This window comes from Persicirhabdus sediminis (assembly GCF_016595495.1).
Lineage (GTDB): Bacteria > Verrucomicrobiota > Verrucomicrobiia > Verrucomicrobiales > Akkermansiaceae > Persicirhabdus > Persicirhabdus sediminis.
On sequence record NZ_JAENIM010000009.1, the window covers coordinates 1 to 57,671 of the forward strand.

Genomic DNA, 57,671 nt, shown 5'->3' on the forward strand with positions numbered 1-57,671 from the left:
GATAGAGCGAGTAAAAAGTGGACCATGCCAATCCAAAACTGGGGACCAGTACTGGCTCACTTTTCCATTGAGTTAGGTAAGAGAATGCCAGACTTAAGCCGCATCAACTTCTGATGCCTCATCACATCGAATGGTGAACGCAGCTCCAGAGAAAATCAGCATAACTCCGCATTGGGCAAGCCAATGCTGCGGCCTGCGGCACTTATATGATTTTGCTCTGGAACTCCGTCCTCCATCGAGTAAGAATTTTTTATCACTGATTCAAAGAATCAATGATTAGAGTTAGACCAAAAACACAAAGTTTCAGTCAGTCCCGAGGCGAAACTCCTATTTCCCGGACGACGGATGCGATTATGACCGCATCGTTCGGGTTGGTTCTTGTCACACTGATTCTGGTGTTTCAAGTCTTCCACAATCCTCCCTTAACTGCGGGATTAATGGCTGGATTCTTTTCCGCCACAATTGCGGTTCGATGGTTTTTTGGCAATTACGCTTCGGGCCCAAAAACAATTGCCGAACAAGGCGAGGATACCAAGCCTGATAACGTTCCGCGTTGATGCCCTCTCGTAACTTCGATATACTTTAAGCAAGAGACTGCCGCCTTCTATCAGGTCGGCGCCCCTAAAACGTTCGCTTCGTCAGAAAGAAAACCATGTACTTCATAAAATATAATCCGTTGAAACAACAATTGCGTGACAGAAGCCTGTCTGAACGAGAGGCGTTACCCTATTACCTTTTACTGTGTGCATTATCCTCTTTAATGTGCTCATTACCCAGTTTTGGCGTTTTTAATTGGTGGAATGCTCTCTCTTGTTTGGTTGCTCTATGTGTAACTATTGGTGGAGTTATTTATAGTTTTTCTTGCAACGGTGGTTCCCAGGGAATTGATTTTATTCAAAAAAGTGTAGTTTTGGGATGGGTTGTTTTTGTTCGGTGTTTTCTAGCCTTTATGCCACTTGCTATCGCTATCTATATCATCTTAGCAATACTGGAACACTCCTCTGAAAACACCTCGTTAGTAGATGTTATAATTGCGAATCTCTTTGGCATCATTTTTTACCAAAGGCTCGGAGTTCACCTGTGCGATATAAAAAATGAACAAGCTAACAACGTCATGCACAATCTATCAGAAAAGGCGGCGGATATTGTAGAATAAGCAAAGCTGGTTGTTCCTTTTCTAGCCAGTGATGCCCGACGCTCACCCCATCACATCTACCTGCTCACGCAGCACCGAGCTGCATGATGCCTTTGTCACTATCGCACCAGCAGATGTGGTTTTGCATCGCTGGCGTGGCTTGTTTGGAGTGGAAGCTGCAGCCGTAGAAATGTGTATGTTTCCGCATTGGACAACAAACCTATTACACTCTTTTGCCAGATTGATAGGCTGTAGGGTGGTAGTAGAGAGAATGGTGAAAGCATAACTAACTATCAGCTAGTTATGCATTGACTCATTAGATATTTCTAGCAATCTGAATTAGATTCACTGGACACTGAAAACTTTCCACTACTAACAAAGTGCACAGCCCGCCACCATCATGCCCCCTATCAATCTGACTAAAAATGCCGCCCGCCAGCTCACAAAGATAATGATCATAGCCTCGGCTAATCTCGCGGAAAATGTTAAATCACACAACCATTACCACACACCGATAATGTTAGCCTCGAAAATGACGCACCTCACCTCTATCCTCTTTCTCGCAATCGCTATGAATGCACACGCTGACTTGGAGTCCGGTATCACCGCATACAACAAGGGAGACTACGACACGGCACGGAAAGAATTCAACGCCGCGGCAGATTCCAAGGACCCTATGGGATTACATCTCCTGGCCTCCCTTTACTACCAAGGTCACGGCGTAGAGAAGGACTTGGGTCGAGCCGTCGTATTGTTCACAGAGGCTGCGAAGAAGGGTTACAAGCATTCCCAAGCGAACCTCGGCCTGATGTATCAAAAGGGAGACGGCGTGAAGAAGGATATAGAGAAAGCCATTTCCTACTATACTGCAGCAGGTAAGCAGGGTGATCTTCAATCAGCTCTAAACTTGGGGCAGATCTATCGCACTGGGAACGGAGTTGCCCCTGATCAAGCTAAGGCAGCTGCTTACTACAAGTTTGCGGCAGAACGTGGATACATTCCCGCCGTGAACGAATACGGCCTTCTTTTTGCACAGGGTCATGGGGTCGAGTTGGATTACGTCGAAGCGTTCGGTTGGGTGTCTTTTGCCGCTAAGACTGGAGATCCCCAAGCCACCAAGAACCTCAATCAACTGAAGGAGATTCTCGGAGATAAGGTTGGGGAGGCAGAGAATCGCGCCAAGGAGATCGAAGCTGCAATCAAAAAACAAGACGGTGCAGGACAACCGACTAGCCGCTTCGAGTCCAAATAATCTCGGCAAATACCACCCTTAACCAGCAAGTCGAAGGTGCCCCTCCGATAGCCGGTGCCATCCCTTTGACTGACGTTAAGCTAAAACAAAGATCACAAACATGCCTCTATCAGATATATTATGTTGCTCCTCGGAAGATCTAGAATCAATGATTTCAAATAACGATCCCTATTCAATTGGTTCTTGGTATCACTCTAAAGGGATTGGTTCTATCGAACTATCGCAGCTAGCTGAATTCTTACATATTGGATCATACAGTGATATCCATGAAGGTTTTGATTTGGTAGGAGAACCTCTACCCGATGGTCCATGGCCAGAAACAATACCAGGTGAGCTTATCAACAAAATCAGATCTATCTCTAACGAAGAGATTGCGAGTGTAGTTAGTAAGTGGAGATCTATCGAAGAATTTGGAGGTTATGCCTCAGAAGAAAGCTTGCAGGGATACTTGGCCGACCTACGTGAATTCCTGAAAACGAATACAGGAAGCTTTTATCTTGTGAACTCACCCTAACAATCACCAAAACCCTCGCCCCACCTAACAAAGAAATACAGCCCCCTTTCAGTGCAGTTGAGTTCCGCCCCCCTCTCTGATAATTCTTACTTTAACCCCACAGCACAAATCCCACGTAATGTTCTTGGGTGGAGTGCTTTACGTTAGACTAATATACATGTTTTACCGTAAAATCTCAGATTCACTAGAAATCAGACTTTCTGTTCCTCAGTTTGCAGAAGAGCTGTTCAAACTAACAGACCGGAATCGGCAGTTCTTAAAGCAGTGGCTGCCTTGGCTTGATTACATCGAATCAGCAGATGATACTCGCTCATTCATCAACACTCAGCTGCTACGTTTTGCTAAAGGAGAAGCTCTTCACATTTCCATATTCTACAAAGATAAGCTGGTTGGTGTGGCTGGTCTGAATGAGATCGATAAGGTAAATTCCATCGGTTACTTAGGATACTGGCTTGGTGAAGAACACAACGGTCTTGGTATTATGTCGCAAGTTGTTACTGAGCTGATCAAAGTTTCAGCAGACTACTACAAGCTTCAGCGTATCGATATACGTTGTGCCACACCTAATGCTAAGAGCAGAGCCATTCCTGAGCGTCTTGGCTTTACTCACGAAGGCACACTTCGCAGAGCTGAGAAGGTTTACGATCAGTGGTTCGATCACGAAGTCTATTCACACCTCATAAACTGATCTTGGCGAACAAGACTCTATATTCCAGCACTTCCCCGTCGAGTAGCTGGCATGGTGGCCATTTCAAGTTCAGCCCAAAAACTAGCTCGCTGCATGGTCCATGGTTAGTTCGTTAACCCCTCGGTGAGACTAGATAATATTTATATCGGCTGAGGGATATCCCATCCTTCTGGCAGATAAACTGCCTGGCTAGCTGCTTGCAAGAAGGCGAAATTTTAGGCTTTAGCACAGCATGTAAATATCCAGTTACGGTCAATTAGAGTAAATGGATTATCCCGCGAAGCAGGCCCTTCTCCCCCCCTGCCTCAAGACGACCGTTTGTTTCGCAAAGTGTGTATTTTCTAGTTTGTTTTGTCATGACTTTTTCAAGTATGAACATCAAACATGAGCAGAACAAACCTATTAATGGCCCTTCTTGGCATTGTGACGACCGCACATGCCAGCACGTTGACCTTTGAAGGTACAGGAACCAATATTCCAATACCCACCGACTGGGGAAGCGCTATTGCAGCCAGCGGAACGGGCTACAATATCGCCAATGGCGCCACACCCAACATCGCTCTCACTTGGTCGGTTGGCGCCGACGGAACTAAGGAGGAAAGATGGGATTTCTACAATGATTCCGAATGGAGCGGCGTTGCCCAGCTGAATGACTTCGAGACCGGTATCAGCTACTATCTCACTTTCACTCCCGATGCCGAATACGGCGTCGTGGTCGATTCGTTCGTCTTTCATGACTATGCTGGATGGCAAGGAGGCAACGACTTTTCATGGAACCTCTACCAGGACGCGGCTGGCGGTGAGTTGATTGCATCGGGCTCTGCTACTACGACCGACGGAGAGAGGCTCACGATCAACACCGGCATGGAAACTAACTATGCGGGCCCAGTGGTGCTTGAAATCATCAACAACGAAACCAACGGCAAGCAAGGATCTGACCAGGCACTCGACGATATCACCTTCCGTCAGGTTAACCTCTCTGACCCCTCCGAGCCCACCGAGCCAGCGCTGCCCAACATTCCCTTCTCCGGCGAAGTCAAGCTGCTCGCGCTCAACACCTGGCATGCAGGCTCCAAGGTAACTGACGGTATCGACAAGATTGCCGACGTCGTCATGGGAACTGGTGCTGACATTGTCGCCTTTTCTGAGACCTGGCCGAACGATGACTTCCCCGCCACCCTGCTGGCCTCGCTCTCAGGCAAAGGGGCCTCCAACTACGAGGGGTGGCATGCCGGTGGTGATGTTTCACTGATCAGCCGCTTTCCCATTCTGGAAACTACAACGGTCTATGATGCGACGTCGAATAATAGAGGCTCCATCATCGCCTATCGGCTTCAGCTGCCTTCGGGCCACCCGCTTACCGTTTGCGTAGCGCACCTAGACTGGAAATGGTATGCCCTCTACCTACCGCGTGGCTATAACGGCGGAAACCCTAACTGGTCGATGATTGATTCAGACCCAGCTGACGGCATTCCCGACTATGTCAGCGATGTTACCGCTATTCTCGAGTACGACCTGAATTCCAAGCGCGGCGACGCCATTGCGGCATTCATCGCCTACGCCGAGACTTTAACCGCCGCAGGTGAAGACGTCATCCTAGCGGGCGACTTTAACGACAGCTCGCACCTCGACTGGGTCGATTCAACCCGGAATATGTTTGGCCATAACAACTTGGTGATTCCATGGAACGGCAGCTTGAACCTGGCGACAAACGGATGGGTGGACAGCTATCGTGAGATCCACCCCAACCCAGCTACCCATCCGGGCATCACATGGCCTTCAGACGCCTTCGAGAAAACCTCGACCAGCTGGACCCCTGCCAGCGACGAGCGCGACCGCATTGACTTTATCTATTACAATCAGCAAAACATCGCCGCACAGACTGCCGCAGTGGTCGGCTCGCGCGCCTACTACGTGCTCAACGAGAAAACCGATATTGTTTCGGACGACACCTTCCTGTTGGAAGATCAAGATTGGCCCAGCGACCACAAAGGTGTGCTGACCACCTTCAATTTTGCCGACTCCGACTCGGACGGCATGCCTGATTACTGGGAAATCCGCTACGGCCTAGACCCCAACGACCCTTCCGACGCGTTGCTTGATTCCGATTTTGACGGTGTCAGCAACCTCGATGAATATCGTTACCGCACAGACCCCACCAATGCAGCCTCGTTCTTCAAGGCAGAAGTTACTATGGACAATGCGGCCAGCAGCATGGACATCCAGTGGGACAGCAACAATGAATTGCTATACCGCATCAGCAGATCCACGAACCTCGAAGACTGGACCGTTTTGCAGGATAACATTGCCCCTACCCCGCCACAGAATACGTTCAGCTGCCCCACTAACAACGCCATGGAGTTCTTCAGGCTGGACACTCATTAAACCATCACCACTTCTATCCTGAGCTTAACTAATGGCTCATCGACTCTGCCTGGGAATATTCCCAGGCAGAATTTATTTCTAGCGGCAACCATGACGCAGTAGCTAAGCGCTCCAGAGCCCCGCTGAGCCAGCAAAAGGTGAACCGCTCCACTGATGACTAACATGATCACTTTGATAAACTCCATGACGCGCTTGAAGCGGCGAATAGTGAAACCTAGCTGACTAGCTATTTCATTGACTGATTAGAGATTTCTTTCACCCTGTACTATCTATACTGAAAACTTTCCTCTGCTAACTAAGGGCGTAGCCGCCACTATCATGAAAACTAACTATCTAGCTATACATCCCGCAGATAGTTAAATCACGAAGTAATTACCACTAACCAATACTGTTCTACTCAAAAATGAGCTTCAACTATTTCGCCAACCCAAGGGCTTTCGCCTATCTCGCTGACGAAGGGCTGGCATGTCATTTCTGCAAGGCTACTCAGGACTGTCTCGATGGCTGCAATCTATTCGGCCAAGAGAATATCGAGGCAGTGTGCTTCGATTGCATGGCCGCAGGTAAGTTGATCGATTTGGATATTTCCACCAATCAGATCGATGAAGCCGCTCTCGACCCAGGCAACGATCTTGAGGGAGTCGCCAACGAGATTACCTATTGCACCCCGTCAGTTCCGACGTGGCAGGACTGCTTCTGGCCAGTAAAGAACGGAAAACCCTACAGATTCATCAAAATTGCATCGAAGTTGGACTACGACTCGAAGGAGCAGTTCGTGGCAACGCTTTTTTGCTGTGATCAGGACCCTGAGTTGTGGGAAATGCTACCCGACCTGAAAATCGAAAACATGGAGGTAGGGCAGTATGACATTTCCTTCTATCTGTTCGAGGACTCTGGCGATAAGTTAACGATCTGGGATGCAAACTAAGCACAACAGCGCGTGGCACCAGAATCCACTCCCCGCTTCGAGTCGGATTTCGGCTGGTAGCTACAGACCTAAACCTGAACCGAAGCCTCGCCCAAAGTAGCGGATGTGTGGACTTCGGCGTTTTGCAAAAAATGATAACCCATAAATTATTACAACGCCTCTTGGTATCAGCCATTCTCCTCTGCATGGTAGGATGTAGCAGCAAGAAAGTTATACGAGTCACCATCCTTAAGGATGGCGCTCCACTAACAAATTCTTCGATTTCGTATTTAGAACTCAGCAACAAACTAGGAACTGAAAGTCACACAGCTACAACAGACCAAAATGGTAAGTTCGAGGTCACACTAACAAGAGAGGATCAACCTCTAACTTACAATGTGTCGTTGGTTTCTGATGACGAATCTATAGATATCGCTCGAGGTGGATTCAGAGGAAGCTCTCGGGTAGCTATGTGGGAGGAGAATGGATACAAGGTGTCCTTCAACTAGCTAGAAAAACAACTAGCCTAAGAATTCGTTACTAAGAATAGCACCTGTCTACGGTACAGCTCGGGCCATGGTCGCCACGATGTGGCTGCTCTATTCTCTGCTTGCCAACCTTGGGCGTTGCCCAAGGCTTCGAGAGGTCGCCACTCCGTGGCTAGCTGGAGGTGATATTTCCCCAAGGCTGGCCGTTCAGTCGTAGGGTCGCCACGATGTGGCTGCTCTATTCTCTGCTAGCCAACCTTGGGCGTTGCCCAAGGCTTCGAAAGGTCGCCACTCCGTGGCTAGCTGGAGGTGATATTTCCCCAAGGCAGGCCGTTCAGGCGTATGGTCGCCACGATGTGGCTGCTCTATTCGCTGCTTACCGACCTTGGGCGTTGCCCAAGGCTTCGAAAGGTCGCCACTCCGTGGCTAGTTGGAGAATATAGCCCCTCACGGCTGGCTGGAGAGGATATTCCCCGTAGAAGATGATATTTCCCCACCGCTAGCTAGATACGTCGGGCAAGAAATAGACGGCTAGTTCCAGCTGGCTGGCATGGTTCGGTTTGACCGCTCAGTCGATCATTTCTTCCTCGGCTAGCTGGAGAAATATTTCCCCCACGGCTAGCGGTTCAGACGAAAGGTCGCCACGATGTGGCTGCTCTATTCGCTGCTTACCGACCTTGGGCGTTGCCCAAGGCTTCGAAAGGCCGCCACTCCGTGGCTGGCTGGAGAATATAGCCCCTCACGGCTGGCTGGAGAGGATATTCCCCGTAGAAGATGATATTTCCCCACCGCTAGCTAGATACGTCGGGCAAGAAATAGACGGCTAGTTCCAGCTGGCTGGACAGGCTCGCTTTTGACCGCCCTGTCGATCATTTCTTCAAAGGCTAGCTGGAGAAATATTTCCCCACACGCTAGCTGGATACGCCAGCGAGTAACAGACGGCTGACTCTAGCTCGCTTTTGACCGCTCGGTAGATAATTCCCACCTCGGCTAGCAAGTCAGCTCTTTGGCCAGCTACTTGCATCACCAGCGGTGCTGTGGCTGATACGCGGGCAAGAAAAAAACCAGCGAACCTTGCGGTTGCTGGGTCGATCATCAAGTGGTAGCAGAGGGCGGATTTGAACCGCCGACAAAAGGCTTATGAGTCCTCTGCTCTACCCCTGAGCTACTCTGCCATCTACTTGATTGCTGCCGTTCTGCTGAGTGATTCAGCGGCTCGGCGCGGACGAATTACTCTGATTTCGAGTTCTTGTCCATAAAAAACTAGCGCAAAAATGCATTTTTTCAATCGCGTGAAATGCCCGTCTTCAGTGCGGATTGATTCTGAGCTAGTTAAGAAATCTAGTCCGAATGACACTTCCCCCCCCTGCGGGGAAGAGTGAATGGTGAGGAGAGAAGAGGGTCCCCTGTGGGGAAAGAGAGAATGGTGAGGAGAGAAGAGTGAGTTCCAGTACGATGAAACTTTTGCGTCTCGATATCTATTAGTAAACCGCGAGACACCTGACACCTGACACCTGACACCTGACACCTGACACCTGACACCTGACACCTGACAACTGACAACTGACAACTGACAACTGACAACTGACAACTGACAACTGACAACTGAAAACTGAAAACTGAAAACTGAAAACTGAAAACTGAAAAACTGAAAACTGAAAACTGAAAACTGAAAAACTGAAAACTGAAAAACTGAAAACTGAAAACTGAAAAACTGAAAACTGAAAAACTGAAAACTGAAAAACTGAAAACTGAAAAACTGAAAACTGACAACTGACAACTGACAACTGACAACTGAAAACTGAAAACTAGCCTCTGCCCACTTCCCCCAAAAAAAAGCCAGCTGGGATCACCCAGCTGGCTTTCATTTTAAAGATGTAGCTGTCTCTACCCTTCTAGAGAAATGATATCGACTGGGCACCCTTCCACGGCGCGTTCTAGTGCTTCGCGGTCAAATTCCAGCCCTTTGGCGATATGAAACACACCTTGGACATTTGAGTCCAAGAGCTCAGCCATGCCGTCGGTGTCCATGACAAAGTAGTCAGGCGCTTCCTGAGTACACAGCGCGCAGCCAATACATTCGTACTGTTTGTGTTTGATTCTCATGGTGAATTGATGAGCGAGATTAGGCTCCAGCTGGAGCAGGTTTCTTCAGCGGCTGTGGGATTTCTACCATCTTGTAGACTTTATCACCACGGCGCACATCGCCAGATACTGGCAGAGTGATGACGTCGCCACGATCTGTGGTTTCCGCCTCTACCATTTCCTCGCCGCGCTGCACACGCATGGATTCCACAGTGCCTTCTACCACGCCAGTTTTGTCGCCAATGATGAGGTATTCATCACCCACGGCTAGGCCAGATGCTTCGGCATCAATTTCGATCACGCCGGCTTTTTTGTAGAAATTGGTCAGTTCACCGACATAAACTTTGCGGTGAGTCGCCTTGCTACCAGCAGTGCCAGACCATCCTTGCTGACGGCCAAGGTAATAACCATCTGAGAAGCCGCGGTTGTAGACTTTAGAAATGCCCGGTACCAGCTGCTCGACGAGCTCCTGGCTGTAGGTACCATCATTGACGGCATCGATCGCCTTGCGGTAGGCACGGATCACAGCGCCAACGTACTCAGGTGAGCGGCCACGTCCTTCGATCTTGAAGACACGGATGCCGCTTTCGAGCAACTCGTCGACAAAGTCGATGGTGCAGATGTCGTTTGGCGACATGATGAGGTTGTTGTCTACCACCAGTTCTTTACCGGTTTCGGTATCTTTGACGGTGTATTCCTTGCGGCAGTTTTGCACGCAGCCACCGCGGTTGGCGGATGCATTGGCAGTATAAAGTGACATACCACAGCGGCCAGAAACGGCGATGCAGAGAGCTCCGTGCGCAAAAGCTTCCAGCTCCATCGGGCGACCACTGCGACCACGTAGGTCGTCGGCAATCATTTTGTCCCAGATGCTGCGGATCATTTTCAGGTTGCACTCGCGAGCCAGCACGATGCGGTCGCTGTATGGTGCGTAAAATTTCAGCGATTCGTAATTAGAAATCGATAGCTGAGTGGAGATGTGAACTTCAAAACCAATCTCATTGGCAATCTGCACAGCCGCCATATCTGAGACGATACAGGCAGACACGCCCAGCTCGTGAGCGGTAGTGAGAAGGTCGCGCGCCAGCTTGAGGTCGTGCTCGTAGAGCAGAGTATTCAGCGTGAGGCAGCTTTTCACGCCGCCTTCTTTACAGATGCGCACGATCTCCGGCAGATCTTCCAGATGGAAGCTACGGCGAGCTCGCGCACGCATGTTCAGCTGGGCCAACCCAAAATAAACGGAGTCAGCTCCATTTTCGATCGCCGCCTGAAGTGAGGCGTAGCACCCAGCAGGGGCAAGCAGTTCTGTATTCTCGTAACGCATGGCGCGGTGGTTTTTTGATACTTTCAGCCGAAATACCAGAACATTTTTTAGAATAAATCTAATCTGGCTAGATGTGACGCATATCCTGCTCACCCAGCCAGCAGCCAGCTAGCTAGAAAATGTGCCCATTCGACCAGTATGAAGCGCTATCCATCGACGTGAGTGTAAAGCTGGCCAATCACCGTGGTTGGGTGGAATTAGAATCTATTTATCCAGCTGGCGATGAATAATTAAGCAAAAGCACGACATTTTCACTCAAGCATAGTTGACAATGAGGACTATTGAACAAAAGATTCGATTAGCTGCCCCAGCTAGCGCCGCTAGCCTAACAATCAGCTGATAAAGCCAATTCACCCGAAAAAGAAATGCGCAATCAATCACTCACCCTACTCGCCCTAGGCGCCGCCTTTGGCCTCAGCTCATGTGGAGAAAAGTCCAGCCCAGCAGCTGACGAATCCGCAGAAATCAAACCTCTCGTATTTTCCGCCATCCCAGACGAAAAGGTATCTGACCAAGATGCCAAATTCCAAGCAATGGCCAAGTACCTCAGCGCCACGCTCGAAGTACCAGTAGAATTTTCCATCTCAGCTGACTACAACGCAGCCGTGCAGCGATTCAAAAATGGCGAAGTTCACCTGGTATGGTTTGGTGGCCTCTCAGGCGTACAAGCTCGCGACGCCGTGGAAGGAGCCGAAGCCATTGCTCAAGGCGCTGAAGATCCAAAATACAAATCCTACTTCATTGCCCATTCATCTACTGGCCTAGCCAAGTCTGATGAATTTCCAGCTGGCATCAAAGAATTCTCCTTCACCTTTGGTAGCCCACAGAGCACCTCTGGCCGCCTGATGCCTACTTGGTTCATCAAGCAGTTCACCCAGCAGACACCTGAAGAATTCTTCACTCAGCCAGTGCAGTTCCAAACTAGCGGCGGCCACCACTCTACTGCCAAAGCGGTGGAATCTGGATCCGTTCAAGTAGGTGCGCTCAGCTACAAAAAATACGACAGCATGGTGGCTGACGGCGAGCTGGATCCGACTAAGGCTGTGATCATCTGGGAAACACCATTCTACGCTGATTACAACTTCACCGCTCACCCAGAGCTTAACGAGATCTACGGTGACGGATTTACTAACAAGCTGCAGAAAGCGCTCATCGAGTGCACCGATGCCGAGGCTCTCAATGCCGTCAACCGCAGCCAGCTCATCGAAGCTAACAACGAAGAATTCGAAGGCATCCGCGTGGTTGCTCAAGAACTCGAAATGCTTCGCTAAGCCAGAAACATCCGTTTTTACTAATTACCACAAGCTTGGCCGCATCCGCAGCCAAGCTTGTTTTCTCGCTAGATTAGGCCATCATTTTCAAGCAAGTAGTTCACCAGTCGATACATCCCAGCGCAATGGCCTCATTTCACCTCAGCAATACTAGCGTCCAATTTGGACAATTTCATGCGCTCAAATCGCTGCACATCGACATCCAGCCAGCTGAACGATTGGCGCTGATAGGCACCTCAGGCAGCGGCAAAACCACCCTGCTCAAGCTGCTCAACGCGCAGATAACAGCCAGCCAAGGTGAGGTGCAAATCCTCGGCGAAAAAGTCGATACCCTGAGCCCAAAACGCCTGCGCCAGCTGCGCTCACACATTGCTTTTATCCCCCAGCATCTCGGCCTCATTTCTAACCTGCGCGTATTTCAGAACATCATGTTAGGGCGAGTGGGCAAACGCTCAACACTCGGCACGCTACGAGATCTCGCCATGCCAGCAGATGAGGAAATGCAGAAAATCTTCGACATCCTCAACTCATTAGGCATTGCCGAAAAACTCTACCAGCGGACCAGCTCGCTATCTGGCGGCCAGCAACAACGTGTCGCACTTGCTAGAGCACTCTATCAGAATCCTGAAGTCCTGCTAGCTGACGAGCCAGTGTCAGCTGTCGATCCAGCGCGCGCGCGCAGCATGGTTCAGCTGCTCAACAAGATAGCTAGCGAAAACAAACTCACGTTGATCATGTCGATTCATAACATCGAGCTCGCGCAAGAATTTTTCCCGCGCGTGATTGGTCTGCGCGGTGGGGAAATCAGCTACGATGGCACTAACAGCCAGCTAGATCCAGCCGCACTTGAGCGCATTTATAAGCTCAACACAGACGAACTTAGCCAGTAGAGCCAAGATCTATCATGTCGCAGCCACCACCACACCGCTACCCAAAATCACTCGCCTCCGTCATCGGCGGCAAGCGGGTGCTCATGGTTTTACTCGTGGTGGTTTTATTCAGCTGCCTGTATCTAGCAGGCATCCGCGTCAGCTCGCTGAAACCGTCTGAATACGGCCTCAAACTCAGCTACGAATTCCTCGTTGCCGCGGTGCAACCAGCGCTGAGCTACGAAGCTGGGCCGCCATCAGCCGACGCGCCACCATTTCTGCTCAAAGTACTCACGGCGCTATGGCTCACTTTTCAATACGCGCTCTGCTCGATGAGCGTCGCCTTAGTGATAGGTTTTATTGGTGGTTTTTTCTCATCCAGCTCGTGGTGGCCAGAAAACCCTAACCGTCCGCTGAAGATTGCGCTCAGAGGATTTTTTCTCATCTCACGATTTGTGGTCACACTGGGACGATCGGTGCACGAACTCATCTGGGCATTGCTCATCCTAACGGCTCTAGGCACCACACCGCTAGCTGGCATCATCGCCATCTCTATCCCCTACGGTTGCACGCTAGCTAAAATATTCTCAGAAATGATAGACGAGCAGGCTGGCATTGCTAGAGAAACGCTCAGCTCGATTGGCGCCAAACCAATGCAAAACTGGCTATTTGGCTGCCTACCACTGGCATTCACTGATATGCTTAGCTACACGTTGTACCGCTTTGAATGTGCGCTGCGCAGCTCAGCTATCCTCGGGTTTGTTGGCATCCCAACAATTGGCTACCACATCGTGCAGGCCTTTGAAGATTTCCACCTACTCGAGCTGTGGACATACTTATACACGTTGTTAGCCATGATCATTCTCAGCGAGCTGTGGGGGAAATCTATCCGCGCACGATTTAACGGCCAGATCGCTGAGAAAACTAACGCATGCAAAAATCCATCGCTCAAGCAGCTAAAATCACAACGACCAAAATCGTGGTGGCTGCGCATCAGCGGTGGCATCGCGCTAGCTACAACCATCTTTGCTTGGCTGAATATTCCAGCTGCTAGATACCCACTCAGCTGGCAACGTCGGCTCTCTAACTTAGAATCATTTTTCCAACAAATCGTCCCCTACCCAGTGCAAAAAAGTGGTGACTGGGCCGACGCTTGGCCGTGGGCCAAAAACCTGCTAGCTGAGTCTGGCACCGAGGCCATGTTGATGACCTTATACATCGCCACAGCCGCCGCCATCATGGCTGGCGTTGGCGCGGTACTGAGCATGCTTTGGGCGTCTGCTAGGCTCAACCGCATGCAGAGTTTTGAAACCTACACCGGCAACTCACGCACAGAACTTTGGCGCCGCAGGCTGACGCGCACCGCCAGCCATTTTGTCCTGCTGATTGCTCGCTCGAGCCCGGAATACATCCTCGCCTTTTTGCTTTTGCAGATCTTTGGGCCCACTGCGTGGCCGCTCATCCTTGGCTTGGCCATTCACAATTTCGGCCTCATGGGTCGACTATATAGCGAGCTGGTAGATAACCACCCAGCTGAAGCGAGCAAACAAAGTCTGCTAGCTGGAGGCAATCGCGTGCAAACCTACTTTGGCGCAATTCTGCCACAGGTATTTAACCGCTACTTGTTATACTTTTTCTACCGCTGGGAAACCTGCGTGCGAGATTCCACCGTGCTCGGCATGCTTGGCATCCTCTCGCTGGGCTTCCTCATCACCGACGCAAAAACCAGATTGTTCTATGACAACCTGATGTTTTTTGTCCTGCTGGGCGCGCTGCTTGTCTTTATTGGCGACATGCTTTCCTACTGGATTCGCGCCAAACTTCGCCAGCTAGATCACAGCTAAGCCAGCTAGATTATTTCAGCTTGGCAGCAGGCACCCCTTTGCCGTGGGCATCTTCAAGGTGTTTGACGCGGTACCACAATTTCTCACTTTCGTTGTAGTGAAAATACAATGGTTTTTGCGTATATCCATCTTCACATAAGACAGATGCGTGCAAACCAGCTTCGGTGAAATAGACTTCGGCTACTTGCCAGTGAGAATGGTCGCGGCTGGCTTTTTCCCCCAGTGCATCCATCACATTATCGCGATCACTCAGGAAGGTGAGCAAGGCTTCATCTGGCACAGTGAGCTCGCTGTAACTGCGAGTACGCTCGACCAGCGGACGATATTCATCACGGTCAATTTCAACATCCATTGGCCAATGCGCTGGCTGCGCAAATGGCGTACATTGACATAACAAAGCCATCGCAGCAATGACTCCGCCTTTGATGACTAATCCATTCAATGATTTTTGCTTCCGGTTCACGCCATCAACATGAACTTACAACTACAAAAATGCAAGCGATGAAAACCACGCCGTCCATCCAGCTAGCTAGGCCAGAGGTGATGGCTAGTACATGCGGCTCTCGACGTCGCGGAACTCAAGAAACAACTCGTTCCAGCGCTCTTGATTATTTGCTAAATCATCGAGTGCTTTGACGAGGTCACCTTTGACCATTTCTAGCATGCCACCGTACTCGACATAAAAGTCGTGCAGACCACGCGAATATTCCTCGCGGATGCCATCTACAAAATCACCAGGTGAGTCGTCGAGACGATCAGACAATAAAGCCAATACTCGGCGCCGCGACCGCAGTGCGCGCACATTCATGTAAACCAGCAGCGCGGGCACACCCATGAGAATGGCCAGCGAGAGCCATGGGTTGAGAAATTCTACAAAAGCCCCCAGCAAACCAGCTAGAGTGAATAAAAACAAGATGGATGACATGCAGCGCTGCAGCACATTGCGGCGTTTCTCCATTTGCTCTTCTAATGAGCGTCGCAGCCTCAGCTGGATAATCGACTGCTCTGAAACCTCGCCCATGCTGGTGACAAAATTCTTTTTCACCTCATCAAATCCAGCTGAGCTGGCTTTGAAAACTGGCAAGTCGAGGCCAAGTTCATTTTGCACGCGCGGCAGCACACTATCCCAGTGCATGCGGCATTCCTCGCGGATACCATCGCCTACTCGCGCGGCATCTTTTTCCACAGCTTTGCGGATTTCAGCCTGCAGTACCGCTTCGATCTGGCGACCAACACGGTCTTCCACAAACAAACTCACCATGCTTGGCAGCAGTCGCAGTTTTTTGCGCACGATATCGATGATATTTTCCTGCTGCGCAGAGAAAACCTCACGCATGTCGGCAAATTTATCTTCCAGCTGGTCACGCTGACGAGCGCGCAAGATATCCAGCTCTTCCTCTACTTGAATCAGGAATCCTTTATTGTCGCGCAATCTCGCACCATGAGCATCCATGAAACGATCCATTTCTCGCAAACACTGACCTAGCCCACGTGAGGCTTGAGCCAGATAATGACGACGTTTCGCGGAAGCATCCACAATATCAGCCAGATAATCTTCCAGCTGCAACACGCCACTGTCAAAAAACATGTCCTGATCGCGCGGTTCTCTTTGCTGCGCCTTGGTTGCCAGCTCAGCAGACACCGCCAACATTGGCAGCGCGCGCCCAACTTTCTGTTCTGACAAATCACGCAAATGGTGCATGATGGTTTTCAGCTCGCCACTATTACTGCGGTCCACCTGCTGCAGCACAATCACCGACTTATCCAGCACATCGCTGTCCACTTTCGCCAAAAAGTCCCAGGTGCATGCCGTCCATGGGTTGCTGACAATAAATACCCAGAGGACTAAATCTACCTCTGGCAAAAATTTGAGCATCTCACCGTGGTGAGCGCCATCACCGGCATTCAGGCCTGGCGTATCAATAAAACTATATTGTTTGAGAAACTCGTTCGAGCGGTACTTTTCACATACCAAAACTTCAGTTTCTACATCACGATCTTCTTTTCCGTAACGAAACCACTGCAGCTGCTTGGTCTCGGGCAAAAAGCTAGCCTTACACAGCTCGCCACCAAAAAGCCCATTCATCAACGTCGACTTGCCCGCATTCACCTCACCACAAACCATGGTGAGGATAGGGCGGTTCAAGTCCTCAAGGGCCTCTTCCTGACTTGCAGGATATTCGTCAAAGCCTATTCGCCCAGCAAACTCACGGATCGATTGATCCAGCTCGGACAACTGCTTTTTTTTGCTAAAGTACTCTTTGCCAATCATGCTCTATTCGCCAATGCGACTAGCTTTGGGCTAATCCATCACGGGGTTACTGCAGCCTGAGCGACACCGCTTGGCTGAGCTAAGAGCTGAGAAACAGTCACAAAGGTGTGACCTTTGCGAATCAGCCTATCAATCGTACCTGGCACAGCATCCACAGTCGTCTTGTGAATATCGTGGGCCAAGAGAATCGCACCATTGTGCGCTTTATTGACCAGCTCGTTCTCTACGCGATAAGCATTACGGTATTTCCAATCCAGTGGATCTACTGACCACAGAATAGTAGGATAACCATACTCGTTGAAAATCCACTGACGTTGGTCCTGGCGCAGCGCTCCGTATGGCGGACGGAATGTGCGCGGCTGCACACCACATGCTTTCACAATAGAGTCGCGGCATTTGTTTAATGAATCGCGGCATTGGTCAGCTGACATCTTAGTGAAGTTATTGTGCTTCCAGCTATGGTTACCAATTTCGTGCCCCTCCGCTACAATGCGGCGCACAATCTGTGGGTATGCGTCAACATTAGTACCGACGACATAAAATGTCGCCTTCACATTGCGATCACGCAAAATGTCCAGAAGGCGTGGAGTCAAACTTGGGTGTGGGCCGTCATCAAAGGTCAGCGCTACATATGGAGTCGCTGATGATCCACGCGTATGAGTCACGCCGCTCGCAGCTGACAAATCACTCGAAAGGTTGATATCTGGATTGCGTTCCGGCGGTCCTTTCACTCGCGGAGCTGAATAATTGCTATTCGCAGAACTTTTCACCTCAGCTTCTACAGGAGGCGATGAAACGTCTTTTGAACCGCACGAAACAGCCAACAACGCAGTACACAGGATTAGGGAAATTTTTCTTAACATAGCTAAATTAATGATAATGAATCGCCTACAGAACCAAGCGAATGATGGATGATACTCTAGCCCTCATTAGACGATTGTCACGCAATTCTTAGGCATATGCCAAAGTCTAAACTCGATTGAAAAAAAAATCACTTTTGATGCATTTATTTATTGCATTTCTTCAGAAATTCCCTTAAAGATTCGCCGCGCCGCCGAAGGGAGGCCAACAAGGAGTAACAGCCCTATAGTGTAATCGGTAACACACCGGATTTTGATTCCGTATTTCTAGGTTCGAGTCCTAGTAGGGCTACCACTCACTAACTTAGCCAGTCAGCAATGACTGGCTATTTTTTTGCCCATTTTTTGGCCACTAGGTCAGATTCTAGCCAGCAGCGCTAGCTTCAGTTTTCAGCCCTCTCCTTGACCGCTAGCGCGGGGTTTTGGTCAGTAGAATCCATTGACCACGCCCACTCACTTTCAGCTGCCTTGTTTTCCAGCTACGTGCCACCCTGAGGTGAAATTTTTCAAGCTCACATAAAAGAGTAAACCGGCACATTTTCCCTCATCCCGCCGCCAGCTGAGCAGCGGAGGCAATAACGGTTCGCTGACGATAAACTTACAGGCAAATACACCGTTACAACGCAGGCAGCAACTAACCTTCCCCACCTCGCTAACCCATCCAAATTTAACTTAAACCAGCTGATTTTCACAAATCTGTCGGTAAATAATTAGATAAAAGGATAAACGCCCCAACGTATGTATCGACGCGTACAAACAAAGACAGGTAAACGATTTAGTCCCCATCGAAGATATCCGCTCCACCCAGCGCCCCCTATACTTACCCTTACCCAACTCACTTATCTATCATTCAGCCCAGCTAGACCCAGAACAATACATTTCCACTAGGGAAAAACTGACGAAATCAAACAAAACTTTTGTTTCAGGGTGAAAATTAATGTCGTAATGAGAAGGATTTCGACATTGTCCAGCAAATACATTGTGCCTACATTTCATACTAGCAAACGCTTATTAATTTACTAACGCAAATTCAAACCTATGAGGACAAACTTAGCGTCTAGACCATACCTAATGCAGAGCGAAATGGGATTCGCCCTCATTGCAACGATTGCGGTCATGGCGCTCATGGCTGTCACCGCCTTAGCCATGTTGAGTTTGAGCACCGTGGAAGTTCGCTCATCCAACCACGGCGATGCCATGGCTGAAGCAAAAGCGAATGCACGAATGGCATTGATGATTGCCATCGGTGAACTCCAAAAAGCAGCTGGGCCAGATACTAGAGTCACAGCCGAAGGAAACATCGACGACCAAGCCGACGAAGGCAAAGGTCACTGGATGGGCGTGTGGAGCTCCGCTAAAGAAACAGGTAGCCAAGACGCGAAGGATCAGGGTGAGTTCATCAGCTGGATGGTTTCACACCCACCCAATACGCCACTGGCATACTCACATATCAGCGACCAAAGTTTTCTCGATGACACTTTTGCCAATGGTCTAGCCAACTCAGTTACGCTTGTGGGTGCAGGCAGCGCCAACATCAATGACAAACCTGGAGATAAGGTCATCGCTCCGAAAGTGGAAATCATCGACTCATCCACTGAAAACCGAACAGGTCATTACGCCTACTGGATCGGCGACGAGGGCGTCAAAGCGCGCATCGATCTACAAAGCACGGAAGGAAGAAATGATCGGCTGACAAACATGGGCACACAACGCTCAGCCTTTGAGGTCATGACCGATATCAAAGAGTCAAAATCCGATCTTTCCGTTGATGACCCTCAAATAAGTAAACTCTTAAGCACTCAATCCATCGCCCACATGTCCAACAGAGAAGCCGGCATCAGCCACTTCCACGATATCACCTCGCACTCGATGGGTCTGCAAACAACCACCCGCGACGCCAACACCAAGTATGGCTCAGGAACAACTACGGTGATGGAAAATGGTGGGCTTAAAATTGACCTCTCATTGTTATTTGAAAAATCAGATAATGATTTTGAAGCCCTGACGCCAGCAGATTACGCAGCCTTCCAATACGACGATGCTCCCTTTGGCACCTCAACTCTACGCGACGTGGGGCTATTATTCACCGTTGACGGTGTCACTGAGGACAATTCCACCGAAGGGATGATCTATGGCCCCACCATGGACATGCTCAGAACCCATTACCGCTTGTACAAAGACGTCGAAAATAAAGAATCCCAGCCAACACTCAAGCAGGCATTTCCCTTCTACCCGAATGCTACTGAGTTTGATAATAACTACGAACTGACCGCCTACATCAATGCCGAGCGCCTAGGTCGTCGCTTCCTAGATACAAATACTCACCGGGTTTCAGAGAAGAAGGCGGAAGATGGCAATTATGCTGTGACCTTCGATGTCACGCGCAATACCAAACCTAATGTCGCGCCCTATTTAAATAGGGTGCTCTATTATTTTTCCGTAATCACTGAAAAAACTAAAAGAACTGACGGCTCTGGCGGTTCTGATACCCATAACGACACGGATGATGAGTGTTATCGCATTAGCAAAGTAGTCATCACCCCTATTGTTATCCTCCACAACCCCTACGATATCTCGATTAACTGTCCTGACATGGCCTACCGTCCACACTTTCAGGAAAGCCAACTGCTTGCGCCTCAAGGCGGGTCTATAAAATTACATGAAGAAAAGCTCGTCACTAACGGCAATACCGAAGACGCTGTGTTTAAAATCCCAGCCTGTAGTTACAAACCTGGTGAAATCAAATTATTCATGCCCAACGACCTGAAGGCATTGGAAAATGAGCACGAGCTCGCGGAACTCTCAACAGGCGTAAGCCTTGGTTCTGGTGCCTTTTTTGAAATTAAAAAACCAGATGACGTAGCAGAAGGTGACAAAAGTAGCACCTACATGGAAACGCAAAATATTGACGCGAATGATCAATTCAAGCTCTTTGCCTACCACACGAAACATAACATCCAGTCATTAGAGATTTACCAAGGGGGCAATCTCAACAGAATTTACACATCCAGAGCGGTCAACCTAGAAAGTCACTCCACGGGCGGCTTATCAAGCTTACGAAACGGTGCGCCAGAACGTAGTGCTCTAGATTACGCAACAGCTGAGAACGAGCCGCTGCAAGCTACAAACTACTACGACTTTTACACCAAACCATATAATTATGAATTACCTCGTGATTATATGGACTCTGAGAGTTCAGCGGCAGCTGTTTACGGTTTCCCAACTTTTGTCTTCAACAACCCGATGTGCGTTTCGGATTCAGGTATAGATAACAAAGCATCTGGTAACATTACAAGACAAGCGTCCCCTGGAGCCTCTGTCTATTCACCCTACAAGAGCACCCATGCAGATTATAGCGGCAGCGCCGCGAGACAAGAACAGATAACCGCCCTGCTCTCTCCTGATGGCAAAACTACGACTTGGGGAAGTGGCTATAACGATGAAGGTCAGACACATATCTCCGTGCTCAGCATTCCAACAGCACCGCTGGTATCTATCGGCTCACTGCAACATGCTAACTTATTTGATCAGGGAAACCATCCAGCCTTGCTCATTGGTAACTCGTTTCCCAATTTACAGCTGACAGACCTAGCCATTACATTTGAGGAAATAAGCCGCGTAGACAACAATGGCTACCGCAAATGCCATATCCCTTTTGACTCCACCTTCCACACTAATGAAGCCATTTGGGATTATTATTATTTTTCATCCATAGCGCCTAGATCGGATCAAGGTGCATACGATGATTCATCAGCTGATGCTGAAGCCGACATTCAACAAGTGATATCCGACTGGTTAGACGGCACCCAACCATTAGCCAATGAGCGCATTGTTTTTCTCGCAAATGGAGAAAGCATAGACGATGTCAAATTAGCCCTCGCAGAGCCAGAAGCCTATCAATTTGCCTCCGCTTATACAGGATTACTGGGAGCGTTTAACGTAAACTCCACCTCCGTTGAGGCGTGGAAAGCGATGCTAGCTGGCTACCGAGGCCAATCCTTAGACATTAACCCTAACGGCAAAGTTAAGACTCATGACAATGATACGGACTCAGCCCTACCGCGCACACTCTTACCAAACAAAGCAGGCATCTCTGATCCGGAGCCATTTGACGAGGATACCTGGCTAGCCTTTGCCAAACTCAGTGATGACGATATTCAAGAACTTGCTGAGGCCATTGTCACTGAGCTCAAAGAACGCATGGAGGAAAATGCTCAGAGGTTCACCGCCGCTAAGGGGTCATCTAAAGTGCCCTTCCTGAGTCTAGCTGACTTTGTTAACCGCATGCCTGATTCATCTGAGCCCGAATATCAAACATCTGGCCTGCTACAAGGTGCCATTCACAAAGCCAAGATCAACGAGACCTTGGAAACAGATTCAGCGTCTAGAACAACAAATGCATTTACCACCGCAGCCGTCACCCCTAACGCTAGAGATTACGAAGTTGAGTTACCTGAAGACTTCCCAGCCTTAGACGCAGCATCCAGCCCCAGCTACATTCTGCAGTCAGACATCCTGCAAGCTATCGGATCTAGCATTAGCGCGCGCTCAGATACATTCAAAATTAGAGCCTATGGCGACAGCCTAGACAGCAAAGGCAATATTGTCGCCGAGGCTTGGTGCGAAGCAGTTGTCCAGCGTACGCCAGTTCCCGTCACCCCCGTGGGAACCACGGGGATTGCCAAGTGGACACCTGATACATCAAATTCAACGCTGCCTAACTACGGAAGAAAAATGAAAGTCGTCGCTTTCAAATGGCTTAACAAAAACGAAATCTAACCATCAACCTCGATGAAATTTCTCACCCTACTATTTCTATTGTTATATTCCTGTGCTTTCGCACAAGAAAAGGCCCCACTTTATTTCAAAGTCTATTCGCTTGGCACTATATCCAAACCACTGGCATTTGGCCCCGTAGACAAATCTACTGAACTCGAGTTTTCTAAAAGGAAACGGTCTAAATTCTATCAAACCCCAAAGGGTAAAAAAATCGTCTTTTACGAAAAGGGCGCGCCAACTAACGATGAAGGAAAATTAAATATTGTTGGCTCAGCAACGATACCCAACACCGTCAAAGAGCCGCTACTTGTTTTTGTGCCTTTGGAGAAAAAAGAGGATCAACCGCAGAAATACGATATTGTCACAGTGGATGATAACCCTAAGAATTTCAGCCCGGGAAAATCAAATTTCATCAATCTAACGAAGAATAAAGTTGCGCTTGTGGTAGGCAAAAAAGATCCAAAAACAATCCACATCAAACCTAAAAATTGCCAGACTTATTCTCTAAGTAAGAACCATCAAGGCAACCTGCCATTCAAACTCTTCATCAACGAAAATAAAAAGGCTAACTTGGCCATGAACTCGTACCTATTTCCTAGCCATACGACGAGGAATATCTATTTCATCTGGCCGAAAAATACACCGCACAAAAACGGCAATCTTGTAAAACTTGAACTCCTCGGACAAAACGAGGCGCAAATGAAACAAGACAGACTAAATCTAAAAAATATGCAGGTTCAATAGCTACTTCAGCTAGTGCATTTCCCAACAGATATTAATTCATTAGAGGTGGGTTTCATTTCGAATCACGCTTTTGTTAGCGCTGAGGCGTGAAAATTAGCTATCTAAAAGTGGCTGGTAGAAATAAAGCTATAATACTTAGTTAGTCATATCCTGTGTGAGCACTTAAATCGTCGAAATGGCGAGCTGCATTATTATTCTAGCCCACGCCTGAGCTGGTCGCGCAGCTGGCTACTAGATCACTAAAAACACAGGCCAAAAGGAAGATAGCGGAGCGAATGGCTCTGACGCAGGCCAGTCGGAAGGCCTAAGGTCGTCTGGCTGATCGCGCCTGATCGCTCTTTAGCCGCAAAGGGACCAGAAAGTGCAAGCTCGTTAATAATATCTAGCTACTTAGCTATGATCCAATCACTAGCTGCGATCTGCAAAAACAATCTGCAGATAGAGTGAAGCAGCAGTGCCCATCAAGCAGCCCATGATAGGTCGTTAGCTCAGCATGTTAATTGAGCTAACTTCATTCTACGTACGAGCCACTAGCCAAAGATGAATGCTCAGTAAATTCATCCCCCACACCAGCTAGATTAGATAAATCAGATAGAATGCATATTAGCCGCGGCAATGGTGAAACTGGCGCGGTTTAGCAGCGTTCAACCAATCAAAGCGCATTTGGTTGCAGCCAACTTTCAATAAATTTGGACAAATAATTAACTCAAAACTCCAATATTTAACACCCACCAGAGCACAGCAAATGGCTAGATAGGCTAACTGTGAACAAATATGGATTAATCTTTCATGAAATATAATTCATGAAAGATCCTAGTTAATATTACGTGTAAGTTCATGTATGATAAGGATCTCAGCACCTTCATCAGGCATTAGACAAGCGGATTTCTTCTATCAGAATAATGTCATTTTGCTGACGACTAGGGACAATTATCGGTCAAGTGTTTCTTATTTGAACTATTTCCGGCTAAAATTCCATATTGCCCAGATGAATACATTGTGACTACATTGGTTATTAACGAACGATTGCAGCCATGAACAAACATTTCCCATGTAAAATAAAATGCGATGTAAGCAGGCAAATTAAATCGCCCCAAAAAGCCGGTTTTGCCCTCATCGCCACCATCGCAGTGATGGCCCTAATGGCTGTTACCGCGCTCGCCATGCTCAGCCTGAGCACGGTTGAAGTACGCTCATCTAACCATGGTGATGCGATGTCAGAAGCTAGAGCCAACGCCCGCATGGCCCTCATGATCGCCATCGGCGAACTACAAAAAGCCGCCGGCCCAGACACTAGGGTCACTGCAGAAGGCGATATCGACGACTCACCAGGCCAAGGCAAAAACCACTGGATGGGCGTGTGGAGCTCAGCTGACGAAACCACCGGAACCACTCCAAAGAAAGCCGGCGAATTTATCGGCTGGATGGTTTCTAAACCAAGCTCAACTACAGCAGACTACACTAACATTAACGGCCAAAATCTAATTGATAGCTCGCTCTCAAATGGACTGCCTAATTATGTAACCTTAGTTGGCGACGGCAGCGCGGACATTTCTACAAATCCTGAAGACGAGGTAATCGTTCCTAAAGTTGAAATCGTAGATACTACCAATGATATATCCACGGGCCATTACGCCTACTGGATAGGAGATGAAGGTGTCAAAGCTAGAATCGACCTACAGACATCTGACGACAGAGATGATCGATTAGCAACTATGGGCACTCAGCGCTCAGCTTTTGAAGTAATGACTGAAATCAAAGACTCTAAACAAAATCTTGAAGTCGATGATCCAAAAATAGTCAAACTCATTAGCTCTCAATCAGTCGCCCACGTAAGTAGTCAGGAAGTCGGAAAGTCGCACTTCCATGACATTTCATCTCATTCTCTGGGAATTGCAACTACTACTCGCGACCCTAGCAGCCAATACGGTACCGGCAAGACGGCCGTTGTCGACAATGGAGGATTAAAAATCGACCTCTCCTTATTATTCGAAAAGTCAGATAGTGATTTTGAAGATTTAGAACCTGATAATTATACAGCGTATAATTATGAAAATGCTCCCTTTGGCTCAGCAGGAACACGAGATGTTGGGCTTATCTTCACAGTTGATAATGTATCTAATGGCAATTCTACAGAAGGGCTCATATACGGTCCTACAATGGACATGCTTAGAACCTACTATCGACTATACAAAGATGTAGAAAATAAAGATTCCTCGCCAACTTTAAGCTCAGCATTCCCATTCTACCCTAATGCTTCAGAATATAATAACGACCTTGCTGATACGGGATATATGAATGCAGATCGTATTGGCTATAGAAACCAAGACACCAATACACATAAGATATCAAAAAAATCTAATACAAGCTATGAAGTCACCCGGAACACAAAACCAAATGTCAGCCCATACATTAACCGCGTTCTCTATTACTTTTCAGTCATAACAGAGCCAACATCCACACCACCTGACCAAGCTGGAGCTTGGTCGCGTATCAGCAAGGTGGTCGTCACCCCAATCGTTATTCTCCACAATCCCTATGATGTTTCCATCGACTGTCCAGACATGGCTTATAGCCCTGGATTTGGTAGTAGTAGAATGTACATACTACTAGAAGACCCTAATCCTAACGACCTACACACAAAATTTAAAGTTGATGGCACTTTGGGAAAATTGGTGAAAAAAAATAAATCCTTAGACTTGGACAATGACAAATACGTTACTAATGGAAACTTAGGTGAAGCAACTTTAAAGATTCCGGCAATTAAGTACAAACCTGGTGAAATCAAACTTTTCATTCCTAATGGCCTGAAGGCTCTTCAAAATGAACATGAGTTGGTAGAGCTATCTTCAGGTGCAAATATTGACGGCGGCTTCTACTACGAATTAAAACCAGCAAGTCGAAGCTACGCTAACCTAATGGCGACAGACCTACCTGGTCCGGGCGAAGCTGGATACAATGAAGATAAATACGGCAACTGGGACGAAAACGATGCCTTTAATCACTCTCAGTACATTCGGGATGATTTTGCTCTACAACTCTATGGCTGTTATGGTGGTTACCTCATTCAACGTTTAGATATGTATAATGGGTCTGATCGTGATCGGGTCTACACTTCGAGAGGTGTTTGGTTAGAGGGTCGTTCTACAGGAAGCGTTGTAAAATCACTAGCGGATTGTTGTAAAAACGCGCCTAAAAGGTTTGCCATAGATTACGAGACGGGTGAAGACGAAGTTGGACAACCTACTAACTATTACGATTTTTATACTAAACCCTTTGAATACGAAATTCCTGCTAACTACACAGCTAGTACCACTTCTTCTGAGACAGCATATGGCTTCCCTACTTACGTATTGAATAATCCATTATGTGTATCTGACTGCGGAGTAGATATCAGAAATAGCGCAGATGTAGAAATACAAGCGTCCCCAGGTTCATCAGCTTACTCACCATATAAAAGTTCTCATGCTGATTACTGCGAATTAGATGAACTACCCAATCGGCTAATGAACATCCTCGCTCCACAAGGAGGCACTACGACTTGGGGCGGAGGAATGAACGATGAAGGTCAAACTACTGTCACAGCATTAAGTATTCCTACAGCACCTCTAATATCAATAGGTTCGCTGCAACATGCCAATCTCTATGACCAAGGAAACCAGCCAGCTTTAGTCATTGGAAATTCATTTCCTAACCTTCATATTGGCAGCATTGCTAACACCTTCGAAGAGAGAGAGTATACTGACAATAAAGGATACCTACATAATTATGTTCCCTTCGATGCAGCCTTCCATACTAACGAAGCCATCTGGGATTATTATTTCTTCTCGTCCATATCACCAAAATCAACGGACTCTTCCTATAACAGTTCATCTGCAAAAAGTGATGAGGATATAGAGCTGGCCATTTCTGATTGGATTGACGGTAACAGTCCCATAGCTAATGAACGCATTACTTTCATTTCTAACGGCGAAACATCAAGTGATATTAAAACAGCTCTGAACGATCCCGATGCATATAAATACGCATCTGCATATATGGGGATCAAAGGTAGCTTCAATATCAACTCAACTTCTGTTGAGGCATGGAAAGCAATTCTATCAGGCTACCGCGGGCAAACGATTTCTATTAACCCTGAAGGAAATATTAATGACCTCGACGTTGCGGAGACCTCCTTGATCCCGAGGAACCACCTCTCATTACAAGAAGGAATCGAAAGCCCATCTCCAACAGACGACGAAGCATGGGTAGCATTTTCACAACTTTCTGATGATAAGATTACAGAGCTTGCTGAAGCTATTGTTTCTGAAATTAAGGACGTGATGAAGGAGAATGCCTCTAGAAACAAAGGATCTAGCAGCTCGTCTAGCGTTCCTATATTAAGCCTAGCTGACTTCGTTAACCGTATGCCTGACTCCTCTAGACCTGAATACCAAACATGCGGACTGCTTCAGAGAGCGCTCAGGAAAGCGGGAACAAATGACAGCTTAAATAGAAAATCTGAAGGGCGCACTAAAAGCTTTACGACTGAATCAGTAACCTCAAATGCACGTAAGTATGTCGTTAAACTTCCAGAAGAATTCCCTGAACTCGATGCCGCATCAAGCTCCAGCTTTATTCTCCAATCTGATATCCTCCAAGCCATAGGTTCACACATTTCAGCTCGCTCCGACACATTCAAAATCAGGGCTTATGGTGACTCTGTTGATCGTAACGGTACTATAATCGCTGAAGCATGGTGTGAAGCTATCATTCAAAGAACACCAGCACCTGTTGTTCCTCTTGCTACCACAGGGCTAGGCAAATGGACTCCTGACACATCTAATGCCACTAACTACGGTAGAAAAATGAACGTCATATCATTCAAATGGCTGTCTAGAAACGAAATCTAAATTTTAAAAACATGAAATATATCACGATCTTCATTCTATTTTTACATGCGTTCGCAAACGCTCAAGATAAACAGCCAATGTTTTTCAAAGTTTATTCAGTTAGTACAACTCCTGAAAATTTGGCTTATGGTCCCATTGACGAATCTAATGAAGTAACCTTTAAAAGAAAACAAAGGTCTCCGTTTTACAAAATAGCGAAGACTAATAAAATTGTATTCTATGATAGAGATAAGCCTCTAAATGAAGACGGAAAGTTAAACATCATAGCAAAAGCTTCTATTTCACCCAGTATTAAACAACCACTCCTTGTGTTTGTACCAACTGAACGAAAGGACGACGGCACACAACTATTTGATATTATTACATTGGACGACAACTCAAAAGCCTTTAGCGGGGGTAAGTCCTACTTTATAAACTTAACAAAGTCTAAAGTTGCTCTAGTTTTTGGCAAAAAGAATGAAAACAAAATCTTCATCAACCCAAAACAAGCTAAGGCTCATGAGATAAGTAGCGGCCATGTTGGTAATTTACCCTTCAAAGTCTACATCAGCGATAATAAGACCGCTAAGCTAGCAGTCAACTCCTATCTTTTCCCTACAAAGAAAGGGAGAAGTGTCTACTTCATATGGCCAAAGACTAACCCAAGCGGGAAAGGAAACTTAGTCAAAATAGACCTAATGAGACAAAATGCTGCTCAAATAGAAAGAGATGACAAAGACCTTATTGAACTAAAACTAAATAAATCAGGTTAGTCTACCCCTTGACGCAAGTCAATCGTGACCTACCTTCAGCCGCAGATTCTATCTGCGGCTTTTTTTATGACTACTTCACCCACCCTATTATGGTTTCGCCGTGATCTTCGTTTAGCGGATCATCGTGCCCTGTTATATGCTATTGAGCTAGGCCAGCCAATCATTCCCGTCTATCTACACGCCGAGGACGACGGCGGTGTATGGCGAGATGGCGCGGCGAGCCAGTGGTGGCTTCACCATGCCCTTGAAGACCTAGCGAGCCAGCTAGAGTCATTAGGTTCGCAGCTGACTATCTATTCATTAGAGAGCGAAGACCAGCTGGCTGATTTTCTCATCCAGCTAGCAGAAGAAACTGGCGCCAAACAGATAGTTTGGAGTCGACGATATGAACCCCATTTCTGTCAGCGTGATAGGCAGATCAAAAGTTCACTCACAAATGCAGGCATCCTAGCAAAATCATTTAATAACAGCCTGCTCTACGAGCCAGACGAGGTAAAAAACAAAAGTGGTGGTCATTTCAAAGTCTTCACCCCCTTCTGGAAAAGCTTAAAGGACCAGCCACCGGAAAAACCACTACCTAGCCCAGTCAGTCTAGCTAGTTTACAACCAGACTACTGGCCAGCTGGAATAGCTGTCTCTGAGCTAAACCTTCTTCCATCTATCAGCTGGGATGCGGGATTCTATAAAAATTGGCTAGCCAGCCATCAGGGCGCTGAAGCCAGCTTGAAGAAATCTCTCAGCAAGGCGCCTAACTACCAACAAACTCGCGACACGCCAGCTATCGACGGAACGAGCCGTCTCTCCCCCTACCTGCACTTTGGTCAACTGAGTCCACGTGAGCTTTGGCATTCTCTTAATGATAGATTTGGCAATGATGCTGCAATCGTCGAAGGCATTACCCGCCAGCTATACTGGAGAGAATTCTCAGCCCACACACACTATCATTTTCCTCACAGCACAGACCGTGCACTGAAACCAGAGTACGACGCTTTCCCGTGGAACTACGATGAAGACATCATCAAACAATGGCAGAAAGGTGAAACTGGCTACCCTATCGTTGATGCCGGCATGCGCGAGCTGTGGGCAACTGGCTGGATGCATAACCGTGTGCGAATGATCACCGCCTCATTGTTAGTCAAACACCTCCTGCAGCCATGGCAAGAAGGCGCACGCTGGTTCTGGGATACCTTAGTAGATGCCGATCTTGCTAACAACTCTATGGGCTGGCAGTGGGTTGCTGGATGCGGGGCGGACGCATCTCCCTATTTTCGTATTTTTAACCCCATCATTCAGGGGAAAAAATTTGACCCCTCTGGTGACTACGTTAGAAAGTGGATACCTGAGCTAGCGCAGCTACCTAACGAATATATTCACGAACCGTGGACCTGCCCGCCGCTCGAACTTATCAGCTACGGTGTCCAGCTGGATAAAGATTACCCGAACCCCATCATCGACCATCAAAAAGGGCGACAGCAAGCGCTTGACGCTCTTGCTGAGTTCAAAAGCAATAGATAATCATTGTCTTAGATCAAAGCCTCTATCAAAGCCAGTTCGTCATCGGAGAAATCCAGCCTATCAGTAGCTCCACAGGCTTCATCAATTTGTTGAGCTTGGCTGGCTCCGATCAATGCCGAGCAAATTGCCTTCTGGCGCAGCACCCATGCAATCGCCATTTGCGCCAAACTTTGCCCACGAGCATCTGCTATCTCATTAAGCAATTTCAGCTGAATCAAACGCGAATCAGTCAAATCTCCTTTATTGAGAAACGGGCTATTGCTCGCGACACGTGAACCAGCTGGAATTCCAGCTAGATAACGGTCACTCAATAAACCTTGGGCCAGTGGCGAAAAGACCACCGTTCCGAGCTTTTGATTTTCACATTCTTTGAGAAAGCCACCTTCTATCTCGCGAGCTAACATGCTGTAGCGGTTCTGCACGATGACACACGGTGTGCCTAGCTTTTTGAGGATTTTGCTAGCTTGTGCTAAAGTGGCCGCACCGTAGTTAGAAAGTCCCACATACAGAGCTCTGCCACTGCGTACGATATAATCCAAAGCTCCCATCGTTTCCTCTAAGGGGGTATCGGCGTCCATCCTGTGATGATAGAAAATATCAACATAATCCAGCCCTAGTCGCTTCAAGCTTTGATCACAGCTAGAAACTAAATATTTCCGTGAGCCAAAATCACCAAATGGCCCTGGCCACATATCGTAACCAGCCTTGCTAGAAATCAATAACTCATCACGATACCCAGCCAGCTGGGATTTCAGAACCTTGCCCAAACATTCCTCAGCGCTACCAGGAGGTGGCCCGTAGTTGTTAGCTAAATCAAAGTGGTAAATGCCCTTATCAAATGCATGGCACAACAATTTACCAGCCTGATAACTGCTAACATCACCTCCAAAGTTATGCCATAAACCCAATGAAACTTGTGGCAAAACAACTCCCGACTGCCCACATCGTTGACGAGGCAAACAATCATAGCGCGCGGCATTAGCAGTATAACTCATACCACGCTCATACACAGATCGCGCCCCTCCGCCAATACAGAAGTCCACTGCATCAGCATAGAGAGCGATAGAAGAAACTAACTATTACTCAAAATACTCAGCCCAAGAGCTGGTGGTTTCCCACACTCGCACCTTAGCGATACGCACTTCAGCACGCACTGGGTACTCAGGATCTGGCTGATCTACAAAACGCTTGAGAGATGCCGTGGTATGCTCAAAGATCGTGCGCGCCATCACCTCAGTGGTAGGATCTTCGCCCTCAAAACCAATGATGCGATCACCATACGCTTCTTTGAAAAAATCAAATTTATCATCATCCGTATTCATGCACAGCGCATGATCGTAGGCGTCTAGAAAATCACCAATCATGCGCTTGATGAGTTTGAAATCAAAGACCATTTCACGGCTGTCTAGGCTGTCAGCTTCGAAAACTAACTCTACCTTACGTGTGTGCCCATGAGGGAAACGACACTTATCCGGGTGCTTAGACAACAGGTGGCCGTTCTCCACCTCGATCATTTTACAAATTCTGTACGCCATAGTGATGCAAATTTCTTCGCCTCAACATGTCCCATGTTCGGCAATTTACAAGCCCAAGCATCTACTAATATCCATGCTGGCTGAAAATTCTCCACGCCTGCCGGATCCTGTGAAGATCGCGATTCCATAAATCGCGAGAACTCACGCAGCTTAGATATTAGTGTTAGACCGAGGCTCAAAACCTCATGATCAGTCACAGTGAGCCAGCTGGACTCAAAACTATAGATTTATAAATGCATCTCAGCTAGAAATACTTCTTAAAGATACTTTGATAGCGATTGTAGATGTATCCTAACACTAGAAGAATAAGCCCTAAACTCAGTAAGGAGAAAATTCTAGCTAGCGCGCCAAATGACCAAATATCAACAAGCACGATATGAGCAAAGCTTAGCGCGATCCAAACAAGCCCAGACCAACGAAAAGCTCGCGACTTAAGCACAAATCCTAATCCCATCTGTAGCGCCGCCATCAGGCTCCAGCCAATTGCGTAATTTCCAGCAAACCACGAATCCAGAGCGGTATTATAGCGAAGTAACAAAACTAGCTGACCGACCAACAACAACAACGGCCCTAGCTCAAAACCCAAGTTTAGACGCTGGTACTTTTCACAATAGATCCAGCCAACTAACACCAACAAGCTAGCAGGCAGCATACTGCCAGTAACAAAACTCTGATTATCAATGATCTGCCATAGTATAGCGACTGCAATAGGCACTATTGTAGCTACAGGGAAAAATCTCTTATCCTTACGCCACCATGCTAAGCTCCCCATTGCTACGGCTACCAGACACAATAGATAGACACCGTTCAGCTCTAGCACATTCCGGTGACCTTCGATAAGAAACGTCAGCAGAACAGTTAGCACTATGCCTAACTTTGAGCGACTAATAGAACATCGCAGCCGCTCAGCAATGCCTAGATGAAGCGTCAAAATACCCAACAAAAACATCAGACTGAACCAGCTAAGAGAAACTCCAAAATAGCTGACCTGTACTAATGCCAAAGCAAATAGGTAAAAAGTCAATCCGATGACCTGAATACTACGGCGACCTAACCATTCACCGCCACTATGCAAGATCAACGGCAGGCATAAAAACAAGTAATACTTTCCCGTAGCTCCAAATGACGGCAATTGCTCAACAAAAAACAAAAAACTAACAACAAGCCAGACAGCTAGCATGGTCTCGCGCTTGAACCAGTTGGAAATTTTCACATAGCTGAGATTCAAGTCACCGACGCGTGTGAACCACAGATAGCCAGCTACAAATATCAAACCTGCAGACAGAGCGATGCTTTCAGTAACACTATTTTGATCAGGCCCAATCATTGCAAAAAAACTAACGCCAAATAGAGCTACTCCAGCTGGCGTTGCTAGATCGTCGCATAATACTTGAAGCTTCCTTAATTTCACGACATCCAAGAGCAAGGCAACTAACAACAGACTAGCAACTTGCCAGCTAAAGATCCATGGATTGGTTAAAATTGCGTATAGCAAGATCAACCATGAAATCACTGCAACAATGCGTCGCTCTATCAATTGCGTAGATTTTATGCCCAGCTTATTAAATTGAGTCATCGTTAGCGTATAGCTAGCAACAATGCTGCTCAGAGCTAACAGACTAATCCATTGAGCGTCTCCCTGATTTATATCAATGCCAGCATAAACCAAAGAGACTAACAAAAGAATCAATGATGCAGGATACGCATATCTAGACCTCACGTACTTGTGAGAATAGAGGCAACTCAACGCAGATAGAGCGATAGCCAAAAACCTCGTATAGCCAGACCAGGCAAAAATGATAGCTAAGGTCATACTGATGAGGCTTTGATAGGAAAAAATTCCAGCGATCTGGCGTCCGGTTTGCTTTTTGAAGATATACAAGTAGCTAGCAATGCCGCCCCAAACCAAAGTCGTGAGAAGCAACATAAGCTCGATCGAGATCCCTGGGCCAGCTAGGGATGCACAGAAAAACTGACTTGCTAGAAAGGCACCATTATTCAGCATGATTAGCCAATTGAGCGAGCTTGCATCCTGATTGCGCAATGACGCGATCACGCATGGCAACATGAGTACTGCCCACAGCAAAAAACAAAACAGATAGACTAAGGTCGCGGAAAAATTATCGCCATGATAGCTGATCCAGAAGAACTGCGTCGCATAGGCAAATACCGCCACTAAGAAGCTGCTAGGCAGCCAGCGGTGGCGAATCGACATATACATTCCTAGAGTAGATAGAAGCACTGCTGAGAAACCTGCGAGCAGCCCAGCTGGATTCACAACAACTGCGTAGTAAGCGAAGAGCAAAGAGAATGAGCCAATGATCTGACTACGTTTGAATGAGGCAACGAAAATCATGACTACCGCCCAACTAGTCATCATAACAGAACTCAACAAGGCACTATCATAAACCTGTAGGTTAGTTTCAAAATGAGCTGCATAGAAGGCATAATAGATGGTTGCCATGCCTCCAGCCACCAAGACATGCGCGTAGTTAACTAGCTCAGAGCGTTTCTTTTCCAGCAACTGACCCAAACCCGCTAGAGCACCTCCTGCAATAACAAAGAGGGATAACTTCACCCACGCACTGGATGAAAAAATCCAATTCACATAAGCATAGCGACTCAAAAATACAAAGCTTGTTAAAAGCAATAACATACCAATACGCACAAACCACACTTTGCCAAATTCCAGCTCCTTCATCCCAACCGAAGACTCTGGCGGATTCCTATCAACGGCTGCAGCTGGCTCCGAAGTAGCCGCTTCTTTCAAACTAACAATCTCCACCCCTTGATTGGTTTTTTCATTTATATCTGGTGGTGGGATTTCGACAGAAGGAACTTTGGCTTCGAATGGAGGCGGAGAGGCATTCGCATTTTCCAAGCTATCAACTGCCGCCTTAACATGATCAGGTTGGCTAACAACGTCCTCATTCACCGCAGTCGACTCTTTATGACTTAGCGTTGCATACAGTCGCCGCAATGAATCTAGCTCCATTTGCAACTGCGTAGCAGATTGAATAATTTCTTTTTGTTTGGTCTCAGCCGAGTCCAAGCGCGCCGCCCATGATTCATTCATAACAAACAAACTATCACAGACAAGCATGCTGAAATCATCGAATAATTAGATACTACTATCATTTTAACTGATGATACACCTCTTCTTCATAAGGAATTTGAACTTCACATAGATTGCCACTTGCTGTCACAGGTATGTTAGCTAAAATGTAGCTAGATGAATGACCGTGAATCAGCATGGAACCAGCTAGCGGGGCGGCTACAACGCAAAATCAATTTGGCGTGGTGGTGGCAAAGCCTAGCTGCGCCGTGGCTCATTTCAGCCATTACCTTTAGCATCATCATTCTCTTTGTGCGCCAATCTAACCCTGCGCTCATAATTTCCCCCACCATTGCGATTGGCTTGGTGTTGGGGCTCTTCATCATTCATTCCCTAGCCGCCTACCTGATAGCGAAAAAGCGCTTTATCTCACGACAAGAATGTTTGGTGAAGTTAGAGTCAAACCTTGAGCTAGATAACGCTCTAACTAGCGCGCAAATGGGACTGCGTGACTGGCCCATTCTCCCATCTGCGGTACCTCAGCTACTCCGCTGGAACAAATTGAGAATTCTCATTCCATCAGCTGTCGCAATTATCACCACATGCGCCTCATTTGCACTCCCCGTATCTGCAAAAGAAACTAACGAGTCTGATATTAATGAACCACGTTTATGGTCTCAGATTGAAACCCAACTCGAAGAAATTAAAGCGACCCAAGTAGCCGAAGATCCTTACTTCACCAATATAGAAGAACAACTGGAAAAACTCCGCCAACAGCCCAAATCAGATTGGTTTAATCATTCGAGCTTGGAGGCTAGCGACCATCTCAAACAGCAAATGCTCAGTGATGCTAACGAGTTGAAAAAATCATTATCTAGCGGAGCTAATCAGCTGCAACGTATGGCTGAAGCAAAAAACCAGCCTGCCCAACAAAAGGCTGCAGCCGACGCCATGCAACAAGCACTCCAACAAATGCGCAAAGGCAAAATGCAAGCTAACCAAGACCTTCTCAAGCAACTGCAAGGGGAAAACCAAAACGGCCTGCAACAGCTCAGCAAAGAACAGCTAGAGAAACTAAAAGAACAATGGCAGCAAGCAGCTCAGGACATGCAGGGAGCGCTGCCAGGCGATGATGGCGACTGGAAAGACCAACAGTGGGAGGCTGCTGACGGCGACCAAGAATGTGATGGGTGTGGTAAAAAGGGCTGTGACGGCGAGAGCTGCGAGGGTGGCAGAGGTGGTGTAAATCGTGGGCCAGGAACAAATAAAAAATTGCTAGGCAAGGAACACCAAGCCGATGAACAAGGCAATCGATCACCACTCAAATCAGATTTATCAGCTAGAAGCCTACCGGGCGATTTGCTAGAAACTTCTGAGATAGACCATGACAAATCAGCTAAACCATTCTCACCGAGCTCCAGCCAGCAAAGCCAAAACAGCGGCGAGGGCGGAGACCGCGTCTGGCGAGATTCGCTCATGCCAGATGAGCAAAAGGCACTGAAAAACTTCTTTGAATAATCACATACTCTAACCATGGAATTCGCTAAAGACGAAGAAATCACACTCGCTAAAGAGAAAATTGACCATCTCACCCGTCATCTCCAACAGGTCATTTTTGGCCAGGAAGAACTCATTCAACTCGTCATCACAGGTCTGTTAGCTCGTGGCCACATCCTCCTGGAGGGGCTTCCAGGGTTGGGAAAAACAGAGCTAGTAAAAACCTTATCGAAATCACTAGGCTTGGGATCAAAGCGGGTTCAATTCACTCCTGACCTACTTCCTGGCGACATCACAGGAAATCCCATTCTTCAGGAAATAAATGGCCAACGTGAATTCATTTTCCAGCCAGGACCATTATTTACTAACATCTTGCTAGCTGACGAAATCAACCGAGCATCGCCAAAAACACAATCAGCCATGCTTGAGGCCATGCAGGAAAGATGTGTCACCGTAATAGGTGAAACCCATTCCCTGCCGCTACCATTTTTTGTCCTCGCTACTCAGAACCCCATTGACCTAGAGGGAACCTATCCTTTACCTGAGGCTCAGTTAGACCGCTTCCTTTTCAAGCTACAAGTGAGCCGAAATGACGTTAGCACCTTGGAACAAATCGTCAACAAACGCGAGTTAGGTCAGGAACCTGAAGTCAACTCAGTCATGACAGAGGACGAACTCAACGACATTCTCAAGCTCGTTCGCCAAATCTATCTTCCTGATGTCGTCGCGAACTACATTGCCCGTCTGGTAGACTCCACCCACCGAGGGCAATCGAAAGCTGCTAGCCACATCAAATTTGGAGCCAGCCCGCGAGCAGCGCTATCACTAGCATCAGCAGCCAAAGCGCGCGCATTGATGCACGGTCGTAATAACGCAAGCTTTGAGGACGTCAAGGCATGTGCGCACGCGGTGCTACGCCACCGCATCATTCTCGACTACAATGCCAAGATAGAAGGGCTGGACAACGACCAATTGATCGATCAACTGCTAGAAGAAGTTCCTTTTCAGGATACCGCTGTGCCAGCCACGCTGAGCGCCAGTTAATAGATTACGAGGCCATATCTGGCCTGTCTGGTAATAAAAACCCCTCGTTATCGATGCTCACATAATCATCGATAGTAAGCTCGCCTAATGCCGGTGAACTTAGCATGACTCGATCCATCAATGGCTCCCAGACGTAGCCAGGTAGTAACTTCCCTAGGCTGCCTGATTTCCAACCAGCCTGGAAACTAGCTGTTGATGTTGGCATTGCTGGATGAGGCATAGACATACTAATCACACGCTCGTGAATCACCTGACACGGGTAATAGCCATCACAGGCAGGCATACTAGCTGAGAAGTCATAGCACTTTCCTGTTAGTTCCTCCTGCTTCACCTTTTGTGCTAGCTGCCCCCCAGCTAAGAAAGCGGTGACCTCGTATCGGTCTGCCAATTCACCGATGCGTTGGGCATCATCGTTAGCATCCACGATCACTAATGAAAGCTTCAGCAGCCTAGCGAGAAAGACTAGAAGTGTGGGGCTCAGCCCCCCGAGTTCATCAATATCAACCATCACAACTTCCCCGTAGCTGAGTGCATTGATTTCTCTAATCTGCAGGGCGTTGTACAAACGCTCAGACTTTTCATCAGCTGAGCTGGACTTCAACTGCTTTCTCAGCTGGCTGAGTTTGCTAGCGTCACCGTGTAAGACCTTAAATGGCTTTTTGATCATGCGATGTGATGCACGCATTAGTTTTCTATCAAGTAGGCTCCCCGTTTGCATTGCTACTAACTGACGCCGCAGTTCATCGACAGAGCGATCATCATCTTCTAGCAAATCACCAAAACTAACACGTACACCATAAGGAAGTTTGTACGGGCGCTTACGGAAATAACGATTTCTCTCAAATGAGAAAATGGATCCCCAAAGACCATCCATAAATACTGGCAATACAGGCACCTTTGCCATTTTAGCAATGCTCTCGAATCCACGCTTCAATTCGTTTAATGTACCTGTACGTGAAAGTTGTCCTTCAGGAAAAATACAAACAACATCACCATTAGCTAGAGTTTCCGCGGCAATTTTCATCGCTTCACGCGGGCGCTTGCTAGAAATAGGTACGGTTCCAAAGAACTCAGCACCAGCACCTATCCATTTCTTTTTAAACATCCCGCTAAACATCAAGAAACGAACGGGCCTAGGACAGGCAGCTGAAAGAATAAACGCATCGATATAAGTCAGGTGGTTAGGGCACAACAATACCCCTCCTTTAGCTGGAATATTTTCAGCATGATGAACTTTAATACGATAGACTGAACGCAGCAGCCCCAAGGCAACAAAACGAATGAAATCACGCGGCAACAAGCGAGCCGCGTAGAGAGTCACGGCGGCACTCACAAGCGCCAAGATAGAAAACTGAATGGCATATGGCACATTATTTTTAGCCAGTAACATTTGAATGAGAACAGCTACAATGCCAGCTAGACAGTCTAGCAAGCCAATGCCAGCTAGAATGCGCCCTCGCCTATTCGCTGGGCAAACATCCTGCAAATATGCATTGAGTGGCACCAGTAAAATTGCAGATCCAGCGCCAGCAAAGGCAATCCAGAATAGCAGGCTCGTATTGATAGCGTGAATGTTAAGCGTCGCTAGAGCGATCAGACCAACTACCATGACGATGCCACCGATAGGCACAAGACCTAACTCTATGCGACGTCTGCAGACGATAGAACCTATCACGCCACCAATAACAACACCACCGCTAGCAGCTAACATCATCCACGCAGTTCCCGAGCCAAATCCCGAACCACCGCCAGTTAAATCTTTACCAATCTGAATAGAAAGAAGGTTCATAATGCCCGCAAATCCCCAGAAAAAGGCGATACCTGCTGCGCTAAACCTTAGTCGTTTGTCATCCCAGATTTCCTTTAGTTGGACAAAATGAGAAACGGCCACACCAAAACTAAGTGGCTTCACTTTGTGCGCTGGGCGTTTTTCGATGCCCATTGAGATAATGATCGCAGGAATACACATCAGAGTAACTATCACCAATGGTCCGAGCGAAGCTGTCCAGCCGCTTTCAACCGCCTCTAGGCGATAGTCGAACCAAAATCCCGCTGCAATTTGGCCGACGCAGATTGCTAGTACTGTAGCCATCTGTGAAATACCGCTAGCAAAGCCAAGCCGCTTAGTTCCTACTAACTCTTTAACGATCCCCAGTTTGGCTGGGCTGAGCATAACCGATTCTATCGACAATAGAAAAAATCCGAAAATCGCTAGATATAACTTATTGTAATAAATAGCGATAGTGATGAGTGATAGAACGATCACCTGCATTAACAGCATCGCTCGAATCACGTAAGTTTTGCTGAAGCGATCGGCAACCCAACCAGAGATAGGCGCAAACAAAATAAAAGGCAAAACAATCAGAGCTCCTAACACATACTCCATATAGGAAACGATGCCCGTTGAACCAGTCGACATCAGCCAGCCTCCTAGCGGAATTAACAGGAACTGTGCCGCCTTATCATTGAATGCATTTTGTGTCTGAATAGCAAACAAACACCAAAACGATTTCCAGTTACGCGGACTAGGCTCGTCTGTAGGGGCATCTAATACTTCGTTCATCAAGTATGCTTATGACAGAAAGCCCCGTACTTGGACAATTGATTTATGTAACAATAACTATCGATTCATTCGATGTTAGCGAATCTAGGCAAAATTTTACCTAAAGATAAATGCCTGCCAGCACGCTTGGTAGACCTGACTGCGGCGAACCTTTACCCCTTGAGATCTAACTTCAGCTGTGGAATTTTCTAATAAATCCAAGGTATCTTCGCCTATCAATGCAGGCAACACTGTTGCCCCGCGAGCTAGTCTTGAACTCAGTGAGCGAGAATACGGGTATGCTGAATGTAACCATGCTCTCGCCTGCGCGAGCATCGCCTGATAGATCTTAGTTTGCTCTGCGGCATCCTCCAGCTTCCAGCTAGGAATATAACATCGGCCTTCTTTAAGATCATTACTTTGATCGCGCAAGATATTGATTAACTGGAGCCCTTTGCCGTATTCGATTCCCCATTGCAGCATCTCAGCTTCAGCAGCTTTGGAATAGTTAGGCAAGGTAAGAAACCCGACCTTAGTCCAGAACTCACCAACACAACCAGCTACGAGATAACAATATTCCTCGAGCTGTGAGAAATTATCCAACTGGCCAATTTTATCCACCTCAAATCGCTGCAGGTCTAGTGACTGGCCATGAAGAATCGGCTGCATCACCTCTCTGACTGCTGACATTTCCCCCTCAGGAAGGGCGTCGTAGGCAGAAAAAACCCGATCAAGCTGGCGGAGTAAAACAGCCTCACCTGCATGCTTTTGCTGCGGCACAAATTTCTCATTCAAAGCATCGAATAGCTCACTTCTATCACCCGCGTCTAGCAAGCGCGTGAAGCAGCTTAATAAATCAATACGAATGCCCGCATCCACAACAACAGTATCCGCGATGGTATCACTAGCACGAGCTAACAAATAACCGAGTGCGACTGGACGGCGCATCGCTGCAGGAAGGAAGCGAATACTCAGATAAAACGAACGCGAGACGTCTTTGAGGAGTTGTCGGTCCAACCCAATAGATTGTTTCATATCAGCCATCTATCTAAGTTTGAGATTTGGTGGTTTGAAAAAAATCACCCGCCAGCTTGTGAAAGATTTCAGCTTGTTCCCATGGCACTCGGTGACCGCAATCAGCCACAATTTCTAACTGGCCATTAGGAAGTGCCGCACAGGCTTTTTCAGCCACACGAAGGAACTTTTCGTCACGATCGCCAACTACCCAAAGAATAGGCATCTGCAGATCACCTAGCCGCTCTAGCAAATCATCCTGAGCGCCAAGTGACCAATCCATGAACGATCTAGCGATCTCATTGCGTTCAGCTTTTAGACGATAACGATCTGGCAATTCTACACCAGCTAACACGGATTGATTTTGCCATTCAGCTAGAAATTCACCCCACTCGCTACGTAATGCCTTACTAGCCCACTCGGCGTCAGTCTTTTGTCGTTCCAGCCTAGCAGCTGGATCAGACAAGCCTGTATGAGCTGATACAATGACTGCTGATTGCCAGAGATCAGGAGAATCAAGCAAGGCATGCAGTGCGAGTCTACCGCCGAGCGAATACCCCATCAATTGCGGTGAGTTATCCATACGCGCTACATCAGCACTCAACTGGGTAGCAAACTTTTTCAGAGGCATTGGGCAGCATGCCAAATATTGCCATAGCTTGAGCCGTCTAACATCCAACTTAGCTGGAGCAGACTCATGCATCGCATTGGCAAAGTTGCGCAGATCAGATTCGTGCCCAACAGCACCATGTAAAGACCAAATCATTAGACTCTCACACTTGGGCGTTCATCCCTATCAATAGGCATTTCAGTTTTCTTAGAAAAGCGCGCCTGACGATGCACACTGAGCAATAAGCCTACTGCCGCCAGGGTAAAGACGAGGTTCGTACCCCCATAGCTAACAAATGGCAGTGGCAAACCAGTATTGGGTAACACAGCTGTAGTCACCCCGATATTCATCATCGCAGGAAGTACAATACTAGCAGTAAGACCAATAGCCAAAATACGGCCAAATCTATCAGGCGCATACATCGCAATAGCAATGCCATACACTGTGATCATCACAAAACAAAAGATCACGCCAAGAGTGAACCACAAACCTAACTCCTCACCGATGATCGGCAAAATAAAGTCAGTATGAGCAAATGGCAGCGTACCGTGTTTTTCGTGTCCTTCACCTAACCCAAGTCCATCAATGCCGCCATGACCAAAAGCGATCAAACCGTGATACTGCTGATAACCAAAGTTCTGCTGGTGTTCTGGGTTATCGAGGTCCATGAAAGCCATAATACGGTTCCAGCGGTTAGGACTAGATTTCACCATGAAATACAAGCCAGCTAACCCTGCGACAGCCGACGGCATTAGATACCAAACGCGAGTACCTGCCGCAAACATGACCACAAATCCAGCTCCAGCCATAGCTGCAGCAGTCCCCATATCTTTCTCAAAAAATACCAGTCCAACGGGAATGACCACCAAGATTCCCGGTAAAACAAATCCTTTCCAGAATTTCAAAACCTCAGTCTGACAGCTGGAAAACCAAGCTGCTAGAGCAATGATCATCGCAATTTTAGCGGGCTCAGACGGTTGGAATCGACCAATCAAAGGCATGCGAATCCAGCGTGTTTCACCATTCACCTCAACACCAACCCCCGGCACATAACAAAGAGCCAAGAGAAAACTCGAAATAACAAGGATAGGTAACCACCACTGGCGCCATACTCGGTAATCAATGGTTGCCAAAGCACCGGCTGCAAACAAACCTATCAGTGCAAAAACTAACTGCCTCTTGACATGTGAATAGCGTTCGCCTGGAGCTTCGATCCACACCGAAGTACTCGCCACCATGACTAGTCCAATGACGACGAGTCCAGCCACCCCGATGGCTAACAAGATGGCGTTACGACGACCCATTTCAATATAAAGTAGTTAGGCTTACTGCTGAGCAGGAATCTTGAGCGACTGACCAATACGAACCATGTTAGCATTGTCCATGCCATTCAAAGCCATGATCTGATCAGAAGGTACTTTAAACTTCTGGCTGATACGCCAGAGAGTATCTCCCCTAACGACAGTGTAACGTACACCGCTGTCTACTGGAATAACCGTTGGAGCGACCTCAGCTACAGGAATCGCTCTAGCTGGAGCGCTAGCCTGTGGTTGCACCTCTTCGACTATCATAGCTCGTGGAGCTGAAATGACCTTCTCCTTCTTCTCTACCTTGGCTGCAGTCACTTCCTTCTCGTAGCTAACTGGCTTCGTATTAATCGTTTCCTGAGGCTGTTCGAGCACCGCTGGTTTTGCATCTATCGGTTCAACTTGGGCAATGACTTGAGTAGTCTCAACTGGCTGACTAACTGGCTCGGGAACAACTGGAGCTGGTGTTGGCGCAGGAATGCGTACCATCACACCAACTTTAGGAATTTTATCAGTATTGATGGCACGTAGCGCAGACTCATCAACTCCGTAGGCTCTAGCAATTGAAGCAAATGTTTCCCCTTGCTCAATCATATGACGCTCAAAAGTACCGCTAGGTTTGGCATCGGCAACGACAGGACTCGCGCCAGAAATAACAGTCCCTTCACTGAAGTATTTCATATGCACAATGATTCCAATGATCGCTACCACGTGCAGTGCTAGAATCATGATCAAAGATCTACCCATGTTAATGCTAGGCTCTTCAGCCACAACGTGGCTAGCACTCACCGCTGCTGTCGTCGCACGCAATTTGCGGCTACGAGACTGGCTCTTTGTGCGTTTGGTATTGGCATGCAATGCCCTATAAGCCGGCCGTTTGACCGGATTACGCTTTGTTTGTAGGCTTGGCTGTTTCATGGTATGGGGAAATTAATTATTTAAGATTAAGCACAAATTCGCGGAAAGCATCACCGCGCGCTTCGTAACCGCTAAACATATCAAAGGAGGATGTTCCAGGTGAGAACAATACCGTATCTCCAGCTTCAGCTAGATCTCTAGCTGCTAGTACGGCAGACTCTAATGACTCTACTCGTATAACAGGTAGAACTTCAGCAAACAAAGCTTCTAGCTGGCCGCCAATCTCACCGAATACAACCGCTGATTTAGCATGATGTTTGAGTCGATCTAGCACAACTGAGTAATCTAATCCTTTATCTTTTCCTCCAGCGATGAGAACTAGCTGACGTGATTGCGACCTCAGAGCATTATCCAAAGCATGAATATTGGTTGCCTTAGAATCATTGATATACTCAATGTTATCCAAAATCCTAACCAGTTCACATCGGTGTAATGGTGGTGCGACGCCAGCTAGGGCTTCAGCAGCCTGCTCTGGTTTCACACCTAACTGAGCACACGCAGCAAGCGCAGCCATAGCATTTTCTGCATTATGCAGTCCACGCAATCTCGTTTGCTCAATATCTAAAACTGGCTCACCCGCCAGCTGGATCCACTTGCCATCAAATGTGTAATCAGCATCAACTTCGGTTGAGAAACTGAGCAATTTGCACTCTAACTCACCAAGCTGCTCACCGGCACGATAGACAACAGTCTGTTCAGATGATAGGTTTTCAAAGATACGCATTTTGGCTGATTTATAAGCCTCAATCGTTGGATAGCGATCCATGTGATCCGCTGAGAAATTCAGCCATACCACTACATCTGGACGGAACTGGGAAATCGTTTCTAGCTGGAATGAACTGACTTCCAAAGCAACCGCTGGCAAATCAGGAGTTTCTAAAACAACCTCAGCTAGAGGAATTCCGTAATTGCCACATGGACGGCACGGGATGCCTGCATGATTGAGGATTTTTTCGATTACCTCAGTTGTTGTCGTTTTGCCGTTAGTTCCTGTAATGGCAATGACTTTACCTTTATAACAACGAGCTGCTAGTTCGAGTTCACCAATCAGCTCGCCAGTATTCTTGGCAAAAGCTTTAACGTAGCTCCCGTAGGTGTCGATGCCTGGAGAAATAACTAGCAGGTCACTATAGACTTCGCAGCCGAGTTCTTCGCTAGCGCCAGGATACGGCATCACGCCACGTGGCACATCAACGATTTCCTCTTTGGTATCGTACAAAGTAACGTCACCGCCGAGGTCTCTAGCCAAACGCGCAGCCGCCATGCCACTGCGGCCAGCTCCTAGTACTGCGATTTTTTTTCCGGTAAGATCCATTAGACGATTTTAAGTAGCGCGAGTCCCATCAACCCGCAAATGATAGAGATAATCCAAAAACGAATGATGACCTGATTTTCATGCCATCCTCTCAGCTCAAAGTGGTGGTGAATCGGGGACATGGCAAAGATTCGTTTGCCGGTGAGTTTGAAACTCGCCACCTGTAGAATCACAGACATCGCCTCCATCACAAAAACCCAACCAATCAGCACGAGCAAGAACTCCTGCATGGTGCAAATTGCAGCTGTACCCAGTGCGCCGCCGATCGCTAGTGATCCGGTATCGCCCATGAATACTTTGGCTGGGTGGCAGTTGAACCACAAGAAACCAAAACCAGCTCCAACAAGAGCCATTAGAAAAACACTAAGCTCGCCGACCAGTTCATTCTGCGGGATATTAAGGTAGGTATTAGCCAGCCAGTAATGGTGCGTTAGGTAGGCAATCAATGCATAGGCAAGTGACACTGTGATGGTCACGCCAATAGCTAGCCCATCTAATCCATCTGTAAGATTAACCGCGTTAGAAGTACCAACGATGATGAAAGCGAAAAATGGAATACAGAACCAGCCGAGATCGATGATCGCGGTTTTTGCTAGAGGAATGGTAATCGCGCTGATGCTGATTTGCTCTTTCACCAGGCTGAAGCTAGATGTCTCAGATTTGGTATAGAGGAATACGCCTGCGGCGATAGAGATCATTAGCTGCCAAAATAACTTCTGTCGTGAGCTGATGCCATCTGAGCTTTTTTGGCTCACCTTGGTATAGTCATCAATAAAACCCAACAATCCGTGCGTTAGCATCACAAACATAGTCACTGCGACAAATGGATTGAGCGGGCGACCGCAGATGAGAACAGCCAACAAAACTGTGCCTAGGATCATTACGCCGCCCATGGTGGGGGTTCCAGCTTTGCCACCATGCAGCTCATTGAGCTTGTGCACTTCTTCAGCTGAACGGATAGGTTGGCCGACTTTGAGTGATACCAACTTACGAATCACCTTATCGCCAAACATCAAGGTTAGACCAAATGTTAGCAAACAAGCTAGTGCTGCCCGTACGGTGATGTACTGCAAGAGGTTAAAAAATAGACGCGTATCTTCAGCCCAGTCTGCACCTGCAGCGTGAGCTTCCTGCCAAAATTGATAGATCGAATATAACATTTAACCTTGTGGTAAAGCTTTGTTCATAACGCGCTCCATTCCAGCGGAGCGACTTCCTTTAAATAATACCAAGTCACCAGATTTGCAGAAACTCTTCAGCCAATCTGCGGCAGCTGTGATGTCATTAAATTGTTCTGCGTCACCACCGTCCTCAGTAGCTCCGCGATAAATATTTTCGGCGTTCTCGCCCACGCTAACGACTTGGAAGCCAAATTCTGATGCGAGGCGCCCGACTTCGAGGTGAGCTTTATCCGCGTGAATTCCAAGCTCGCCCATCATGCCTAATACGGCGATTTTGCGACCGCCATTTTTACGTGGCATCTCATTGAGAGTTTCCAGCGCAGCGGCCACCGAATCAGGGTTAGCGTTGTAGGTATCATCAAATACTGTAATGCCAGCTGAGTCGTAGCGGCGAAGTCGACCACTTGTGAGTGTTGAACCATTAAGTCCGCGAGCGATTTCAGCGGCTTTCATGCCAAGCACATGTCCAACAGATGCTGCTAGAAGTGCATTATTAACCATGTGTCGTCCAGCCACAGGGAGGTCAACCATTGCTGTATCTTCTTCGCCAATGACTAACTTAAATGTAGATCCAGATTCAGTCAGGTGAAGTTGCTCAGCTCTAACGAGTCCGCGACCATTGCCAGCAAAGATGACATCAGCATGTGTGCGCTCAGCAAAATAGTGAGCAAAGTCACAAACTGCAGCCACGATTAGCGTGCCCTCATCGGGAAGCGCTTTGGCGAGAGCTCCTTTTTCTTCAGCAATGCCCTCACGAGATTTAAGAAACTCAATGTGAGCAGTACCAATATTGGTGATGACTCCGATATCAGGTTTGGCGATCTGGCAGAGAGGTGCAATTTCACCTGGATGATTCATGCCCATTTCCCAGATGCACACCTCATCGTCTTCTTCAGTTGATAGAATGCTAAGCGGCAATCCGATGTGGTTATTGAGGTTTCCGCGAGTGGCATTGACCTTAAATTTCTCCCCCACCACAGCGGCGGTGAAATCTTTGGTCGAAGTTTTTCCATTAGAACCAGTAATACCAACAACTTTGATATTCAGCTGGCTGCGATACCACAGAGCTAGTCGTTGCAGTGCTAACAATCCGTCAGCAACCACAACTACAGCTGTCTTGTCTAGGTCAACGCCGCTAACTGATTCAGCTAGAATCACGCTAGCTCCAGCACCCTGCGCATTGGCTAGGAATTGGTTAGCGTCGTAATTCTCCCCTTTTAAAGCAACAAACAGATCACCCTGCTTGAGTGTTCTGGTATCTGTAGAAACCGCGCTCACCGCTCGCCCAGCCATCGAACTAGGACATGCAGCAGCTAACTGGCCTCCTGTGGCTTGAATGATCTGAGTAACGGTGATTGGTTTCATAGTTGTGTGGGAGTTAATTAATCGACTTATTTTTCGGGTTTGGCATCGTCATCCCGCTTGTCTTTCGGGATGAACTTTCTTGGTTGGGCGTCACCAAATGAGCGGAAGCCATATTTTTCTTCGCGTTCTTCGCGCGCTTGGATTTGCTCACGGATTTGACGTTTCTTCTCCATCTCTGCATTTTTAACTGCACGGGCATCTTCGATTCGCTTGTTGCGCGCGGCCATTGCCTTACGCCCTTCAACACGATCGTCGAAATGTACTTTGTGGCCAGCAATGTCCTGATAGGTCTCGTGACCTTTACCAGCTAGCAATACGACGTCACCAGCACGTGTCATATTCACTGCTTTTTGGATGGCGATGCCGCGGTGAGGAACCACTTCGTATTTAGTACCTTTAACGCCAGCGACGATTTGTTTGATGATCTCGTTAGGATCTTCGGTGCGCGGGTTATCAGAAGTAATGACGCAGTAGTCACTTAGCTCAGAAGCAACTTTGCCCATAAGTGGACGCTTAGTTTCATCTCTATCACCACCACAGCCAAACACTGTGATCAAGCGACCGAGGTCAATTTCTTTAAGCGCGTTGCAGACGTTAGCAATGGCATCAGGTGTGTGAGCGTAATCTACAAAGACCAAGGTACCATCGCGGCGACCAAGGCTTTCTAAGCGGCCAGGAACCTGCGGAGCATCAGCAATAGCTTTGATAGCTTCGCGAATTGGCACGCCAATAGCGATTGTTGAGGTCAAGGCAGCTAGGGCGTTAGAAACGTTGTAGAGGCCAAAGTATGGAGTCTTTACGAGGTAATCTTTACCTTTGTACTGCAGCTCAAATTGAGTTCCGCTCATGCCTTGTTTGACGTTCACGGCGCGGAAATCAGCATGGACGCTGAAACCGAAGGTTAGAATGCGAAGGTCATCTTTATAGTCGCGCACTAGCAGTTCGCCGTGGCGTTCATCGATGTTGATCACCGCTGTTGGACGCTTTTTGCTTTCGCTAGCTACCATGCTTTCGAACATAAGCTTTTTGGCATTAAAGTAAGCCTCCATGCTGACGTGATAGTCGAGATGATCTTGGCTGAGGTTAGTGAAAACACCAACGTCGAAGCTGGTTCCAGCGGTACGCTTCTGGTGCAGCGCGTGGGATGAAACTTCCATGGCCACGGCGCGGCAGCCATTTTCTACCATTTCAGAGAATACTTGCTGCAGCTGGAGTGGATCAGGTGTGGTATGAGTCGCCTCACGTTCTTCCAGCCCGTTGTCTACTTTGATGGTGCCAAGTAATCCAGCGCGGTGCTGAACGTTTTTCAGAATGGCATGAGCGATGAAAGCGGTTGTTGTTTTGCCGTTAGTGCCGGTAATGCCGATAGTCTGCAGCTGAGATGATGGATTTTCGTACCAGGCACAGGCTAGAGCAGCTACTGCAGCACGAGCATCACCCACGTGAGCCCAGCAAATTTTGCCGTCCCAATCAGCATCGGGAGCCACTTCTGAGATGATGGCTACAGCGCCGGCGTCGATGGCCTGTTTGACAAAATCATTGCCATCCACGGCAGTTCCGCGAATCGCCACGTAGACGCTGCCTTCGCTAACTTCGCGACTATCAGCGGTAACCCCACTCACGTCGAGAGTTTGATCTCCTGAAATGACTGCCTTCTCTAGGCTCTGCAGTAATGTTTTAAGCTTCATGATTCCTTACGCTTTTCAGCGACTTCTTGATTGTTTTCGATCGGATTGGTCGGTGCGATTCCCATCCTTGCAGCCACCCTTCTGGCGACTTTGGCAAAAATAGGCGCGGCAATGGTCCCGCCGTACCGTTTCACTTCCGTTGTCTGTGGATCATCTACGACTACCACGCAAACAAATTCGGGTTTATCTGCAGGTAAAAGTCCAACAAATGACACGGTGTAGCGTTCGAATAAATACCCGCCATTTACGGGATCATGTTTCCAAACTGTGCCAGTTTTTCCGCCCACATTACCTTCAAATCCTTCAACTTTGGCGCGACGCGCGGTGCCCGTGACGTCAACGACTCCCGCTAGAGCCGTGCGCATGTCTTTGGCTGCTCTCTTGCTAATGACGCGGCGAACCACTTCAGGTTCAAATTGCTCAATCACTGCGCCATCATTAGTAATCACAGATTTAATAATTTGAGGTTTCATCAGCTGGCCACCATTGGCGATCGCCGAGTAAGCACTGGCAATCTGCAGAGGAGTGACGGCATTGGAGTAACCAAATGTTGCACGCGAAAAGTCAGTTGGGTTATCGCTGAGCGGGGTAATGCCAGCGCTTTCGCCAGCTAGATTGATGCCCGTTTTTTTGCCAAAACCAAATTTTTTCAGGTAGTCGTAATAACGTTCTTGCCCGAGGAGCAGACCAAATTTGTAAGTACCAATGTTACTGGATTTTGCCATCACTTTAGCCGTCGACAGCTCACCGTAGTAATGGTGATCCTTTACTGTAACTGAACCGTGACGGAATGGCATCCAGCCAGTATCAATCACGGTATCGAGATTGACTAAACCTTGATCTAAAGCTGCAGCTGCGGCAACAATCTTGATTGTTGAGCCCGGCTCGTAGCTGGCCTGAGTGGCAAAACTGAATCCATTCTTGGCCGCATTTTCACGAATGTTTAGGTTGTAGCTAGGCCGGCTCACCATGCCGAGAATCTCGCCAGTATCCGGCTTCATCAGAACAATACAGCCAGTTTCAGCCTCAAATTCTTCCAGCCCGGCATCGAGTTCTTCTTCCAGAATATGCTGCAGCTGAATATCAATGGTCAACTGCACGTTGAGTCCGTGGGCTGGTGGCAACATCATGCCAACTTTACTTGGCAGAAGTAAATTGTTAGCACTTTTTTCCTCGATTACAAACCCATCGCGCCCCTGCAGTCGGTTATTAAACTTCTGCTCCACCCCTGAGCGCCCTTCCCCCTCGTAATTGACAAAACCAATCACGTGTGCGGCTAGCTCAGGATAAACGTACCAACGACGCTGAGCTTGCTCAAAAAAGAATCCACAAATCCAGCGCTCTTTTACCAGCTTTTCCAGATCATCAGATCTATCTTCGGGTAAGTCTTTGCGAATCGTTAGCTCCTGCAGCTTAGTATTTTTAATCCGATCGCGCAGCGCGTCCTCGGTCATACCTAACGGCCTAGCTAGCTCGCTGATAGCATATTCAAAATGCTCCTCAACGATAGACGCAGGAGTCATGTCCTCCATGATCCGGCGCTGTCTGAGGCGAATCATCGCGCGGCGCTTAGCTCTATCCTTCAGCGGATCTAGCTGCTTCCATTTTGTGGTATCGCGCAGGTCCCTATACGCCAGCCCACAGGCTGCTAGAGATGGCTCTTTGAAAAGGTGGCGCATGTCCACCTTCACAGTAGTTAGAGGAATATTGCGCGCTAGCTGGACTTCATTTCTATCAACAATCCAGCCACGCTCGGCGACCAGCACACGCTTTTTACGTTTGTATGCCTCGCCAGCTTTTTTGAAGTCTTCATGCTTCACCACCTGCAGGTAAACCAGCCGAGCCGATAAGCCACTAAGCCCGAGCACGAAGCTCAGGCAAAGTAACAAACATCGACGGTGGAAGGTGGCGTCTTTCATTGATTAGGGTGTCAGTTGGGCCACTGCCTTTCGGGCAGTCTCCTCCACATAGAGTGGATCGGCTGGCAGTACTTTTTCGATGGCATGCACCGGAATGTCAACCAACTCGGAACCAGTACCTTCCAGCTCAGCACGGATGCGGTACAAATTGAGCTTTCTATCAATCTTCACCTGCACGCTGTTAATCGAGTCGTCATTCTCATCAATGTTCATTTTGATCTGCTCGATCTCTCGCTGTACAATGACTTGGCTGTTTTTTAACCAAACGTGAAACATACCACCTCCGCATAATGCGATGGCAGCTACAATCAAGATGGTCATTTCTAACCAGCTCAAATTTTTTCTCTTAGAATGTTTTCTAACGTTCATCTAATATTAAATTTTTTCAATCACACGAAGCTTTGAACTACGTGCTCTAGGGTTGCTTTTACATTCCTCATCGCTGGGGGCGACGGGCTTACGGGTTATTTGCTTGAATGCGTAATCTGGGTTTGGTCGCGGCTCTGGCCATTCCTTCTTATCGACGGTAGGCATGGAGACGTGGCGCATGAATTGTTTGACCATGCGGTCTTCTAGGCTGTGGAAGGTGATTACTACGAGTCGGCCACCTGGTTTAAGAAGGTCGCTAGCTGCATGTAACAATCGCTCTAGCACGCCAAGTTCATCATTCACTGCGATGCGCAGTGCCTGGAAAGTACGTGTGGCTGGATGTTTTTTGCCGCCGCGAGGCAGCACAGAAGCAATACAGTCAGCCAGCTCGCTAGTGCGGCTAAATGGCTGCTCAGCACGGCGGCTAACAATCGCTCTAGCAATGCGGCGCGATGCTTTCTCTTCGCCGTATTTGTAAATGACGTTAGCTAGATCTTCCTCACCCCATGTATTACAGATATCAGCAGCGGTTTCGCCAGCATCGGCATTCATGCGCATGTCTAGCGGGCCATCATTCATGAATGAAAAACCACGCTCTGCGTAGTTGAGTTGCTCAGAAGAAACACCAATATCCACTAAGATAGAGTCTACCTTCTCAATGCCTTGCTCAGCTAACAAATCTGCCATTTCGGCAAAGTTTCCAGCTACAGCTGTGAACTGGTCCCCGTAGGAGGCCAAGCGCTTACTCGCATATGCTCGAGCCTGAGCGTCTTGATCGATACCAATGACACGTGCTCCCCCTGCGAGCAATGCACTGGAATGTCCCCCACCTCCTAGGGTCCCATCCACGCAAATTTTGCCCACGGCAGGAGCCATGAAGTGAATGGTTTCTTTAAATAATACTGGTACGTGATAGTCGCTTGCTCCCTCCATATTTCTCTCTCCTCCGCTCCCCGCTGATTTTGTTTCAGATGCAAACCAAAGGGCACCGCAAGCCCGTCGTCCCTCCCAAGGATCGGAACTTGCGGTAGCCAGCTTTAGTTTAGTCAACAACATGTCAGTATTGCATCTATCACAGTAAATTTTCGTTTAGAAGAATCCCAGCTCGTCGTTGATGCCCTCCAGTGCTTTGTCTTCTTTCTGGAGAACTTCTTCGTACTTGCTAGGTTGGTAAATCTCAAAGTAAGCCCCGCGGCCTACTAAGACGACTTCGCCGCCGGGTTCGATTTCAAATCTCTCACAGCAGGCTTTAGGAATGAGCATCTTGCCCTGAGTTCCAACAGACACCTTCAAGCAGCTCGCAAATAGTTTGCCGCGGTACTGGCGTTTTTGGGCGGTGCTCCAGCCCTCGAGCTCGTCAATGGCCTGAACCATGCCTTCGAACTCAGTTTCTGTTAACACCTTGATGGTTGGAATCTCCAAACAAGATGAGTGTAATAAACGCAGTGTTCCAGATGTGGCCATACGCCAATCCGCAGGCACAGACACCCTGCACTTTGGATCGAGCTTATGGTCAAAAACGCCCTCAAGGCTATGTTCCAGCACACTCATTAGCACTCACACTCACTCTGAAGCACTTTAATACACTTAAGTACACTTTGGGTCAATCTCGTTTTTACTATGACTCACAGCGAGTTAGGACTTTTCTAGCACACCTAGACTTTTCAAGATATCTTCAGCGGTGTACCAAAGTGCACCAATCCATTGCACCGTAAGCAATCCCACCATCCACTAACGTAATCATGGCCAAAAAAACTAAACCTTTTACTAACACAAAAAAAATTCCTATTTTGGTTAGTGAATATACAAGCACACTCGATCACGTCAGAGGAAAAGGCACGGGAATCCAACTAATGGAGCTAGATTTATCCACCGGAGAGCTATTTCACCTACGCCAGCTAGCTAAGTTAGAGAACCCCTCATACATGAGTCTATCACACAACAATAGCCATCTTTACGCCATCAGCGAGGTGTGCGAATTCCGAGGCAAGAGAGATGGCAAAATCACTAGCTACCAGCTAAGCAACCCCAACAGCAACATGGAACTGATAGAAATGCAACAATGCAGCTCACACGGCGCTGGCCCAGCTTATTGCAGACCCTCACTAGATGACTCCACCCTACTCAATGTTAATTACGTTCACGAAAACCTAACCACTCACCCAATCCTAGCTGACGGCACAATCAACACTCCATCTAGCAACATCCAGCTAGAAGGCAACGGACCCATTAGACAGCGACAAGAACAAGCACACCCACACGCTATCAACCAAAACCCGCACGACCAACTCGTCTATCTATGCGATCTCGGCAGCGACTCACTCATTCGCTATCAGCTAGACACATCTAGCCAGGTTGACTTTTTCGACAAACTCAAGCTTCCAGCTGGCAGCGGACCGCGACACATCGTCTATCACCCGCAGCTAAACTATAGCTACATCTCGCTAGAACTTAGTTCACAGCTCGCAACCATTCACCACTCAGCCTCACCAAATGACACCAAAGTATGCGATCTATCAGCAGCAAGCTCAGCTAACAACGATGTCAATTTCCCATCTGAGCTCACCCTCACGATCGACGGAAAATTCCTCTACCTAGCCAACCGCGGCGCTAACACCATCAGCTTATTTAGCTTAGATAACCCAGCCAAACCTGAGCTAGTAGAATCGATCGACTGCGGCGGCACCACTCCACGCCACATCGCCCTGAGCCCTAATGAAGAGTTTCTCATCGTCGCCAACCAGGACTCGGATGCTCTCGTTAGCTTTCAGCGCGATAAAACATCAGGCCGATTAATTCACGCCCACACCGTCGACCAACCAACTCCATGTTTTATCCTATTCCCAACTGAGAGCCCAGCCAGCTAGAATCTAGCTAGCCGGCAAAAATACAATGATTATCAGAAAACCCACAATCCCCAACAACACAGCAAGAAACAGCAAGCGCTGCAGCTTCAACAAGCGAATCAATTTACCATCATCCGGCTCAGCCCAGCGAGATGAATTCATCGCAAAACGAATGTAGCACAGCGAAAAACCCATGCTATGCCTCATCAAAGATGGCGCCACCAACTTAGCGTGCAACTCAGCATCAATCTGCTTCAGACGAGCCTTCACTGCCAGCGTACAGAGAAATCCAGCCGACCATACAATTAGATAGATGGCCATATAAACCACTAGAGTCACTATTTCCACAAGCGTGACACTAACAAGAACGCCACCACCAACAAGAATAAATCAGCCGTTTCAGCCAGCCAGCTAGACACAAAAAAGCCGAAGGTTTTCACCTTCGGCTTTTAAATATTTGGAACCTAATTGGTTACGCAACTTTTGCTTCGAGAGCAGCCTTTGCTTGAGAAGCGAGGGCGTCGAATGCAGATGCGTCGTTAACAGCGAGGTCAGCAAGAATCTTGCGGTCAACTTCGATGTTAGCAGCCTTGAGGCCTTCCATGAAACGTGAGTAAGTCAACTCACGCTGACGAGCAGCGGCGTTGATACGAGCGATCCAGAGACGACGGAATGTTCCCTTACGCTTCTTACGGTCACGGTACTCATAGATACGAGCCTTACGGACAGCATCCTTAGCGTAACGGTACAGTTTTGAACGGAAGCCGCGGAATCCTTTTGCACGCTTGATTACGCGCTTACGACGCTTGCGACTAGCCGGGCTGTTTGTTGATCTTGGCATTTGGTCTTTTTAATTGGAATGAACAGTTTCTTCTCAATCCTTCCACAGTCTCGTTCATTCGACTCTACTAATAGCGTAGAATAGGCTGTGTGAAGGCCACTCGTTATGCGAGTGGGTGGCGTTGGCTTTCGCCGACTTATGGATTAGGCGTGAGGAAGTGAGGCACGTACTGCCTTCAAATCTGCATCGGACACGAGAGTCGCCTTACCCAGATTGCGCTTACGCTTCTGGTTTTTCTTTGTAAGAATGTGGCGTTTCCCTTGCTTACGACGCAAAATCTTCCCTGTGCCTGTCACCTTAAATCTCTTGGCGACGGCCTTCCGGGTCTTTGCTTTACCTGATGTTTTAGCCATGGGGCGGCGAAGCTAGCCGTGAACTGATTTTTTGCAAGCCCATTCTTTAAAGAATTTACACAAAATCAACCACCCACTGAGAATAAACCAATTACACTTATAAAAATCATCAATAGCGACTTTTCCAGCTGAGTAAATGCACACTCAGCTGAAATCATCATAGCTATAAATAGCGATTCTAGCGTCACCCCACCTTCTGCTCAATAGAGACCAGAAAACGTATCTGCCGCCTAGCCACACTATATACTGGTTTTAGGAAATTTAAGCACCAGCCAAATACCAATCAACATATATATAGCAAGAGCTCCTTCACGGTAGCTATAAATAGGAAATGTCGTCGCGTGGATAGCGTCCGAAAACCGCCAAGAAAACCGCCATACGCAGACAGACACAAAAAAGGCCCAGCTATGCTGGGCCTGATGGATAATTTGGTTCTTTAGAAAGCAGATTTCAGCAAACTAGGTCTTTGCCTAGCAGGAAAAAACGCCCTCCCTAGTTAATAAAGCACTATAGAGGTTTACTCAGCTTCTACCGCAGCAGGCTGTGCGCTTGCATCACCAGCTTCCACTCCAGCAGCCGGAAGCTCAGCAGTAGCATTCTCACCGCAGCTGGACTTCTTCTCACCACAGCTAGACTTTTTCTCGCCACAGCTGAACTTTTTCTCGCCACAGCTGGACTTTTTCTCGCCACAGCTGGACTTTTTCTCACCGCAGCTGGACTTCTTCTCACCACAGCTGGACTTCTTCTCACCACAGCTGGACTTCTTCTCGCCGCAGCTGGACTTTTTCTCACCACAGCTAGATTTCCCTTCACCGCAAGTACTGCGATCCGGGCAAGTGGCACAGCTACCGCCACTACAACCACCACTGCCAGCTGGAATCTCAGCGAGCGGACTCAATGAGGCAGCAGTCAGAATCGCCACAGGAACTAGCAAACCCAACCACATTTTTGCTGAGCTTTTTTTACAGGCGTAGTTAACGAGCCATTTGCGATGCAGCCACAGGTGCCAAACCACAAGGAAGCAGAGAACAATCCCTCCCCACAGGTGGATATCCTTCCACATCCCCTTGCCCAATCCCCACAGGCCAACGCTTTTACCAGCTGCGCCGTGTGGAAATTTCCATTCTAAAATCAAACCTGAAACTGCAATCAACAGCCCAAGTACGTACAAAATATAGTTTAAAACTCGCGCTAACATAACAATCTAGCGATTTAAACTATCACCTCATCAATTACCAGATAGCAGATAAAACCGCAGCAAAACAACTGTATCCTAACGAATTAAAGCAATCGCGCGCCCGCTACTCACCATCAGTAGCCGATTCATCGGCAGAAGACACTTCTTCTACTGGTTTCTCTTCTGCCTTGTCAGCTGCTGGCTCAGCCTTTTCAGGTTCAGGCAACCCCATCACCATCAGCTGCAACATATGCTCACCTTCAGCCAAGTTTAACTGAGGCGCAGTTAATAACATGCACATGACTTGCAAGCCAGAGATCTCCTTCGAAGTAAAGTTAGACATCGCTAACAACTCCATCCCTTGAGCTTCAAGTGGCCCCTTAGCTCCTTCCATCATTTCATCGAGAATCTCGACTTCGCCCCAGCTATCACCAAGAAACTCCTTCAGTTGCTTTTTAATTTCAGCTGGATCTTTCTCCGTAGAATATCCCAAGACTCGCATGCCCATCATTTTGGTAT

The 57,671-nt window shown here is 47.8% G+C and carries 45 protein-coding genes and 2 tRNA genes (1 of these 47 running past the window's edge); 19 read left to right on the plus strand and 28 right to left on the minus strand.

Going from position 1 to position 57,671, the window contains the following annotated elements; genetic code table 11:
• Nucleotides 1–652 precede the first annotated feature (652 nt).
• Nucleotides 653–1,156: a hypothetical protein gene (locus JIN82_RS01185; protein ID WP_200309804.1), complete on the plus strand. Its 504-nt coding sequence runs from the start codon at nt 653–655 to the stop codon at nt 1,154–1,156.
• A 64-nt stretch (nt 1,157–1,220) separates the two neighbouring features.
• On the opposite strand, the gene JIN82_RS17430 is transcribed toward JIN82_RS01185, so the two are convergent.
• Nucleotides 1,221–1,343: a hypothetical protein gene (locus tag JIN82_RS17430; protein ID WP_267906490.1), complete on the minus strand. Its 123-nt coding sequence runs from the start codon at nt 1,341–1,343 to the stop codon at nt 1,221–1,223.
• A gap of 192 nt (nt 1,344–1,535) precedes the next feature.
• On the opposite strand from JIN82_RS17430, the gene JIN82_RS01190 reads away from it, so the two are divergent.
• The 6 genes from JIN82_RS01190 (at nt 1,536) to JIN82_RS01215 (ending at nt 7,390) form a co-directional block, all read left to right on the plus strand.
• Nucleotides 1,536–2,387 carry a tetratricopeptide repeat protein gene (locus JIN82_RS01190; protein WP_200309805.1) on the plus strand — a complete coding sequence of 284 codons (852 nt, stop codon included), beginning with the start codon at nt 1,536–1,538 and terminating at the stop codon, nt 2,385–2,387.
• A gap of 100 nt (nt 2,388–2,487) precedes the next feature.
• Nucleotides 2,488–2,901, plus strand: a complete 414-nt coding sequence (locus JIN82_RS01195; protein WP_200309806.1) for a hypothetical protein — start codon at nt 2,488–2,490, stop codon at nt 2,899–2,901.
• A 157-nt stretch (nt 2,902–3,058) separates the two neighbouring features.
• A complete protein-coding gene (locus JIN82_RS01200; RefSeq protein WP_200309807.1) occupies nt 3,059–3,589 on the plus strand; it encodes a GNAT family N-acetyltransferase in 531 nt (176 codons plus the stop codon).
• Between the two features lie 384 nt (nt 3,590–3,973).
• Complete coding sequence (locus tag JIN82_RS01205; protein WP_200309808.1) at nt 3,974–5,974, plus strand: endonuclease/exonuclease/phosphatase family protein; 2,001 nt, start codon at nt 3,974–3,976, stop codon at nt 5,972–5,974.
• 403 nt (nt 5,975–6,377) lie between these two features.
• Nucleotides 6,378–6,902 (plus strand): CbrC family protein, encoded by a 525-nt coding sequence (locus JIN82_RS01210; protein WP_200309809.1) that lies wholly within the window; start codon nt 6,378–6,380, stop codon nt 6,900–6,902.
• A 131-nt stretch (nt 6,903–7,033) separates the two neighbouring features.
• On the plus strand, nt 7,034–7,390 hold the full coding sequence (locus JIN82_RS01215; RefSeq protein ID WP_200309810.1) for a hypothetical protein: 357 nt from the start codon (nt 7,034–7,036) through the stop codon (nt 7,388–7,390).
• 856 nt (nt 7,391–8,246) lie between these two features.
• Here the strand turns inward: JIN82_RS01215 and JIN82_RS17055 are convergent.
• The 4 genes from JIN82_RS17055 to JIN82_RS01230 all read right to left on the minus strand — a co-directional run bounded on the left by JIN82_RS17055 (nt 8,247) and on the right by JIN82_RS01230 (nt 10,778).
• Nucleotides 8,247–8,465: a hypothetical protein gene (locus tag JIN82_RS17055; RefSeq protein ID WP_234041690.1), complete on the minus strand. Its 219-nt coding sequence runs from the start codon at nt 8,463–8,465 to the stop codon at nt 8,247–8,249.
• A 4-nt stretch (nt 8,466–8,469) separates the two neighbouring features.
• Nucleotides 8,470–8,544, minus strand: a tRNA-Met gene (locus JIN82_RS01220).
• A gap of 712 nt (nt 8,545–9,256) precedes the next feature.
• On the minus strand, nt 9,257–9,475 hold the full coding sequence (locus tag JIN82_RS01225) for a ferredoxin (RefSeq protein WP_200309811.1): 219 nt from the start codon (nt 9,473–9,475) through the stop codon (nt 9,257–9,259).
• 19 nt (nt 9,476–9,494) lie between these two features.
• Nucleotides 9,495–10,778 carry a peptidase U32 family protein gene (locus JIN82_RS01230; RefSeq protein WP_200309812.1) on the minus strand — a complete coding sequence of 428 codons (1,284 nt, stop codon included), beginning with the start codon at nt 10,776–10,778 and terminating at the stop codon, nt 9,495–9,497.
• 365 nt (nt 10,779–11,143) lie between these two features.
• Between JIN82_RS01230 and JIN82_RS01235 the strand changes: the two genes are divergently transcribed.
• From JIN82_RS01235 to JIN82_RS01245, 3 genes are all read left to right on the plus strand, one after another.
• Nucleotides 11,144–12,049, plus strand: a complete 906-nt coding sequence (locus tag JIN82_RS01235) for a putative selenate ABC transporter substrate-binding protein (RefSeq protein WP_200309813.1) — start codon at nt 11,144–11,146, stop codon at nt 12,047–12,049.
• Nucleotides 12,050–12,174: 125 nt separating this feature from the next.
• Nucleotides 12,175–12,939, plus strand: a complete 765-nt coding sequence (locus JIN82_RS01240; protein WP_200309814.1) for a phosphonate ABC transporter ATP-binding protein — start codon at nt 12,175–12,177, stop codon at nt 12,937–12,939.
• A 14-nt stretch (nt 12,940–12,953) separates the two neighbouring features.
• On the plus strand, nt 12,954–14,762 hold the full coding sequence (locus tag JIN82_RS01245) for a PhnE/PtxC family ABC transporter permease (RefSeq protein ID WP_200309815.1): 1,809 nt from the start codon (nt 12,954–12,956) through the stop codon (nt 14,760–14,762).
• A 10-nt stretch (nt 14,763–14,772) separates the two neighbouring features.
• Here the strand turns inward: JIN82_RS01245 and JIN82_RS01250 are convergent, their stop codons facing one another.
• From JIN82_RS01250 to JIN82_RS01260, 3 genes are all read right to left on the minus strand, one after another.
• A complete protein-coding gene (locus JIN82_RS01250; RefSeq protein ID WP_200309816.1) occupies nt 14,773–15,225 on the minus strand; it encodes a hypothetical protein in 453 nt (150 codons plus the stop codon).
• Nucleotides 15,226–15,309: 84 nt separating this feature from the next.
• Nucleotides 15,310–17,034 (minus strand): GTPase, encoded by a 1,725-nt coding sequence (locus tag JIN82_RS01255; RefSeq protein WP_200309817.1) that lies wholly within the window; start codon nt 17,032–17,034, stop codon nt 15,310–15,312.
• A gap of 38 nt (nt 17,035–17,072) precedes the next feature.
• A complete protein-coding gene (locus tag JIN82_RS01260) occupies nt 17,073–17,804 on the minus strand; it encodes a polysaccharide deacetylase family protein (protein ID WP_325099454.1) in 732 nt (243 codons plus the stop codon).
• Nucleotides 17,805–18,114: 310 nt separating this feature from the next.
• Here JIN82_RS01260 and JIN82_RS01265 point away from each other — a divergent pair.
• The 6 genes from JIN82_RS01265 to JIN82_RS01290 all read left to right on the plus strand — a co-directional run bounded on the left by JIN82_RS01265 (nt 18,115) and on the right by JIN82_RS01290 (nt 30,576).
• Nucleotides 18,115–18,189, plus strand: a tRNA-Gln gene (locus JIN82_RS01265).
• A gap of 743 nt (nt 18,190–18,932) precedes the next feature.
• Entirely contained in the window at nt 18,933–22,673 is a 3,741-nt protein-coding gene (locus JIN82_RS01270) for a type II secretion system protein (RefSeq protein WP_200309819.1), read from the plus strand.
• 12 nt (nt 22,674–22,685) lie between these two features.
• Nucleotides 22,686–23,417: a hypothetical protein gene (locus JIN82_RS01275; protein ID WP_200309820.1), complete on the plus strand. Its 732-nt coding sequence runs from the start codon at nt 22,686–22,688 to the stop codon at nt 23,415–23,417.
• A gap of 1,034 nt (nt 23,418–24,451) precedes the next feature.
• On the plus strand, nt 24,452–28,309 hold the full coding sequence (locus tag JIN82_RS01280) for a hypothetical protein (protein ID WP_200309821.1): 3,858 nt from the start codon (nt 24,452–24,454) through the stop codon (nt 28,307–28,309).
• An 11-nt stretch (nt 28,310–28,320) separates the two neighbouring features.
• Nucleotides 28,321–29,061: a hypothetical protein gene (locus tag JIN82_RS01285; protein ID WP_200309822.1), complete on the plus strand. Its 741-nt coding sequence runs from the start codon at nt 28,321–28,323 to the stop codon at nt 29,059–29,061.
• Between the two features lie 66 nt (nt 29,062–29,127).
• Nucleotides 29,128–30,576, plus strand: coding sequence for a cryptochrome/photolyase family protein (locus JIN82_RS01290; protein WP_200309823.1), 1,449 nt, complete (start codon nt 29,128–29,130; stop codon nt 30,574–30,576).
• Nucleotides 30,577–30,584: 8 nt separating this feature from the next.
• Here JIN82_RS01290 and JIN82_RS01295 read toward each other — a convergent pair whose 3' ends face one another.
• From JIN82_RS01295 to JIN82_RS01305, 3 genes are all read right to left on the minus strand, one after another.
• Nucleotides 30,585–31,571, minus strand: coding sequence for an aldo/keto reductase (locus JIN82_RS01295; RefSeq protein ID WP_200309824.1), 987 nt, complete (start codon nt 31,569–31,571; stop codon nt 30,585–30,587).
• Between the two features lie 84 nt (nt 31,572–31,655).
• Nucleotides 31,656–32,111 (minus strand): 6-pyruvoyl trahydropterin synthase family protein, encoded by a 456-nt coding sequence (locus tag JIN82_RS01300; RefSeq protein WP_234041691.1) that lies wholly within the window; start codon nt 32,109–32,111, stop codon nt 31,656–31,658.
• A gap of 244 nt (nt 32,112–32,355) precedes the next feature.
• Nucleotides 32,356–35,187 carry a DUF2339 domain-containing protein gene (locus JIN82_RS01305; RefSeq protein WP_200309825.1) on the minus strand — a complete coding sequence of 944 codons (2,832 nt, stop codon included), beginning with the start codon at nt 35,185–35,187 and terminating at the stop codon, nt 32,356–32,358.
• A 156-nt stretch (nt 35,188–35,343) separates the two neighbouring features.
• On the opposite strand from JIN82_RS01305, the gene JIN82_RS01310 reads away from it, so the two are divergent.
• Both JIN82_RS01310 and JIN82_RS01315 read left to right on the plus strand, forming a co-directional pair.
• The gene (locus tag JIN82_RS01310; RefSeq protein WP_200309826.1) at nt 35,344–36,684 is read left to right on the plus strand and encodes a hypothetical protein; all 1,341 of its coding nucleotides are present in this window, start codon (nt 35,344–35,346) and stop codon (nt 36,682–36,684) included.
• A 15-nt stretch (nt 36,685–36,699) separates the two neighbouring features.
• A complete protein-coding gene (locus JIN82_RS01315) occupies nt 36,700–37,707 on the plus strand; it encodes an AAA family ATPase (protein WP_200309827.1) in 1,008 nt (335 codons plus the stop codon).
• A gap of 4 nt (nt 37,708–37,711) precedes the next feature.
• Here the strand turns inward: JIN82_RS01315 and JIN82_RS01320 are convergent, their stop codons facing one another.
• The 13 genes from JIN82_RS01320 to JIN82_RS01380 form a co-directional block, all read right to left on the minus strand.
• Nucleotides 37,712–40,270 carry an MFS transporter gene (locus tag JIN82_RS01320; protein WP_200309828.1) on the minus strand — a complete coding sequence of 853 codons (2,559 nt, stop codon included), beginning with the start codon at nt 40,268–40,270 and terminating at the stop codon, nt 37,712–37,714.
• 96 nt (nt 40,271–40,366) lie between these two features.
• Nucleotides 40,367–41,284 carry a phytoene/squalene synthase family protein gene (locus tag JIN82_RS01325; protein ID WP_200309829.1) on the minus strand — a complete coding sequence of 306 codons (918 nt, stop codon included), beginning with the start codon at nt 41,282–41,284 and terminating at the stop codon, nt 40,367–40,369.
• A gap of 13 nt (nt 41,285–41,297) precedes the next feature.
• Complete coding sequence (locus JIN82_RS01330; protein WP_200309830.1) at nt 41,298–42,029, minus strand: alpha/beta fold hydrolase; 732 nt, start codon at nt 42,027–42,029, stop codon at nt 41,298–41,300.
• Nucleotides 42,029–43,177 carry an FtsW/RodA/SpoVE family cell cycle protein gene (locus JIN82_RS01335; protein ID WP_200309831.1) on the minus strand — a complete coding sequence of 383 codons (1,149 nt, stop codon included), beginning with the start codon at nt 43,175–43,177 and terminating at the stop codon, nt 42,029–42,031. Before JIN82_RS01335 ends, JIN82_RS01330 begins: the two co-directional genes overlap by 1 nt.
• 21 nt (nt 43,178–43,198) lie before the next feature.
• Complete coding sequence (locus tag JIN82_RS01340) at nt 43,199–44,098, minus strand: LysM peptidoglycan-binding domain-containing protein (protein WP_200309832.1); 900 nt, start codon at nt 44,096–44,098, stop codon at nt 43,199–43,201.
• Between the two features lie 16 nt (nt 44,099–44,114).
• Nucleotides 44,115–45,413 (minus strand): UDP-N-acetylmuramoyl-L-alanine--D-glutamate ligase, encoded by a 1,299-nt coding sequence (murD, locus tag JIN82_RS01345; RefSeq protein ID WP_200309833.1) that lies wholly within the window; start codon nt 45,411–45,413, stop codon nt 44,115–44,117.
• A complete protein-coding gene (mraY, locus tag JIN82_RS01350; RefSeq protein ID WP_200309834.1) occupies nt 45,413–46,573 on the minus strand; it encodes a phospho-N-acetylmuramoyl-pentapeptide-transferase in 1,161 nt (386 codons plus the stop codon). Before mraY ends, murD begins: the two co-directional genes overlap by 1 nt.
• Complete coding sequence (locus JIN82_RS01355; RefSeq protein WP_200309835.1) at nt 46,574–47,959, minus strand: UDP-N-acetylmuramoyl-tripeptide--D-alanyl-D-alanine ligase; 1,386 nt, start codon at nt 47,957–47,959, stop codon at nt 46,574–46,576.
• A 26-nt stretch (nt 47,960–47,985) separates the two neighbouring features.
• Complete coding sequence (locus JIN82_RS01360; protein ID WP_200309836.1) at nt 47,986–49,647, minus strand: UDP-N-acetylmuramoyl-L-alanyl-D-glutamate--2,6-diaminopimelate ligase; 1,662 nt, start codon at nt 49,645–49,647, stop codon at nt 47,986–47,988.
• Complete coding sequence (locus JIN82_RS01365) at nt 49,644–51,566, minus strand: peptidoglycan D,D-transpeptidase FtsI family protein (RefSeq protein WP_200309837.1); 1,923 nt, start codon at nt 51,564–51,566, stop codon at nt 49,644–49,646. The genes JIN82_RS01360 and JIN82_RS01365 overlap by 4 nt, the downstream gene beginning before the upstream one ends.
• A 3-nt stretch (nt 51,567–51,569) precedes the next feature.
• Entirely contained in the window at nt 51,570–51,887 is a 318-nt protein-coding gene (locus tag JIN82_RS01370) for a hypothetical protein (RefSeq protein ID WP_234041692.1), read from the minus strand.
• A 54-nt stretch (nt 51,888–51,941) separates the two neighbouring features.
• Nucleotides 51,942–52,868 (minus strand): 16S rRNA (cytosine(1402)-N(4))-methyltransferase RsmH, encoded by a 927-nt coding sequence (gene rsmH / locus JIN82_RS01375; RefSeq protein WP_200309839.1) that lies wholly within the window; start codon nt 52,866–52,868, stop codon nt 51,942–51,944.
• Between the two features lie 156 nt (nt 52,869–53,024).
• Nucleotides 53,025–53,486 carry a division/cell wall cluster transcriptional repressor MraZ gene (locus JIN82_RS01380; RefSeq protein ID WP_234041693.1) on the minus strand — a complete coding sequence of 154 codons (462 nt, stop codon included), beginning with the start codon at nt 53,484–53,486 and terminating at the stop codon, nt 53,025–53,027.
• Nucleotides 53,487–53,677: 191 nt separating this feature from the next.
• Here JIN82_RS01380 and JIN82_RS01385 point away from each other — a divergent pair, with 191 nt between their 5' ends.
• Complete coding sequence (locus JIN82_RS01385) at nt 53,678–54,802, plus strand: lactonase family protein (RefSeq protein ID WP_200309841.1); 1,125 nt, start codon at nt 53,678–53,680, stop codon at nt 54,800–54,802.
• Nucleotides 54,803–55,253: 451 nt separating this feature from the next.
• Here JIN82_RS01385 and rplT read toward each other — a convergent pair whose 3' ends face one another.
• The 4 genes from rplT to JIN82_RS01405 all read right to left on the minus strand — a co-directional run.
• Nucleotides 55,254–55,622: a 50S ribosomal protein L20 gene (gene rplT, locus JIN82_RS01390; protein WP_200309842.1), complete on the minus strand. Its 369-nt coding sequence runs from the start codon at nt 55,620–55,622 to the stop codon at nt 55,254–55,256.
• A 143-nt stretch (nt 55,623–55,765) separates the two neighbouring features.
• Nucleotides 55,766–55,975, minus strand: a complete 210-nt coding sequence (gene rpmI, locus JIN82_RS01395; RefSeq protein WP_200309843.1) for a 50S ribosomal protein L35 — start codon at nt 55,973–55,975, stop codon at nt 55,766–55,768.
• Nucleotides 55,976–56,492: 517 nt separating this feature from the next.
• Nucleotides 56,493–57,173: a DUF4405 domain-containing protein gene (locus JIN82_RS01400; protein ID WP_200309844.1), complete on the minus strand. Its 681-nt coding sequence runs from the start codon at nt 57,171–57,173 to the stop codon at nt 56,493–56,495.
• 103 nt (nt 57,174–57,276) lie between these two features.
• Nucleotides 57,277–57,671: the 3' portion of a hypothetical protein gene (locus tag JIN82_RS01405; RefSeq protein WP_200309845.1), read on the minus strand. 70 nt of this gene lie beyond the right edge of the window; only the last 395 of its 465 coding nucleotides appear in the window; the start codon falls outside the window, past its right edge; the stop codon is at nt 57,277–57,279.

Excerpts from the sequence above, each read along its gene's own strand:
- JIN82_RS01185 (WP_200309804.1), top strand. The coding sequence starts at position 653 with ATGTACTTCATAAAATATAATCCGTTGAAACAACAATTGCGTGACAGA.
- JIN82_RS17430 (WP_267906490.1), bottom strand. The coding sequence starts at position 1,343 with ATGCGGAAACATACACATTTCTACGGCTGCAGCTTCCACTCCAAACAA.
- JIN82_RS01190 (WP_200309805.1), top strand. The coding sequence starts at position 1,536 with ATGCCCCCTATCAATCTGACTAAAAATGCCGCCCGCCAGCTCACAAAG.
- JIN82_RS01195 (WP_200309806.1), top strand. The coding sequence starts at position 2,488 with ATGCCTCTATCAGATATATTATGTTGCTCCTCGGAAGATCTAGAATCA.
- JIN82_RS01200 (WP_200309807.1), top strand. The coding sequence starts at position 3,059 with ATGTTTTACCGTAAAATCTCAGATTCACTAGAAATCAGACTTTCTGTT.
- JIN82_RS01205 (WP_200309808.1), top strand. The coding sequence starts at position 3,974 with ATGAGCAGAACAAACCTATTAATGGCCCTTCTTGGCATTGTGACGACC.
- JIN82_RS01210 (WP_200309809.1), top strand. The coding sequence starts at position 6,378 with ATGAGCTTCAACTATTTCGCCAACCCAAGGGCTTTCGCCTATCTCGCT.
- JIN82_RS01215 (WP_200309810.1), top strand. The coding sequence starts at position 7,034 with ATGATAACCCATAAATTATTACAACGCCTCTTGGTATCAGCCATTCTC.
- JIN82_RS17055 (WP_234041690.1), bottom strand. The coding sequence starts at position 8,465 with ATGATCGACCCAGCAACCGCAAGGTTCGCTGGTTTTTTTCTTGCCCGC.
- JIN82_RS01225 (WP_200309811.1), bottom strand. The coding sequence starts at position 9,475 with ATGAGAATCAAACACAAACAGTACGAATGTATTGGCTGCGCGCTGTGT.
- JIN82_RS01230 (WP_200309812.1), bottom strand. The coding sequence starts at position 10,778 with ATGCGTTACGAGAATACAGAACTGCTTGCCCCTGCTGGGTGCTACGCC.
- JIN82_RS01235 (WP_200309813.1), top strand. The coding sequence starts at position 11,144 with ATGCGCAATCAATCACTCACCCTACTCGCCCTAGGCGCCGCCTTTGGC.
- JIN82_RS01240 (WP_200309814.1), top strand. The coding sequence starts at position 12,175 with ATGGCCTCATTTCACCTCAGCAATACTAGCGTCCAATTTGGACAATTT.
- JIN82_RS01245 (WP_200309815.1), top strand. The coding sequence starts at position 12,954 with ATGTCGCAGCCACCACCACACCGCTACCCAAAATCACTCGCCTCCGTC.
- JIN82_RS01255 (WP_200309817.1), bottom strand. The coding sequence starts at position 17,034 with ATGATTGGCAAAGAGTACTTTAGCAAAAAAAAGCAGTTGTCCGAGCTG.
- JIN82_RS01270 (WP_200309819.1), top strand. The coding sequence starts at position 18,933 with ATGAGGACAAACTTAGCGTCTAGACCATACCTAATGCAGAGCGAAATG.
- JIN82_RS01275 (WP_200309820.1), top strand. The coding sequence starts at position 22,686 with ATGAAATTTCTCACCCTACTATTTCTATTGTTATATTCCTGTGCTTTC.
- JIN82_RS01280 (WP_200309821.1), top strand. The coding sequence starts at position 24,452 with ATGAACAAACATTTCCCATGTAAAATAAAATGCGATGTAAGCAGGCAA.
- JIN82_RS01285 (WP_200309822.1), top strand. The coding sequence starts at position 28,321 with ATGAAATATATCACGATCTTCATTCTATTTTTACATGCGTTCGCAAAC.
- JIN82_RS01290 (WP_200309823.1), top strand. The coding sequence starts at position 29,128 with ATGACTACTTCACCCACCCTATTATGGTTTCGCCGTGATCTTCGTTTA.
- JIN82_RS01295 (WP_200309824.1), bottom strand. The coding sequence starts at position 31,571 with ATGAGTTATACTGCTAATGCCGCGCGCTATGATTGTTTGCCTCGTCAA.
- JIN82_RS01300 (WP_234041691.1), bottom strand. The coding sequence starts at position 32,111 with ATGGCGTACAGAATTTGTAAAATGATCGAGGTGGAGAACGGCCACCTG.
- JIN82_RS01305 (WP_200309825.1), bottom strand. The coding sequence starts at position 35,187 with ATGAATGAATCATGGGCGGCGCGCTTGGACTCGGCTGAGACCAAACAA.
- JIN82_RS01310 (WP_200309826.1), top strand. The coding sequence starts at position 35,344 with ATGAATGACCGTGAATCAGCATGGAACCAGCTAGCGGGGCGGCTACAA.
- JIN82_RS01315 (WP_200309827.1), top strand. The coding sequence starts at position 36,700 with ATGGAATTCGCTAAAGACGAAGAAATCACACTCGCTAAAGAGAAAATT.
- JIN82_RS01320 (WP_200309828.1), bottom strand. The coding sequence starts at position 40,270 with ATGAACGAAGTATTAGATGCCCCTACAGACGAGCCTAGTCCGCGTAAC.
- JIN82_RS01325 (WP_200309829.1), bottom strand. The coding sequence starts at position 41,284 with ATGAAACAATCTATTGGGTTGGACCGACAACTCCTCAAAGACGTCTCG.
- JIN82_RS01330 (WP_200309830.1), bottom strand. The coding sequence starts at position 42,029 with ATGATTTGGTCTTTACATGGTGCTGTTGGGCACGAATCTGATCTGCGC.
- JIN82_RS01335 (WP_200309831.1), bottom strand. The coding sequence starts at position 43,177 with ATGGGTCGTCGTAACGCCATCTTGTTAGCCATCGGGGTGGCTGGACTC.
- JIN82_RS01340 (WP_200309832.1), bottom strand. The coding sequence starts at position 44,098 with ATGAAACAGCCAAGCCTACAAACAAAGCGTAATCCGGTCAAACGGCCG.
- murD (WP_200309833.1), bottom strand. The coding sequence starts at position 45,413 with ATGGATCTTACCGGAAAAAAAATCGCAGTACTAGGAGCTGGCCGCAGT.
- mraY (WP_200309834.1), bottom strand. The coding sequence starts at position 46,573 with ATGTTATATTCGATCTATCAATTTTGGCAGGAAGCTCACGCTGCAGGT.
- JIN82_RS01355 (WP_200309835.1), bottom strand. The coding sequence starts at position 47,959 with ATGAAACCAATCACCGTTACTCAGATCATTCAAGCCACAGGAGGCCAG.
- JIN82_RS01360 (WP_200309836.1), bottom strand. The coding sequence starts at position 49,647 with ATGAAGCTTAAAACATTACTGCAGAGCCTAGAGAAGGCAGTCATTTCA.
- JIN82_RS01365 (WP_200309837.1), bottom strand. The coding sequence starts at position 51,566 with ATGAAAGACGCCACCTTCCACCGTCGATGTTTGTTACTTTGCCTGAGC.
- JIN82_RS01370 (WP_234041692.1), bottom strand. The coding sequence starts at position 51,887 with ATGACCATCTTGATTGTAGCTGCCATCGCATTATGCGGAGGTGGTATG.
- rsmH (WP_200309839.1), bottom strand. The coding sequence starts at position 52,868 with ATGGAGGGAGCAAGCGACTATCACGTACCAGTATTATTTAAAGAAACC.
- JIN82_RS01380 (WP_234041693.1), bottom strand. The coding sequence starts at position 53,486 with ATGAGTGTGCTGGAACATAGCCTTGAGGGCGTTTTTGACCATAAGCTC.
- JIN82_RS01385 (WP_200309841.1), top strand. The coding sequence starts at position 53,678 with ATGGCCAAAAAAACTAAACCTTTTACTAACACAAAAAAAATTCCTATT.
- rplT (WP_200309842.1), bottom strand. The coding sequence starts at position 55,622 with ATGCCAAGATCAACAAACAGCCCGGCTAGTCGCAAGCGTCGTAAGCGC.
- rpmI (WP_200309843.1), bottom strand. The coding sequence starts at position 55,975 with ATGGCTAAAACATCAGGTAAAGCAAAGACCCGGAAGGCCGTCGCCAAG.
- JIN82_RS01400 (WP_200309844.1), bottom strand. The coding sequence starts at position 57,173 with ATGTTAGCGCGAGTTTTAAACTATATTTTGTACGTACTTGGGCTGTTG.